Genomic DNA, 55,996 nt, shown 5'->3' with positions numbered 1-55,996 from the left:
CTGGAACACCGCGATGATCTCCCCCGAGAGCTTGTTCACCTCGGCCGGGGTGAGGGCCTGGAACAGCGGCTGGAAGCCGTTGAACAGGTCGGTCAGGTTCAGCGCCGGGCGGGTGCGTTCCAGCGGGATGGTGCCGCCGACCGGGAGCACCCCGGGCTCGGCCGGTTTCGGCGCGTCCAGGGCCAGGTAGCGCTGGCCGATCAGGTTCCGGTACTTGATCACCGCGGTCACCCCGGCCGGCAGCGCGCGGCTCTTGTCGACCTCGAAGGCGATCGCCGCGTACTGGTTGTCGGCCACCTCCAGCGAGGTCACCCGGCCGATCTTCACCCCGCGCATGCGCACGTCGTCGCCCACCTGCAGGCCGGACGAGTCGGTGACCATCGCGGTGTACCCGGCGGCCGAGGAGACGGAGGAGTTGGCGATGGTCGCGCCCAGGATCACCGTGAGCACGATGGTGACCACCGCGAATATGCCCAGCTTGACGGCGGGTCCGAGCACCTTCACCGGCGACCCCCCAGCAGACCCGTGAGATCCAGTGGGTTGGGGATGTCCAGCGGCGGGGCGGGGTGGCGGCTGCCGTCCTTGAGCGGCCCGCCCGGCTGGTACTGCGGGGCCGGATCGGTCGACGCGGTCAGGGGGTAGCAGCGCGGGCCGCGGTCATCGGCGTTCTTCGGGTCGTCCAGGCCGGGCAGGTACTTGCCCCGGTTGGCCGCCACGCCGATCTGCACCTTGTGCTGGTTGGGGTGCGCCGTTCCCTTGCCGAACGCGATGTCCGAGGCGGGGATCTCGTACACCGCGTGGTGGAAGATGCACGGGAGCTCCGGCGCGTACCGCTCCAGGATGTCCAGCGTCGGCCGCGACTGCTCGAGCACCTTGACCAGGTTGTCCTGGTTGTCCCGCAGGTACTGGCCGAGGTCGTCCGACGACCCGGTGACGTCGGCCAGCAGCCCGCGCACGTCGTCGGACCGGTCGGCGATCGTGCCGGTGGTGGTGCTGAGGTCGGCGAGGCCGCCGAAGAAGTCCGGCGCGGCGGCCGCGTAGGTGTCGGCCACCGGGCCCAGTGCGTCCAGGGTGCGGATGAGGTCCGGCACCGCGGGGTTGAAGCCCTTCAGGTAGGTGTCCAGCCCGACCAGGGTGGTACCCAGCTTCTCCCCGCGCCCGGAAAGGCCCTGGCGGATCGCGCTCAGCGTGACCGCCACCTGGTCCGGCCGCACCGCCCGCAGCAGCGGCAGCAGCCGGTCGCTGACCCGTTCCAGCTCGATCGCGGCGGTCGAGCGGTCCGCCGGGATGACCGTTCCTTCGGCGATCGGCCCGGCCGGTTGCGCGGGGATCCGCAGGTCCACGTAGCGCTCGCCGAACAGCGTCTTCGGGATGAACCGCGCGGACACGTTGGCCGGCACCAGCTCCGCGTGTTCCGGGTCCAGGGCCAGGGTGAGCCGGGCCGTCCCGGGGTCCCGGCTGATCGCCTTCACCGTGCCCACCGGCACGCCGCGCACCTTCACGTCGGCGCCGGGCACCAGCTGGCTGCCGGTCTCGCCGGCCAGCACGGTCACCGTCACCGCCGGGGTGAACGCCTTGCGGTACATGCCCACCGTCACGACCAGGAACACCGCCGCCACCAGCAGGAACGCCACGCCCAGCAGCTGGTAGCGGCCCCGCTGCTCGCGGTCGTAGCCGCTCATCCGGCAATCCTGACCGTGGTGGTGGACCCCCAGATGGCCAGGCTGAGGAAGAAGTCGGTGACCACGATCAGCACGATCGAGGTGCGCACCGCCCGGCCCACCGCCACGCCCACCCCGGCCGGCCCGCCGGTCGCGGTGTAGCCGTAATAGCAGTGCGCCAGGATCACGAACAGCGCGAACACCATCACCTTGAGGAACGACCAGAGCACGTCCGCCGGCGGCAGGAACAGGTGGAAGTAGTGGTCGTAGGTGCCGCCGGACTGGCCGTAGAACCAGACCGTGGTCTGCCGGGAGCCCAGGTACGCGGTGAGCAGGCCGACCACGTACAGCGGGATGACCGCGACGAACCCGGCGACCACCCGGGTGGTGACCAGGTAGGGCAGGCTGTTCACCGCCATCACCTCGAGCGCGTCCACCTCCTCGGAGATGCGCATCGCGCCCAGCTGCGCGGTGAACCCGCAGCCCACCGTGGCCGACAGGGCCAGCCCGGCGGACAGCGGCGCCACCTCACGGGTGTTGAAGTAGGCGGAGATGAACCCGGTCAGCGCGGCGGTGCCCAGCTGCTCCAGCGAGGAGTAGCCCTGCAGGCCGACCACCGCGCCGGTGAAGAAGGTCATGCCGATCATCACGCCGAGGGTTCCGCCGATCACCGCCAGCCCGCCGGCGCCGAAGCACACCTCGGCCAGCAGGCGCAGCACTTCCTTCGGGTACCGGCGCAGCACCCGGGGGGTGAACGCCATGGCCCGGCCGTAGAACGCCAGCTGCCAGCCCATGTCGGCCAGGCCGGTGGCGCGGTCGTCCACCGCGCGGGCGGCGATCGCCGACAGCGAGCGCCGGGACGGCGGGATGATCGGGGAGCGAAGGGTCATGTCTCGGGGGCCTCTACAAAGCCTTCGGCGGCACGATCTGGAGGTAGATGCCGGTGAGCACCAGGTTGATCAGGAACAGCAGCAGGAAGGTGATCACCACGGCCTGGTTCACCGCGTCGCCGACGCCCTTCGGACCGCCGCGCGGATTCAGCCCCCGGTAGGCGGCGACCACGCCGGCCACGAAGCCGTAGAGCATCGCCTTGAACTCGCTGATCCACAGATCCGGCAGCTGCGCGAGGGCGTTGAAGCTGGCCAGGTAGGCGCCCGGGGTGCCGCCCTGCATGACCACGTTGAAGAAGTAACCACCCAGCACGCCGACCACGCTGACCAGGCCGTTCAGCAGCACGGACACGAACATCGCGGCCAGCACCCGGGGCACGATCAGCCGGTGCACCGGGTCCACCCCGAGCACCTCCATGGCGGCGATCTCGTCCCGGATGGTGCGCGCGCCGATGTCCGCGCACATCGCCGACCCGCCCGCGCCGGCCACCAGCAGCGCGGTGATCAGCGGGCTGGCCTGCTGCACGATGGCCAGCGCGCTGGCCGCCCCGGTGAACGACTGCGCGCCGATCTGCTGGGTCAGCGAGCCCAGCTGGAGCACGATCACCGCGCCGAACGGGATGGACACCAGCGCGGTGGGCAGGATGGTCACGCTGGCGAAGAACCAGCCCTGTTGCAGCAGCTCACGGCCCTGGAACGGGCGCTTGGGCATGGCTCGGACGACCAGCCAGGCCAGCGTGGCCAGGTTGCCGACCTGGCTGAACGCTCGCGCGCCGGGGAGCGCGGTGCTTCCAGCGGGGTTCATACCGCCCTCCCGGGCCGCCGTGACGTGTGTGATGACACAACGAGTCGTTCCGTCAACCGGTGACGTTCAGTGCGTGGGTGGCGGTGGCGCCGCCGTCCGCGACGAACTCCGCGCCGGTGCAGTACCGGCTGTCGTCACTGGCCAGGAACGCGACCATGGCGGCGATGTCCTCCGGCCGGCCGATCGTGCGCAGCGCCAGCTTGCGCGCCACCGGCGCCAGGTCCGGCTGGTAGCCGCCCAGCGCCTCACTGATCATCGGGGTGTCGATCATGCCCGGGTGGATCGAGTTGACCCGGATGCCGTGCTGCCCGAGCTCCAGCGCGGCCACCTTGGTCATGCCGCGAATGGCGAACTTGCTCGCGGTGTAGGCGGTGAGCAGCGGCGCGGCGGCCAGACCCTCGATGGACGAGAGGTTGATGATCGACCCGCCGCCGGTTTCGCGCATGGGTTTGGCGGCGGCGCGCATGCCCAGGAAGGTGCCGACCTGGTTGACCGTGATCACCCGCAGGTAGTCGGTCAGCGAGGTGTCCTCGAGGGTGCCGAAGTGCAGCACGCCGGCGTTGTTGACCAGCACATCCAGCCGGCCGAACTCCTCGATGACCCGGTCGATCGCGCCGGCCCACTGTTCCTCGGACGTAACGTCCAGCCGGGCGAACCGAACCCGCCCTTCTTGCTCCGCGGGCAGAAATGCCACGCCGTCCGGGTCGGTGACGTCGGTGGCCAGCACTCGGGCGCCTTCCTCGGCGAGGCGGCGCACCGCCGCCGCCCCCTGGCCCCGAGCCGCCCCGGTGACCAGCGCGACCTTCCCGGCCAGCCGGCCCGCGGCCGCCGCGCTCCCGGCACCCGCGCTCCCGGCACCCGCGTTTCCGGCGCCCGCGCTCCCGGTGGCGGTCGCACCGCCGGGCGAAGTCTCGGTCATCGGGCGGTCTCCCGGTCCGAGACCGGGGAACAGCGGCGAGCGTTTGCCGCTTCCGGCAATAAAACAGCGTTACACATGCCGGAAGCGGCAACCGCGTTCTCCGGAGTCCCGAACTCTCCGGCACCGGAGGGACGGTCGGGACAGTTGCGACGGTTCACAGGTCCAGCACCTCGGTGCCGGCGAACACCCGGTCCGGGTCGCGGTCGGCGAAGTAGGCGCCGAGCGTGGCTTCCAGCTCCGAGGCCGACCACTCGCCGTCCGCCGCCTGGAAGCGGCTCTCCACGGTGGGCGGGGCGACCAGGGCGATCTTCCCGCCGTGCACCACGAACACCTGGCCGTTGATCGAGGCGGCGGCCGGCGAGGCCAGGTAGGCCACCAGCGGGGCGACGTGCCCGGTGCCCAGCGGGTCCACCCGGCCGGCCGGCGCCTCGCCGAACACGTCGGCGGTCATCGCGGTGCGCGCGCGGGGGCAGATGGCGTTCGCCGTGACCCCGTACCGGGAAAGGCCGCGGGCCGCCGACACGGTGAGCGCCACGATGCCGGCCTTGGCCGCCGCGTAGTTGGCCTGCCCGGGCGGGCCGAGCAGGAACGCCTCGGAGGAGGTGTTCACCAGTCGCCCGTAGGTGGGCCCGCCGTCCCGCTTGGAGCGATCCCGCCAGTACGCGGCGGCGTTGCGGGAAAGCAGGAAGTGCCCACGCAGGTGCACCCGGAGCACCAGGTCGAAGTCCTCGTCGGACAGGCCGAACAACATCTTGTCCCGGGTCAGGCCGGCGTTGTTCACCACGATGTCCAGCCCGCCGAACCGCTCGACCGCGGTGGACACCAGCGCGTCCGCCGTGCTCCGCTCGCCGATGTCCCCGGCGACCAGTTCGGCCTTGCCGCCGCCCGCCGAACCGTTGATCTCGTCGACCACCGAGGCACCCGCCTCGGGGTTCAGGTCGTTCAGCACCAGATCGGTGCCGGCGGCGGCCAGTGCCAGCGCCTCGGCCCGGCCGAGGCCGGCTCCCGCGCCGGTGACCACGGCCACCCTGCCGCGCATACCCGTCATTCGCCAGAGACTAGAACTCGTTCTTGTTTGAGTCAATTTCCCACCGGGTGTAAAGCGGCTACACTTCTAGAACGCGTTTCAGTATCCCGTATCGACGAGACGGAGCCGCGGATGCATCTGGCGTTCACCAAGGAGCAGGACGCGCTGCGCGAGGAGCTGCGCGCCTACTTCGAGATCCTGATGACACCAGAGCGGCGCGCCGAGCTCACCTCGGGTGAGGGCGAGTACGGCGGGGGCGAAGCCTACCGCGAGATCGTCCGGCAGCTGGGCGCGGACGGATGGCTCACCCTGGGCTGGCCGGTGGAGTACGGCGGGCAGGCGCGGTCAGTGCTCGACCAGCTGATATTCACCGACGAGGCGGCGACCGCCGGCGTGCCGGTGCCGTTCCTGACCATCAACACCGTCGGCCCGACCATCATGCGGTTCGGCACCCCGGAGCAGCGGGAGTTCTTCCTGCCCCGGATCGCCCGCGGCGAGCTGCACTTCGCCATCGGCTACTCCGAGCCCGAGGCCGGTACCGACCTGGCCTCGCTGCGCACCCGCGCCGAGCGGGTGAAGGGGGCAGGGGAGGTGGGTGGGGAGTACGTGGTCAACGGGCAGAAGATGTGGACCAGCCTGATCCAGTTCGCCGACTACGTCTGGCTGGCCGCGCGCACCGACCCGGACGCCCCGCCACACAAGGGCATCTCGGTGCTGATCGTGCCCACCGACTCGCCCGGCTTCTCCTGGACGCCGGTGCGCACGGTGGCCGGGGTGGGCACCAGCGCCACCTACTACTCCGACGTGCGGGTGCCGGTGACCTCGCTGGTCGGCGAGGAGAACCGGGGCTGGGCGCTGATCACCAACCAGCTCAACCACGAGCGGGTGGCCCTGACCTCGGCCGCACCGATCTTCGCCGCGCTGCGCGAGGTCACCGAGTGGGCGCGGGAGACCGGCGCGATCGAGCGCGAGTGGGTCCGGGTGCATCTGGCCCGGGTGCACGCCAAGGCCGAGTTCCTCAAGCTGCTCGGCTGGCGGATCGCGGCGGCCAAGGACGGCGCCGGCCCGGGTCCGGCGGCCGCCTCGGCGAACAAGGTGTTCGGCACCGAGTTCGCCACCGAGGCCTACCGGCTGCTCATGGAGGTGCTGGGCCCGGCGTCGGTGGTGCGCACCGGTTCCCCCGGAGCGTTGATTCGCGGACGGATCGAACGCATGCACCGGGCCGCGTTGATCCTCACCTTCGGCGGCGGAACCAACGAGGTGCAGCGGGACATCATCGCCGCCGCCGCGCTCGGCCTACCCATCTCCCGGCGCTGAACATGGAGGACTCGATGGACTTCGCCCCGACCGAGGAACAGGTCGAGCTGGCCGGGCTGGCCCGGGGAATCCTGGCCGACCACGCCACCCCGGAGCGGCTGCGCGCGCTGGAGGAAACCGGAAGGGACCGGCACGACCCGGAGCTGTGGTCCGCGCTGGCCGGGGCGGGCGTGCTCTCCGCTGCCCTGCCGTCCACGGTGGGGGGCGACGACCTCGGCCTGCTGGAGCGCTGCTCGGTGCTGGCCGAGCTGGGCCGCGCGGTGGCCCCGGCCGCCTACCTGTCCACGATCGCGGTGGCCGCCGCCGGCCTGGCCCGTTTCGGCTCGCCCCAGCAGCGCACCGACTACGCCGCCCCCGCCGCCACCGGCAAACACCTGCTCACCGCCGCCCTGGACGCCCAGGTCACCGCCGAGCCCACCCCCACGGGAGGCTGGCGCCTCACCGGCACCGCCGCCGCCGTCCCCTCCGCGCCCGCCGCCTCCGCCCTCCTCCTCCCCGCAATCCAGTCGACTCAGTCGATTCAGTCGGTTCAGCAGGGTGATTCGGTCACTTCGGTGTTCCTGGTGGAGGCCACCGACCCCGGCGTCACGATCGCCCGGCAGCGCACCGTCGACCTGGACGACGCCGGACTGGTCGAGCTCGACAGCGTCGAACTCCCCGCCGATCGCCTGGTCGGTGACCAGGAGGCGCTGGGCTGGTTGCGCGCACACGCCACGGTCGGGCTGTGCGCGCACCAGCTCGGTGTGGTGGAGCGGGCGCTGGAGCTGACCGCGGAGTACGCGAGGCAGCGCGAACAGTTCGGCAAGCCGATCGGCGCCTTCCAGGCGGTCGCGCAGCGGCTGGCGGACGGCTACGTGGACGTGGAGGCGATCCGGCTGACCATGTGGCAGGCCGCCTGGCTGCTCGCCACGACCGGCCCCGGCGACCCGGAGACCGAAGCCGCGATCGCCACCGCCAAGTTCTGGGCCGCCGACGCGGGCCACCGGGTGGCGCACACCGCGGTGCACGTGCACGGTGGGGTGGGGATCGACGTGGATCACCCGCTGCACCGGTACTTCATCGCCGCCAAGCGCAACGAGTTCGCCCTGGGAGCGGCCACCGAGCAGCTGGTGCGACTGGCCGATGCACTATTAGGGGATGGATGAGGCGCACGCGCGGCGGCGGTTCGCCGCCGCGCGGGTGGCCCGGCTCGCCACGGTGACCCCGGACGGGCGGCCACACCTGGTGCCGGTCACCTTCGCACTCCGCGGTGACCGGGTGGCCATCGCCGTCGACCACAAGCCCAAGACCACCACCAACCTGAAGCGCCTGCGCAACATCAGGTCGAACCCGAACGTGTCGCTGCTCGCCGACGAGTACGACGACGACTGGTCGCGGCTGTGGTGGGTGCGGCTGGACGGTCAGGCCCGGATCGTGCTCGATGGCCCGGAGCGCGACGACCCGCTGGGCTGGTTGACCGCGAAGTACCCGCGGTACCGCGAGCGCCCGCCGGCCGGGCCGATGATCCTCGTCGAGGTCACCGGCACGACCGGCTGGGCTTTCGCCGGTTAGCGACGCTACCGGTCCGAACTGAGCCGGCGGACCGTCGCGTCCAGCTCGCCGAGCAGGTCTTCGAAGATCTCCGCGACCGGGCGCACCCGGTTCATCCTTCCCACGATCTGGCCCACCGGCATGGAAACCACTTCCGGGTTGCCGGACCGGGAGATCCGGTCGTGCGCCTCGCTGACCAGGATGTTCTGCAACGGCATGGGCAGCGGCGCCGGCGCGTCCGGCGACGTCCACGCCTCGGTCCAGCGGGTCTTCAGCAGGCGCGCGGGCTTGCCGGTGTAGATCCGCGTGCGGGTGGTGTCCGAGGAACCGGCGGCGAGCAGCGCCTTCTGCGTGGCCGAGCCGTTGCCGCCGAGCGTGTACTCGGCGGCGGTCAGCCACGTCGACCCCATCCACACCCCGTCCGCCCCCAGCGCCAGCGCGGCGGCGATCTGCCGGCCGGTGCCGATCCCGCCGGCGGCCAGCACAGGCGCGCGGTCACCCACCGCATCCACCACCTCCGGCAGCAGCACCATGCTGGCGATCTCCCCGGTGTGCCCGCCGGCCTCGTAGCCCTGGGCGACCACGATGTCCACCCCGTTGTCCACGTGCCGCTGGGCGTGCGAAGCGGTGCCGGCCAGCGCCGCCACCGGGACGCCGGCCTGGTGCGCGGCGGCGATCACGTCCGGCGGCGGGGAACCAAGCGCGTTGGCGATCAGCGCGATCGGGTGCTTGAGCGCCACCTCCACGTGCGAACGGGCCACCGAGTGCAGCCAGCCCAGCACGCCCGCGCCGCTCTGCTCGTCCTCCGGCAGGGGCGGAACGCCCAGCTCGGTGAGCGTGCGCGCGACGAAATCCCGGTGCCCGGCGGGGATCAGCGCGTCCAGGTCGACCTGCGTGCCCTCGGTGGGCACGGTCGCCGGCATCACCACGTCCACGCCGTACGGCTTGCCGTCGGTGTGCTCGTCCATCCAGTGCAGCGCGCGGTCCAGCTCGTCCGGGTCGTTGAACCGCACGCAGCCCAGCACGCCCAGCCCGCCGGCCCGGCTGATCGCGGCGGCGACCTCCTCCGACGGCGTGAAGCCGAAGATCGGGTGCTCGATGCCGAACCGTTCGCGAATGTCAGTTCTCATAACTTCCTTCGTTCGCGGCGGCGTGCTCGACCGCCCAGCGGTAGTCCGGCTTGCCACTCGGCGAGCGGCCGATCTGGTCCACGATCCACAGCGCCCGGGGGACCTTGTAACCCGCCAGCTGGGTACGCACGTGCCCGCTGAGGGCGGTCAGGTCCGGCGCGTCGACGCCTTCCCTCGGCTGCACCACCGCGCCCACCCGCTGCCCCAGCCTTTCGTCCGGCACACCGATGACCAGCGCGTCGAACACGTCCGGGTGCGACTTCAGCGCGCCCTCGACCTCCTCGGGGAACACCTTCTCCCCGCCGGTGTTCACTGACACGTTGCCCCGGCCCAGCAGCGTCATGCTGCCGTCGGTCTCCATCCGCGCGTAGTCACCGGGCACCGCGTAGTGCTTGCCGTCCACCTCGACGAACAGTTCGGCGGTCTTCACCGGGTCCTTGTAGTACCCGTACGGGATGTGCCCGCCCCGGCCGACCCGGCCGACCTGCCCGGAACCGGCCGGCACCGGCTGGTTCCGCTCGTCGATCACGATCACGTCCCGACCCGGCTTCACCCGGGGGCCGCCCGGGCGCACCCCGTCCTTGGTGATCACCTGGATGCCGTTGAAGCCGCCCTCCGATGAGCCGATCGCGTCGGTGAGCACCAGGTTGGGCAGTGCGGCCAGGATCCGCTGCTGCACCGCCGGGGAGAACAGCGCGGCGTGGCTGGACATCGCGGCCAGCGTGGACACGTTGTACCGCCCGGCCTCGAACGCCTCGATCAGCGGCCGGGCCATCGCGTCGCCGACCATGGTCACCACGTTGACGCCGTTCTCCTCGATGGCCCGCCACACCGCCGCCGGGTCGAACCGGGGCATCAGCACCACGGTCCCGCAGGCGAACAGCGCCGGCAGCACCGACCACTGCGCCGCGCCGTGGATCAGCGGCGGCAGGCACAGCCGGACCAGCGCGTAGTCCTTGCCGGCGCGCGACTGCGCCCACTCGTCGGGCAGCGGTTCGCCGGACATGAAGTCGATGCCGCCGCCCAGCGCGCGCCACACGTCGGCGTGCCGCCACAGCACGCCCTTGGGCATGCCGGTGGTGCCGCCGGTGTAGAGCACGTAGGTGTCCCGGTCGCTGCGCTCGCCGAAGTCCCGGTTCGGTTGGTGGGCGGCGAGCGCCTCGGCGTAGTCCACGCCGTGCCCGTCCGGCACGTCGGTGTCGCTGTCGTCGGCCAGCACGATCACGTGCTTGAGGTTCGGCGTGTCGGCCAGCACGGGGGCCACCCGGTCGGTGTAGCGCCGGTCGTGCACCAGGGCGACCAGGTCGGCGTTCTCGTACAGGTACCGCAACTCGTTCTCGACGTACCGGTAGTTCACGTTGATGGCCACCGCGCGCAGCTTGTACGCGGCCAGCATCGCGGTCACCGCCTCGATGGAGTTCTGGCACTGCACGCCCACGTGCTGGCCCGGCTCCACGCCGTGCTCCCGCAGGTGATGGGCCAGCCGGTTGGCATTGCCCTCCAGCTCGGCGTAGCCCACCCGGTGGGGGCCACAGATCAGCGCGACCCGGTCCGGAACCAGGTCGGCGGCGTGCTCGAAGAGGTCCGCGATGTTCAGCGCCATTCGAAACAAACTAGAACATGTTACTGTTTTCGACAACAGTTCTGAGGGAGCGTGTTCATGGCGGACCAGCAACAGCCGCACTGTCTCGTCGAGCGGCGGGGCGCCGTCCTGATCGTCACCATGAACCGGCCGGAGGCGCGCAACGCGCTCTCCGCCGACATGATGGCGATCATGCGCGACGCCTGGAACCAGGTCGACACCGACCCGGAGATCCGGGTGGCGGTGCTGACCGGCGCGGGCGGCGCGTTCTGCGCCGGCGCCGACCTCAAGGCGATGACCCGCACGCACCCCGGCGACTCGTTCTCCGGCGGCGGCTGGGACCTGTCGGTGATCGAACCCCTGCTCAAGGGCCGCCGGCTGACCAAGCCGCTGATCGCCGCCGTGGAAGGTCCGGCCATTGCCGGCGGCACGGAGATCCTGCAGGCTACCGACATCCGGGTGGCCGGGCAGAGCGCGCGCTTCGGCGTCTCGGAGGCCCGCTGGGGCCTGTTCCCGCTGGGCGGCTCGGCGGTCCGCCTCCCCCGCCAGATCCCCTACACCCTGGCCTGCGACATCCTCCTCACCGGTCGCCACCTGTCCGCCCAGGAGGCCCTGGACGTCGGCCTGATCGGCCACGTGGTCCCCGACGGCTCGGCCCTCGACAAGGCGCTGGAACTGGCCGACCTGGTGGCCGCCAACGGCCCCCTGGCCGTCCAGGCCATCCTCCGCACCATCCGCGACACCGAAGGCCTGCCGGAAAACGAAGCCTTCACCCTCGAAGCCAAACTAGGCATGGCCGTCTTCGCCAGCCAGGACGCCAAAGAAGGCCCCCAAGCCTTCGCCGAAAAACGCCCCCCAATCTTCCACGGCCACTAACCCCATATCGCGCCCCCCACCAGCCCATATCGCTGGTTTCACCAGCCCATGTCGCGGGTTTCACCACGCCATGTCGCGGGTTTCACCGGGTCAGGCCCCGCGACATGAACTGGGGAAACCAGCGACACGGGGTGCGGGAATCAGCGACGGGTTAGAGGTATTGGGTGCGGAGGTGGCGTTTGTAGAGCTTGCCGTTGGGGTCGCGGGGGAGTTGTGGGCGGTAGTCGATCGTGCGGGGGAGTTTGAACTTGGCCAGGCGGGTGCGGGCGTAGGCCAGTAGTTCCTCGGTGAGGGCTTCGTCCGGCTCGATCCCGTCGGCCGGCTGGACCACCGCCTTGATCTCCTCGCCCCATTCGGGGTGGGGGATGCCGAAGACGGCGACGTCGGCGACCTTGGGGTGGGCGGCCAGCTCGCCCTCGATCTCCGCCGGGTACACGTTCACCCCGCCGGTGATGATCATGTCGGCCTTGCGGTCGTGCAGGAACAGGTAGCCGTCCTCGTCCAGGTGCCCGACGTCACCCAGCGTGAACAGGTCGCCCACCCGCGCCTTCCGGGTCTTCTCCTTGTCGCCGTGGTACTCGAAGGACGACGTGCCCATCCGCAGGTACACCAGGCCGGGTTCCCCGGCCGGCAGCTCGTTGCCCGAATCGTCCAGGATCTTCACCACCGAGCCCGGCCAGGGGCGACCCACCGAACCCTCCTTGCGTAGCCACTCATCGGCCATGATGGTGGTGCCGCCGCCCTCGGTGGCCGCGTAGTACTCGATCACCACCGGCCCCCACCAGTCCAGCATCCGGCGCTTCACCTCGCGCGGGCACGGGGCTGCGCCGTGGATCATCGCGCGCATCGAGGACAGGTCGTAGCGGGTGCGCTTATCCTCCGGCAGGGCCAGCAGCCGGGAGAACTGGGTGGGCACCAGGTGACTGTGGGTGACCCGGTGGCGCTCGACCAGTTGCAGCATGGCGGCCGGGTCCCAGCGGTCCATGAGCACCGCCGGGTGGCCCAGCTGGATGGAGATGGTGACGAAGTTGAGCACCGCCGTGTGGTAGAGCGGCGAGCCGCACAGGTGCACGTGCCCGTCGTGCGGCGCCAGCCCGAAGATGCCGAAGAACCAGATCGCGGTGCCCGGAACGTCGTCCGGGTCGGCCCCGGTCAGCGGCCGGCGCACGCCCTTCGGCCGCCCGGTGGTGCCGGAGGTGTAGAGCATCGGCCCGCCCATGGTGCGCCCGTCGGGGCGGCCGGCCGGTTCGTCCGCGCCGAGCGAGGCCAGCGGCCGGAACCCGGGAATCGCCGCGCCGGACGCCGCCGCGCCAGCGGACGCCCCAGCGCCAGCGGACGCCCCGGTCGCTCCAGCCGCGCCGGACGCCAGCTCACCGGCCTCGCTCACCGCGAACCGGGCCTCCGGCGGCAGGCCGGCCTCGTCGGCCGCCTCCGCCGCCACCGAGGCGAAGCGTTCGTGCGCGAAGAACGCCTTCGCCCCGGAGTCCTTCAGGATGTAGGCCACCTCCGGCCCGACCAGGTGCCAGTTCACCGCGACGATGTACAGCCCGGTCTGCAGCGCGGCGAAGTGCACCGCGAGCAGCTCCGCGCAGTTGGGCAGCAGCAGCACCACCGCGTCCCCGGCCCGCAGGCCCTGCGCGCGCAGGCCGCGCCCGTAGCGGTCGGCGGCCGCGGCCAGCGAGCCGTAGTCGAGGGTCCGCCCGGAGGGGTCCACCACCGCGGGGCGAGTGGGTGACGAGGCGGCGATGTTCCACAGTCCTAGAGCGTCCACAACAGGTCAAACTAGAACGAGTTTCAATTTGAGGCAAGGGCGGCCAGCTGTTCGATCTGGGCAACCGACCGGCAGCCGACCAGCAGCATGTCCACCCCGGCGGCCGACCAGCGGGCCAGGCCCGCCCGCACGCCGGACGCCTCGCCGATGATCGCGGTGTCCTCGACCAGCTCGTCCGGCACCGCCGCCACCGCCTCCTCGCGCCGGCCGGCGCGGAACAGCGTGCCGATCTCGGCGACCGCCTCGCCGTAGCCCATCCGGCTCAGCACGTCGGCGTGGAAGTTCTGCCCCGGCGCACCCATCCCGCCGGCGTACAGCGCCAGGCTCTGCTTCGTCCGCGCCACCGCGGCGGCCGTGGCAGCCGGGCCGTCGGTGACCACCACCGTGCAGCTGGCCGCCACGGTGAACTCCGCGCGGGTGCGCCGCGCGCCGGGCCGGGACAGCCCTTCGTCCAGCCATTCCGTGTACATCGGGCCGAGCCGGGGCGAGTAGAAGATGGCCAGCCAGCCGTCGGCGATCTCCCCGGCCAGCGCGACGTTCTTCGGCCCCTCGGCGCCCAGCCAGATGGGCAGGTCGGCGCGCAGCGGGTGGGTGATCGGGCGCAGCGGCTTGCCCAGCCCGACCGACCCGGCGCCCGCGTAGGGCAGCGGGTAGTGCGGCCCGGCGGAGCTCACCGGCGCCTCCCGCGCCAACACCTGGCGGATGATCGACACGTACTCCCGGGTGCGGGCCAGCGGCTTGCCGAACGGCCCGCCGTACCAGCCCTCCACCACCTGCGGGCCGGACACGCCCAGCCCCAGCACCGCCCGCCCCCCGGAGAGGTGGTCCAGGGTGAGCGCGTGCATCGCGCAGGCCGTCGGCGCGCGGGCCGACAGCTGGGCCACCGACGTGCCCAGCAGCACCCGGGAGGTGGTCGAACCCCACCAGGCCAGCGGGGTGAACGCGTCCGAACCCCAGGACTCGGCGGCGAACACCGCATCGAAGCCGGCCGCCTCGGCGGCCAGCACCAGCTCGGGCGCGTCGGCGGGCGGCGCGGCACCCCAGTAACCCAGTTGAAGACCCAGTCGCATGCGCGTCATCTTGCCAGGCAAATCGAGAACGTGTTCTACTTTCACGATGGAAGCCCCGCTGAGTGCCCCGCTGGAGGTGGGGTTCGACTACACGCGGTCGCTGGGCCCGGTCCTCTCCCGGTTCTTCACCGAGCTGCGCGACCGGCGGGTGACCGGCGTCCGCGGCTCGGACGGCCGGGTGCACGTGCCGCCGGCCGAGTACGACCCGACCACCGGCGAGCCGTTGACCGAGGTAGTGCCGGTGGCGAGCACCGGCACCGTGGTCACCTGGTCCTGGCAGCCCACCCCGGTGGAGGGCCAGCCGCTGGACACCCCGTTCGCCTGGGCGATGATCAAACTCGACGGTGCGGACACAGCTTTGTTACATGCTGTGGATTCAGAGGGTGAATCGGCTGCCATGCACACCGGAATGAGAGTAAAAATACGGTGGGCCGAGCAGACCGCCGGCCACATCCGGGACATCGCCTGCTTCGAGCCGTCGGACCTTCCGGCCGAACCTGGCGAGCTGGACCGGTCCGCCGGCTCCAGTGCTGCCGGCGGACCGGTCACCCCGCCGGTCACCATGATCACCACCCCGATCCACCTGCACTACCGGCATTCCGCGTCCCTGCAGGAGAGCCGCTACCTGCGCGGCCTGGCCGAGGGTCGACTGCTGGGCCAGCGCTGCCCGGAGTGCGGCAAGGTCTACATCCCGCCGCGCGGCGCCTGCCCCACCGACGGCGTGCCCACCACCGACGAGGTGGAGCTGGCCGACACCGGCACGGTGACCACCTTCTGCATCGTCAACGTGCCCTTCCTCGGCCAGCGGATCAAACCGCCGTACGTGTCCGCGTACGTGCTGCTGGACGGCGCGGACATCCCGCTCATGCACCTGGTGCTCGGCTGCGCGGCCGACGAGGTGCGGATGGGCATGCGGGTGCGCGCGGTGTGGCGCCCGCGCGAGGAGTGGGACAACACGCTGCGCAACATCGACCACTTCCAGCCCCTCGACGAGCCGGACGCGCCGTTCGAGTCGTATTCGGAGCACCTATGAGTGAGTTCCCCGAAGTCGCCGTGGTCGGCTTCGCGCAGTCCCCCCAGGTCGCCGAGACCACCGGCACCACCAACGGGGTGGAAATGCTGGTGCCGATCTTCCAACAGCTGTTCGCGGACACCGGGCTGGACCGGCGCGAGGTCGGCTTCTGGTGTTCCGGCTCCTCGGACTACCTGGCCGGTCGCGCGTTCTCGTTCGTCTCCGCCGTGGACGCGATCGGCGCGCTGCCGCCGATCATCGAGTCGCACGTGGAGGGCGACGCGGCCTGGGCGCTGTACGAGGCCTGGCTGAAGATCCGCACCGGCGAGGTGGACACCGCGCTGGTGTACGGGTTCGGCAAGGCCAGTGCGGGCGAGCTGAACCGCGTGCTGGCGTTGCAGACCGACCCTTACCTGGTCGCGCCGCTGTGGCCGGACGCGATCAGCCTGGCCGCGCTGCAGGCGCGCGCGGGCATAGATGCCGGCCGGTGGAGTGAGAAGGAGATGGCCGAGGTCGCCGCCCGCGCCCGCCAAGCGGGCGCGGGTAACCCCAACGCCCAGCTCCGCGAGCCCCTCGAAGCCTCCACCCTGCTGGACGCCCCCTACCTGGCCGACCCCTTGCGGGCCCACGACTGCGCGCCGATCACCGACGGCGCGGCCGCCATCGTGCTGGCGGCGGCCCACCGCGCGCCCGACCTGTGCGCCCGGCCGGCGTGGATCACCGGCATCGAGCACCGGGTGGACTCCCCCGCGTTCGGCACCCGCGACCTGACCCGTTCCCCCTCGGCGGCGGCAGCGGCTCACGCGGCCCTGGGGGCGGCCGGTCCGGAAGGCATCCAGGTGGCCGAGCTGGCCGCCCCGTTCACCTCCCAGGAGCTGCTGCTGCGCCGGGAGCTGGGGCTGCTCGCCGAGGACGTGGAGGTCAACCCGTCCGGCGGGCCCCTGTGCGGGAACCCGATGTTCTCCGGCGGGCTGGTCCGGATCGGTGAGGCCGCCGCCCGGGTGCACGCCGGGTCGGCACAACGGGTGCTCGCGCACGCCAGCAACGGCCCGCTGCTGCAACAGAACCTGATCTGCGTGATGGAGGGTCGATAGCGATGGCGGCGAAGCTGGCCGCGGTGCTGGGCACCGGGCAGACCAAGCACACGTCCAAGCGCACCGACGTGTCCATGGGCGGGCTGTGCCGGGAGGCGATCGCCGCTGCGTTAACTGACGCCGAGCTGACCTGGGACGACATCGACGCCGTGGTGCTGGGCAAGGCGCCGGACCTGTTCGAGGGCGTGATGATGCCCGAGCTGGCCCTGGCCGACGCGATCGGCGCCACTGGGAAACCGCTGCTGCGGGTGCACACGGCCGGCTCGGTCGGCGGGTCCACCGGGGTGGTCGCGGCCAGCCTGGTGCAGGCCGGGGTGCACCGGCGGGTGCTCGCGGTGGCGTTCGAGAAGCAGTCCGAGTCCAACGCCATGTGGGCGCTGTCCATCGCGGTGCCGTTCTCCATGCCGGTGAACGCCGGCGCCGGCGGGTACTTCGCGCCGCACGTACGGTCGTACATCCGCCGGTCCGGGGCGCCGGAGCACATCGGCGCGATGGTCGCGGTGAAGGACCGCCTGGGCGGCGCGCGGAATCCCCACGCCCACCTGCACCAGCCGGACATCACGCTGGAGAAGGTGATGTCCTCGCAGATGCTCTGGGACCCGATCCGCTACGACGAGACCTGTCCCTCCTCGGACGGCGCCTGCGCGGTGGTCATCGGGGACGAGGCGGCCGGCGACGCCGCCGAAAACCCGGCCTGGATCCACGCCACGGTGATGCGCACCGAGCCGACCGTGGCGGTCGGCCGCAACCACGCCAACCCGCAGGCCGGGCGGGAGGCCGCCGCCGCGCTGTGGGCCAAGGCCGGGATCACCGACCCGCTGCGCGAGATCGACGTGGCGGAGATCTACGTGCCGTTCTCCTGGTTCGAGCCGATGTGGCTGGAGAACCTCGGCTTCACCGCCGAGAACGAGGGCTGGAAGCTGACCGAGGCCGGCGAGACCGGGCCGGACGGCCGGCTACCGGTGAACCCGTCCGGCGGGGTGCTCTCGTCCAACCCGATCGGCGCGTCCGGGCTGCTGCGGTTCGCCGAGGCGGCCCGGCAGGTGATGGGCCGCGCGGGCGACCACCAGGTGGACGGCGCGCGCACCGCCCTGGGCCATGCCTACGGCGGTGGCTCCCAGTTCTTTTCCATGTGGGTCGTTGGAGCGGAGAAGCCGGCATGAAGTGGACCTTGGCCGTGGCCATGAACCCGGTCGACCAGATCGTCGAGCTGGCCCGGATCGCCGAGGAGTGCGGCTTCCACCAGGTCGCGCTGCCGGACTCGATCTTCTACTCGGAGAAGGTGTCGGCGAAGTACCCGTACACCCCGGACGGCTCCCGCATGTGGACGCCGGAGACGCCGTGGGTGGACCCGTTGACCGCCGCCACCGCAATGGGCGCGGTGACCTCGCGGATCCGGTTCTGCACCCAGGTGCTCAAGCTGGGCTCCCGGCAGCCCCTGCCGCTGGCCCGGCAGGTCGGGTCGGTGGCCGCGCTGACCCGGAACCGGTTCACCCTGGGCGTGGGGCTGGGCTGGTCGCCGGAGGAGTTCGAGTGGTGCGGCGTGCCGTACGCCCGGCGCGGCGCGCGCGCCGACGAGTTCCTGGACGTGCTGCAGCTGGTGCTCGGCGGCGGCATGGTGGAGTACCACGGCGAGTTCTACGACTTCGACCAGCTGCAGATGAGCCCGGCGCCCAGCGAGCCGGTGCCGATATTCGTCGGCGGGCACACCGAGGCCGGGCTGCGCCGGGCCGCCCGCTACGACGGCTGGACATCCGCGATGATCAAGCTGGACGACCTGCGCGAAGTGGTCAACCGGCTGCGCCAACTGCACGCGGAGAACGGGCGCTCGGAGGAACCCTTCGAGATCCAGGCCGTGTGTGTGGACTCATTCGGACTGGACGGCTACCGTCTGCAAGCAGAGGCCGGCGTGACGGACGTCATAGTGATGCCGTGGATGTTTGACGGCATCGGGTTCGACGGGCCGCTGGCGGCCAAAGAGGACAGCATGCGGCGCTTCGCCGAACAGGTGATGAGCAGGATGGACGGGTAATGAAGGTCAACTGGTCCGGCCCGGAGGACGACCATCCGGCGCGGACGGCGTCCCGGCGCTCGATGGACGCGGTGTCCCGGGGCGCCAAGGAGGAGTGGCTGGCCCTGTTCGCCCCGGACGCCACGCTGGAGGACCCGGTCGGACCGTCGATCTTCTCCCAGGACGGCAAGGGTCACCGGGGCCACGGGGAGATCTCCGCTTTCTGGGACATCTCCATCGCCAACGCCGAGCGCATCGAGTTCACCATGCGCGACTCGTACGCGGCCGGCGACGAGGTGGCCAACATCGGCACGATCACCTCGTTCCTGCCCGGCGGGCAGCGGCTGGACGCCGAGGGCGTGTTCGTCTACAAGGTCGGCAACGACGGCCTGATCCACTCGCTGCGCGCGTTCTGGGAGTTCGACCGGGCCATGCGCACCATCCGCCAGGCCTGACCCATATCGCGGGTTCCCCCAGGCCATATCGCGCGTCCCACCACCCCATATCGCGGGTTTCCGCATTCCGTATCGCGGATTGCGGATTGCGGATTGCGCCACCCCGCACCGCGGGTTGCCCCAGCTTGATGCCCATGGCCACCGAATCCGCGACATGGCCATGGGGAATCCGCGACATGGAGGTGCGGAGACCCGCGACACAGCCTGGGGGAAACCGCGACATACTGCGGTGGAACCCGCGATATGGGGTGGGGGAAACCGCGATATGGGTTAGTGGCGCTGGCGGAGTAGGTAGCGCTGGATCTTGCCGCTGGGGGTTTTGGGGAGCTCCTCGACGAAGTGGATGGCGCGGGGGTAGGCGTGCGCGGCGAAACCGGTCTTCACCCGGTCCTGCAGTTCGGCAACCAGTGACTCGTCGGTGGTGACTCCGGCGCGCGGCACCACGTAGGCCACCACCACCTCGCCGCGCAGCTGATCCGGCGCGCCGATCACCGCCGCCTCGGCCACCGAGGGGTGCTCGGTGAGCACGCTCTCCACGTCGAAAGGGCCGATCCGATAGCCGGCCATGAGGATCACGTCGTCGTCCCGGGAGGCGAAGGTGAACGTCCCGTCCGCGTCCCGGGTGGCCACGTCGCCGGTGTAGTACCAGCGGCCGTCCGGGCTGAAGCGGGCGGCGGTGTGCTCCGGGGCGTCCCGGTAGCCGTCGAACCACATCAGCCGGCTGGCCGGGCGGTCGACGGCCACCCGGCCCCGCTCGCCCGGCGCCGCTTCCTGGTCCGCGTCCGGGCGCAGCACCCGCACCGCGAATCCCGGCAGCTCCCGGCCCATCGAGCCGGGTTTCACCTCGCCGGCCACCGAAGGGTGCCACGCGCTGGCCACCACCATGCCCAGCTCGGTCTGCCCGTAGTGGTCGCGCACCGGGCAGCCCAGCTCCGCCCGTGCCCAGGCGACCACGTCCGGGGTGAGCGGCTCCCCCGCCGAGGAGAGGCGGCGCGGCCGGAACCCGGAGGGCGCCGGCAGCCCGGAGTTGCGCAGCGCACGGTAGACGGTCGGGCCGGCGGTGAAGTTGGTGACGCCGAACCGTTCCAGCACCGCCCAGGTGCGCGCCGGGTCGAACCCGGCCCGGAGCAGCAGGGCACGCCGGCCGAGGGCCATCGGCGTGGTCAGCGCGTAGAACAGCCCGTAGGCCCAACCGGGGTCGGCGGCGTTCCAGAACACGTCGTCGGGCCGGTGGTCCAGGCCCAGTTCCTGGTACATGCACAGGGACGCCAGCGCGCGCACCGGGATGGGCACGGCCTTGGGCGACCCGGTGGTGCCCGAGGTGAACAGCTCGATCAGCGTGCCGTCCCCGCCGGTGGCCACCGGGTCCGCGAAAGGAGCGTGCTCGAGCAGCGACGCGAACTCGACGTCGGTGTCGGCCGGCTCTCCGGTGGTGACCGCGCGCCACCCGCCGGAGAGCCCGGCCAGCTTGGCCCGTTGGTCGGCGTCGACGACGATCACCTTGGTGCCGTTGGTCTCGGTGCGCAGCGCGATGGCGGGCGGGGCGAAGGCGGTGAACAGCGGCACGTGTACCGCGCCCAGCCGCCAGATGCCGAGCAGCGCGACCACCAGCTCGGCGGACTTGCCCATCAGCGTGGCCACCCGGTCGCCCGGCCCGACCCCCAGCCCGGCCAGCCCGGCGGCGAACCGCGCGGACCGCTCGGCCAGCTCGCCGAACGTCAGGTCCCGGCTGGACAGGTCCGGCTCGATCAGGGTGAACGCCACCGCGTCCGCCGGGTGCCGCTCGCACAGCAGACGGGCCGAGGCGGCGTCCGGCGTGTCGTAGGTCGCGAGTAACTCGGTCAGGTACTGATCGGTGCCGCCGTCCGGCATGTGTCCTCCTTGCCCGGCAGGCTGGGGGTCGTCAGAGCATCCGTGTCTTGAAGGTGGGATCGACGATGACCCTACGCATGTCGTGCGCGTTCAACACGGCGTTGGACAGCCACGAACACGCGCGGGTGGCCGAGCAGCTCGGCTACCAGCGGGCCTGGTTCTACGACTCGCCCGCGCTGTACGCCGACGTGTGGGTGCAGCTGTGCCGGGCGGCCGAACGGACCAGCCGGATCGGGCTCGGGCCGGGCGTGATGGTGCCCAGCCTGCGCCACCCGATGGCCACGGCGGCGGCGATCGCGCAGCTGGTCTCGCTGGCCGGCGACCGGGTGGCCATCGCCATCGGCTCCGGGTTCACCGCGCGGCTGGCCATGGGTCAGCGGCCGATCCGCTGGGCCGACGTGGCGCACTACATCCAGGTGGTGCAGGCGCTGCTGCGCGGCGAGGACGCGGAGTGGGAAGGGGCGGTGATCCGGATGCTGCAGTACCCCGGGTTCGCCCCGGAACGGCCGATCGAGGTGCCCTGGGTGATCGGTGCGGCCGGCCCGAAGGGGGCGGCGGTGGCCCGCGAGCACGGCGTCGGCGTGATCGGTGCGCCGCGCCCGGTGCCCGGGTTCGACTGGAGCAGCGCGCTCACCTTCGGCACCGTGCTGGACGAGGGCGAGGACCCCGGCTCGGCGCGCGCCGTCGCGGCGGCCGGCCCGGGCGCGAGCGTGCTGCTGCACTTCGCGCTGGAGTTCGACCAGCTGGACATGCTGCCCAACGGCAAGGAGTGGGCGGCCGCGTACGACGACGTGCCGGAGCGGGAGCGGCACCTGGCGCTGCACGACGGCCACCTGGCGGCGGTGAACGAGCACGACAGCCCGTTCGTCACCGGCCCGGTGCTGGCCGCCGGCGGGCTGGCGCTGCGTCCGGACGAGTGGCGGAGGCGGCTGGACGAGCTGGAGGAGGCCGGCGCCACCGAGGTGGCCTACCAGCCCGCCGGACCCAACATCCCGCGCGAGCTGGAGACCTTCGCCAAGCTCTTCGACTGATCCGCGACCTCGGTCGCCCGTCGAAGATCCACATCCAGTTGAGCCGGGTGCCGGTCCAAAGATCGGCTTGGACGACGCGGCTGGGCGGTCTCCCGCGGCTCGGGCGCCACCTGTTTCGTTGCGCGGCGCTTTCCGCGCCCGGCGTCGGGTGTTGGTTACGGACTGTGGCGACGCTGCGGCGACTGAGGCGGGCGGCTTCATCGAGCGCTGGCTCAGTCCGGTGGATCTCATGATCGAAGCGGACAGAACCAGCGCTCGCTATGTCACGGTGGCTGGCCCGGGGCCGAATCCCAACTTCTACACGCCGTAGTAGAATGCCGGTCGTGGATAGCCGGAAGATCGCGTTGAACGCCTACCGGGTGATGGCGTACATCACCGGCATCGGCCTGGTGGTGCTGGTCTGCTACGCGATGCCGATGAAGTACATCTGGGGCGACAGCCGCCCGGTGGCGGTGGTCGGCGCGGCGCACGGGTTCTTCTACATGGCGTACGTGGTCTGCACCCTGGTGCTGGCCGAACGGTGCCGGTGGCGGCCGGTGCGCGCGGTGCTCGTCGCGCTGGCCGGCACCATCCCGTTCATCTCGTTCGTGGCCGAGCGCAAGGTGACCAAGCTGGTCAAGGCGATGGGACCGCGCGGCGGTTCAGCCGCTGCCGGTGATCGCGCCGGGCGCGGTGCCGCCGGCGGCGCGGAACGGGCAGCCGATCAGCAGACCGACCTGAACGCGTAGCTGCTCCGCCGTGTTCGCCGCCTCGGCGAACGCCAGCCGCACGTCGTGGTCGCCGTCGTCGGCCTCCACCCGCAGCCGCATGCCCAGCCGGTCCACGCCGAGCGGGCGGATCCGGCAGCCGGCCTTGCGGCGCAGCGGTTCGGGCAGGTGCCGGGCCAGCGCGTCGAAGACGTCCGGGTGGGCGTCCTCCAGGTGGCGCAGCCAGCCGTGCTCGAACTGGCAGAACGGGTCGGGCGCGGCGGCGGACAGCTCGGCGGGGGCCAGCGGGCCGGTGCCCTCGGCGTCCGCGAGCACGGCCGAGCCGGGGCGCAGCCGCAGGATGCTGGCGCCGTGCCCGAGGTCGAGCAGGCGCGGGTGCGGGCGCTGGTCGGCGACCTCCATGGCCAGCCGGCGCGCGTACGTCGGCCCCGGCGCGACCAGCCAGCCGCTGATCCAGAGCAGCCCCCGGACCGGCTCGCGCAGCGCCACCGGTGCGGTGTCCGCCACCTCGAGCATGGCCGGCAGCCCGCTGCGCGGCCCGGTGCGCACCGAATCGACCAGCGGATGTTCGCTGCTCAGCAGCAGGGTGGCGGCGCCGTCGGAGTCCACGTGGTGCAGCAGGGGAACCACCCGCTGGGTCTGGTCCAGGCCGACCAGCGCGGCATGGCCGCCCCGGCGGGCGATGCTGCGCGCACGTTCCGCGTTGGACGGCGCCAGCGGCCGGCGGAGTTTGGTACTGCCCACGGACTCACCTCCAGATTTGTTAGGTGAGCCTAACCTAGTCTCATTCAACTGGCGATACACCCGATGTGATGGGTGATACAACGGGGGCCGTTGTCGGGCGCCGTTCGCCCAGCCGTTAGGTTCGGCAGGTGTCGACCGTGCGGATTCCACCCCTGTTCGCCCAACTTGTCGACGACACGTCACTGCTGCTGCCGCGGCCGACCGCGCCGGCAATGGGCCAGGTGGTCGCCCGTTACCTGGAAGCGAGAGGCAGCGACTACGGCGGGCTGACCGGCCAGCTGGTCTGCCCGGTCTCCCGGCTGTCCGAGCTGGTCACGGAGCTGGTGAAGGCCGGCCCGAAGGAGCCGGTGGACGTGTCGCTGGTGGTGGACACCGGTCTGGGCGCGGTACCCAAGGCGCTGTCCCTGGCCCTGTCCCGGGACCTGCTGCTCACCCCGCGCACCGTGGAGACCGCCGCCCCGCCGGACGTGGACCCGATCTGGCTGGAGCGGGTGTCCGAGTTCGTCCCGGAGGACGTGCTGCCCGTGGTGGAGCCGCGCCGGCCGCTGAACGGTGACGCCGAGGACACCGCCGTCTGGCTGGACGCGGTGCGCCGGGTGGCCGAGCACGGCTGCACGCCCAAGCTGCGCTGCGGCGGCCCGCGCCCCTCGGACGTGCCGACCGAGGACCAGATCGCCGAGTTCCTGATCGCGGCGGACAGCGCGCCCGAGGGTTTCACCACCAGCCTCGGGCTGACCTCGGTGAGCCGCCGGGAGGACCCGGAGACCGGACTGGTGGAGCACGGCCTGCTGAACATGCTGGTCGCGGTGGCCCGCGCGCTGGTCAACGGGGACGTGCAGAGCGCCCTGCGGGAGACCAACGCGGACGCGCTGGCCAAGGAGCTGGGCAAGCTCTCCGAGGCGGCCGGCGGCGCGGTGCGCGGCCTGCTCGCCCGCTGCGGCCGCGGCCCGGAGCCCGCCCCCGGCGCGGAGCTGGCCGGTCTCGGGCTGCTGTAGCGAGCGCGGAGCGCGCTCACCGAGCGTGCGCCCAGCTAGGCGCACGCGGACAACATCGCTGCGGCTAGAGTGCGCAGGTGTTCCGTCTCGCCTATCTCGGCCCGCGCGCCACGTTCACCGAGCAGGCCGCGCGCCGGTTGCCGGAGGCGCGGGATGCCGAGCTCGTTCCCTGCTCGAGCAGTACCGCCGCGCTGACCGCCGTCCGGGAGGGCGCGGCCGACGCCGCCTGCGTGCCCTTCGAGAACAGCGTGGAGGGCGGCGTGCCGGCCGTGCTGGACGGCCTGGTCGCGGACCCGCCGCTGGTCATCGGGCGGGAGTTCAAGCTGGCCGTGCGGTTCGCTTTGATGGCCCGGCCCGGCACTTCGACGGAACAGATCCGGAGCGTGGCCTCCCACCCGCACGGGGAGGCGCAGACCCGGCACTGGCTGGCCGCCAACCTGCCGGGCGCTTCGGTGCGCATGTCCAGCTCCACCGCCGAGGCGGCCGCCCAGGTGGCCAGGGGCGAGGTGGACGCCGCCGTGGCCGCGCCCATCGCCGCCACCGTGCACGGCCTGGAGATCCTGGCCGACGACATCGCCGACAATGCCGCCGCCGTCACCCGCTTCGTACTGGCCCGGCCGCCCGGCCCGCCGCCGGAGCCCACCGGTACGGACCGCACCACACTGGCCGCCACCACGGTGAACCGCCCCGGGGCACTGCTCGGCGTGCTGGCCGAGCTGGCCCTGCGGGACATCGACCTGACCCGGATCGAGTCCCGCCCGATCAAGGGGAGCCGCGACGAGTACTGGTTCCACCTGGACTGCACCGGGCACGTGGCCGACCCGGCGATGGGCGAGGCGCTGGCCGCGCTGCACCGGCGCTGCCTGCGGGTGCGCTACCTCGGCTCCTACCCGCGCTGCGCGCTGCCGCTGCCCGAACCGGCCTCCGCCGGGGCGGCCACCGCGGACGGCACCGGGCCGGACGCGGAACGCTTCGCGGCGGCGGACGCCTGGCTGGCCGGCGTGCGCGCGGGAGTGTGCGCATGAGCGCACCCGTGAGCGGCGATGGCCGCTATGGCGAGCATCGCCGCTCACGACCGGCGGAACCGTTGCTGGTGCTGGTGCGGCACGGGCAGACCCGGTCGAACGTGGTGACCGCCCTGGACACGCTGCCGCCCGGCCCGCCGCTCACCGAGATCGGCCTGGCCCAGGCGGAACGGGTGGCGGACGCGCTGGCCGGCGAACCGGTCGGCGCGGTGTACTCCTCGATCGCGGTGCGCGCCCGGCAGACCGCCGCGCCGATCGCCGCCCGGCACAGCCTGCCCGCGCGCCAGGTGGAGGGCGTGCACGAGCTGTTCTGCGGCGACCTGGAGGGCCGCACCGACCAGGCCGCGCTGGAGGAGCTGCACGACGTGGTCCGGTCCTGGGCGGCCGGTGACCTGGGCCGGCCGGTTCCCGGCGGTGAGTCGGCCGCCGACCTGCACGCCCGCTACCTGCCCGCCGTGGAGCGCATCTGGCACGAGCACCCGGGCGGGTTGTTGGTGCTGGTCAGCCACGGGTTGGCCATGCGGGTGGCGGTCAGCGCGATGATCGGTGAGGCGTCCGACGACCGCCCGGTGCCGAACACCGGCCGGATCGTGCTGGCGCCCTCGGGGACGCCGGGCGGCTGGTTGCTCAAGTTCTGGGAAGCCGCCGAGGCCCCCACCGACCCGACCGGCAATCCCTGACCGTTCCGGCTGGGTTTCTCGGCTGAACCGACCGAACCACCCTGCTGAACCGACTGAACCACCCTGCTGAAGTGACTGAATCACCCTGCTGAAGTGACTGAATCGGCGGAGGGGGGGTCAGGCCCAGCCGAGGTCGTGGAGGAGGTCCTCGCCGATGCCGAAGTGGTGCGCGACCTCGTGCACCACGGTGACCAGCACCTCGTGCACCACCTCGTCCTCGTCCTCGCACATGTCGACGATCGGGGCGCGGTACACGGTGATCCGGTCCGGCAGCGCGCCGGAGTAGCTGGTGGTGCGCTCGGTGAGCGCGATGCCCTCGTAGAGGCCGAGCAGGTCCGGGTCCTCCGGGTGTTCGGGCTCGACCAACACCACCACGTTGTTCATCGCGCCGGTCAGCTCGGCGGGAATCTGGTCCAGCGCGTCCGCGACCAGCTCCTCGAACCGCGCCGGGCTGATCGCCCCGGGGTCCATCGCCGGCTCAGCGCCCGCCGGCCCCGTCGGCCGCCTTGCCCAGCTCACCCAAGGGGTCCTTCAACTTGTCGAGGTCCTCCTTCTTGGGCAGGTCCTCCTTCTTCGGCAGGTCCTCGGCACCGGGCAGCTTGGGCAGCTCCGGCGCCTCGCCCGGCGGCGGCAGGGCGGGCGGCGGGGCGGCACTGTCCGCGTCGTCCTCCGCGTTGACCGCCTGCCCGGACCCGGGGGCGGGAGCGCCCGGCGGCACCTGCGCCTGCGCCGGCGGGGCCGCGTTGGCACCCACCTGCACCGGACCCTTCACGCTGCCGGTGATCGGCGCGAAACCGCTGCGGTCGGCCAGCTGCGCGGCCAGGTTGCAGGCCACCTTGCGGGTGCCCGCGTTCCACGACTCGGGGATCAGGTTGTCCCACATGACGGACAGCTTCTTACTGCCCACCACGTTGTCCCCGCCGGCGAAGTTGCTGGCCAGTTTGGCGCACTGGGCCTGCAGGTAGTCGTCCTGGTCCTTGACCGAGGGGTACTTGCTGAACTTCTCGCCGAGGTCCACCCAGCCGACCGACTCCACCGCGTGCGGCAGCGAGCAGTCCACCGGGTCGCCGATGAACCGCCCGTCGATGCCCAGGCAGGCGCCGGGCGGGCGGATGTCCGCCTGGTCCTGGCCGGCCACCTTGCCGGTGATCGGGTACAGCGCGCCGGACCGGGAGAACCGCTGGATGCCGCAGCGCAGCGTGCGGTCGCCCTCCTTCCAGCTCTTGGCCGAGGGCTTCAGCGCGCCGGACCGGAACGCCCCGTCCGGGTCGTACTTGCCGCCCAGGTAGTTCGTCACCTGCGGGGTGCAGTGCTTGTTGACCAGGTCCCGGAACTGGTTGTTGTCCGGCAGCGCGGCGCCGGGCGCGTAGCTGGCCAGCTGAACCGGGCCGGCCTGCTCGAACAGGTGCGGCTTGGCGCAGTCCACGGCGTTGGCGTCGGCCGCGTCCGGGCGCTTCCAGGTCAGGCAGGTGCCGGCGGCGGCCGGGGGCGGGGTGCGCTGGGTGAGCGGGCGCTGGTTCTCCGGCACCGGCGCGGAGGCGAGCGTGGACAGCATCGGGACCTGCGTGTCCGCCACGTCGTTCAGCGTGGCCACCATCAGCATGGCGCCGGCGCCGAGCAGCACACCGATGATCACACCGAAGTGCCGAGGACGCAGCTGACCCAGTCGGCCCGAGGGTGCGGCCTTCTCGGCGCGCCGGCTCGCGCGCGTGGTTCCGGGGAGCTGGTTCATGGCCCTGTCATCATGCACGTTCCGGTGACCCCCGGCCGGGCGAGGGGGCGCTGAACGCGCCGGTCGGTAGCCGATGTGCTGCGAGCCGCCCACCAGGAAGACTCACCGTGTTCACCTGCTCACCGCAGGTAAGCTACGCCGGCCTTCGGTGGTCGGGGGCGGACCAGGACCGGTACCGTGGCCAGGGGTGATCCGATGAGCAAAGAGGGGGGCCAGGACTGGCCGGAGCCCGTCGACCTTCCCAAGGACCCGACGGCCGCGCCGACACCTGGCGAAGAGAAAACGTCCGCCGACCAGCCGGCGCCGGAGGTGAAGCCCGATCCTGCCCCGGCCGACCCGGAGGAACCGGCCGAGCCGGAGGAGGCCGCCGGGGAGAAGCGCACCGGCCGGATCCGCCAGCAGGACGCGGAGACGGCGGTGCCCCGCGAGCCCACCCTGGCCGAGCGACGGGCCCGCGAGATGGCCGAGCGCCGCGCCGAGGAGGCCGAGGAGCAGCGCCTGGCCGACGAGGAGAAGCGCCGGAAGACCCGCAAACGGGTCATGATCGGCGGCGGGGCGGTCGCCGGGGTGGCGGCGCTGATCGCCATCGGCTACGCCGCGTCCGGGCCGGACGAGGTCGAGGCGCAGTGCACCGACGACCGGGGCGTGATCGCGCCCGAGGAGAACTGCGTGCAACCGGCGGCGGCCGGCACCACTCCCACCGGCGGCTACTACGGCGGCGGCTTCTTCCCGATCTTCATCGGCGGCGGTGGCCGGCAGTACCACTACACCTACGGCGGCCAGGGCCAGGTGGGCCAGCCGGTGCGCGGCGGGACCACGGTGGCGCCCAGCAACGCCACGGTGAAGACCCAGTCCGGCCGCACGATCAGCCGGGGCGGCTTCGGCGTCTCCGGCAAGTCCGGCGGCTCCGGCGGGTCCGGCAGGTCCGGCGGGTCCGGCGGCAGCTGATGCGACGGGAGACGGGGTCGCCGCGCAGCGGCTGGGAGGACTGACTGATGCGTCGGGAGACGGGGTCGCCGCGCAGCGGCTGGGAGGACTGACTGATGCGTCGGGAGACGGGGTCGCCGCGCAGCGGCTGGGAAGAAAAGGTGGCCGAGCAGGGGCTCTGCTACGGCACGCCGGGGCGCGGCAAGGACGGCCTGGCCCGGTCCTACTGGGACGAGTCGGTCAACTACGTGTTCGAGATGGACGAGGTGCTCTCCCTGGAGGCCGACGTCGAGCTGCTGCACTCGATGTGCCTCGAGGCGGTGGACCACGTGGTGACCACCGAGCGGTTCAAGGACTTCGCGCTGCCGGAGTGGTCCTGGGAGGGCGTCGCGGCGTCCTGGAAGCGCTCCGACCCGCACCTGTACGGCCGGTTCGACCTGCGCTACGACGGCTCCGGCCCGGCCCGCCTGCTGGAGTACAACGCGGACACGCCGACCACCCTGCTGGAGGCGTCCATCCTGCAGTGGCACTGGCTGAAGGACACCCACCCGGACGACGACCAGTGGAACTCGCTGCACGAGCAGCTGGTCACCCGCTGGGGCGAGATCGCGGCCAAGCTGCCCGGTTCCGAGGTGCACTTCTCCTGGTCGGGCGGGGATGCCTCGGGCGAGGACCACGTGACCACCGCCTACCTGCAGGAGACCGCCGCCGAGGCGGGCATCGACACGGTCGGCCTGGCCATCGAGGACATCGGCTGGGACGTGGCGCTGGACCGGTTCGTGGACCTGGAGGAGGCGTCCATCGCGGCGCTGGTGAAGCTCTATCCCTGGGAGTGGGTGCTCAGCGACCAGTTCGGCAAGCACGCGCTGCGCTCGCTGCCCGAGACGCTGTGGATCGAGCCGCTGTGGAAGACGCTGCTCTCCAACAAGGCACTGCTCGCGGTGCTCTGGGAGATGTACCCGGGGCACCCCAACCTGCTGCCCGCCTACCTCGACCAGCCCGGCCTGCTCACCGAGTACGTGCGCAAGCCCCGGCTGGGCCGGGAGGGCGCCAACGTGACCATCGTGGCGCCCGGCTACGAGGTGGAGACCGGCGGCGTGTACGGCGAGGAGGGCTTCGTCTACCAGCTGTTCGACCCGCTGCCCGAGTTCGACGGCTACCGGCCGGCACTGGGCGCGTGGATCGTCGGGGACGTTTCCGCCGGCCTGGGCATCCGGGAGACCGCCGGGCTGGTCACCGACGACGGCGCCGCCTTCGTGCCCCACCGCATCCCGGGCTGATCCCTGGCTACTTGACCCCGACGACCATCGAGTCCGGGCCGAGCAGCGGTTGCACCGGGCCGGGCCGGAAACCCGCCTCGGCCAGCCAGCCCTGGCAGTCCGCGCCGGTGTAGTCGAACCCGTCCGCGGTCTCGATCAGCATGTTCAGGCTCATCAGCAGGCCGGCCGCGTGGGTGCGCCGGTCGTCGTCGATCAGCATGTCATAGACGATCACCGAGCCGCCCGCCGGCAGCGCCTCGTAGACCCGCTTCAACAGGTGGCGCTTGGCGGCGAGGCCCCAGTCGTGCAGCACCCGGCCGAGCACGTAGACCCCGGCCGGCGGCAGCGGGTCGGTGAAGAAGTCACCACCGGCGAACCGCACCCGGTCGGCCAGGCCGCGCGCGGCCACGAACTCGGAGAACACCGGCCGCAGCGGCGGCAGGTCGAAACCGACGCCGCGCAGGTGCGGGTGCCGAAGCGCGACCTGCACCGGCAGCGTGCCGCGCGCGGTGCCGAGGTCGCAGAACGTGTCGACGCCGGACCAGTCGAACAGCTCGGCGACCACCATCGCCGGCGCCAGGGACGCCCCGCTCATCGCGGCGGCGAACTGCCGCAGCCGGTCCGGGTCGGCGTACAGCGCCTGGAAGAAGTCCGGGCCTCCGTTGCCGGACTCGTTCTGTGGCTCCCCGGTGCGCAGCGCCTCGGTGAGCGAGCCCCAGAACCGGTAGCTGCGCACGCCGGCCATCTCGGCCAGCCCGCCCAGGTAGCTCGGCCGGGCCGGGTCCAGGAACGCGGCGGTCTCCGGGGTGTTGTGGTAGCGGTCGTCGGTGCGCCGCAGCATGCCCAGCGCGACCAGCGCGTCGAAGAAGTCACGCGCCGCGCGGGGATGCAGGCCCAGCCGTTCGCGCAGTTCGCCGGCGGTCTGCGAGCCCTCGGCGAGGGCGCCGAACAGGCCCAGCTCCACCGCCGAGAGCACCGTGCGGGAGGCCATGAACCCGCGAACCAGGGTCATGATCCGGTCCGGGGTGGGTGGGGCGGTCATGGCTCCCGACGCTAGACCGGGTGGCTTAGCAACCACCTGCAAGGCGCATACCGGCCCGGATCTGGGATAGTCGCGGCGTCGGCGATCACTCCCCGGAGGGCCACGTGACCACCACCCTGCTCGCGCTCGAACCCGGCTTCTTCCCCGTCGTCGCCGGCAACGTCGGCGCCATCCTGCTGTATGCCCTGGTCGGGCTGCTGCTGTTGCTGCTCGGCTTCTTCGCCATCGACCTGACCACGCCCGGCAAGCTGAACCGCCTGGTCCGCGAGGGCCGGCCGAACGCCGTGGTGGTAACCGGCGCCGGCATGGTCAGCATGGCGTTCATCGTGGTCGTGTCGATCTACACCGTGCAGGGCAAGCTGGCCGAGGGGCTGATCGCCTCGCTGATCTACGGGCTGGTCGGCATCATCGCCCAGGTCGTCGCGGTGCGGCTGGTCGAGTGGGTGACCGGGATCGACATCGGCGAGGTGCTGGCCGCGCAGACCTGGCGCCCGCAGGCCTTCGTGGTCGCCGCCGCCCACCTGGCCCTGGGCCTGGTAGTAGCGGTGGCCGTGCTGTAAGGGCCGGTGACCCGGCGCGCTAGGGTTGCGTGCTGTGATCGACCTGAGGTTGCTGCGGGAAGACCCGGAGGCGCTGCGCGCTTCGCAGCGGGCGCGCGGCGAGGATCCCGGCGCGGTGGACGCGCTGCTGGCCGCCGACGAGCGTCGGCGCGACGCGGTCGGCCGGGCGGACACCCTGCGCGCCGAGCAGAAGCAGCTCGGCAAGAAGATCGGCAAGGCCCGGGGTGACGAGCGGTCCGCGCTGCTCGAGCAGGGCAAGGAGCTGGCCGCCGCCGTCAAGACCGCCGAGGCCGCGCAGGCGGAGGCCGACGAGGAGCTGGCCCGGGCCCACCGCGCCCTGCCCAACCTGATCGTCTCCGGCGTGCCGGAGGGCGGCGAGGACGACTACGCGGTGCTCTCCCACGTGGGCACGCCGCGCGAGTTCGACTTCGAGCCGCGCGACCACGTGGCCCTGCTGGAGGGGCTGCGCGGGCTGGACTCGGAGCGCGGCGCCAAGGTCTCCGGCGCGCGCTTCTACTTCCTCACCGGCGTCGGCGCGCAGCTGCAGCTGGCCCTGCTGAACCTGGCCATGCAGCGGGCCATCGGCAACGGGTTCACCATGATGATCCCGCCGGTGCTGGTCAAGCCGGAGATCATGGAAGGCACCGGCTTCCTCGGCGCGCACGCCGCCGAGGTGTACCGGCTGCGCGACGACGACCTGTACCTGGTCGGCACCAGCGAGGTGCCGCTGGCCGGCTACCACGCCGACGAGATCATCTCCCTGGACGAGACGCCGCGCCGGTACGCCGGCTGGTCGTCCTGCTTCCGCCGGGAGGCCGGCAGCTACGGCAAGGACACCCGGGGCATCATCCGGGTACACCAGTTCGACAAGATCGAGATGTTCGTCTACTGCCGGCCGGAGGACGCTGAGGAGGAGCACGAGCGGCTGCTCGGCTACGAGCGGGACATGCTGGCCGCGATCGAGGTGCCCTACCGGATCATCGACACCGCCGCCGGCGACCTCGGCGCCAGCGCCGCCCGCAAGTACGACTGCGAGGCGTGGCTGCCCACCCAGGGCCGCTACCGGGAGCTCACCTCGACCTCCAACTGCACGACCTTCCAGGCCCGCCGGCTGAACATCCGCTACCGGGACGCCGACGGCCGGGCGCAGATCGCCGCCACGCTGAACGGCACCCTGGCCACCACCCGGTGGATCACCGCCATCGTGGAGAACCACCAGCGGGCGGACGGCTCGGTGGTGGTCCCCGAGGCGCTGCGGCCCTTGCTGGGCCAAGAGGTCCTGACCCCGGCGAGCTAGTGTCTCCCGCGCGCGCCGAACTGGGCGCGCGCTCGGCAAGCGCGTTCCGCGCTAGAACGGCTCGGTGAGCTCGCCGAGGCGGTCGGTGAGGCGCAGGTTCTCCGAGTAGTCCACCGGGCAGGCGATGATCGACACGCCGTCGTCGGCCAGCGCTTCCCGCAGCGTGGGCAGCAGCTCCCCCGCCGCCTTCACCTCGTACCCGCGCGCGCCGAACGACTCCGCGTACTTGACCAGGTCGGGGTTGCCGAACCGCACGTGGCTGTGCCGGCCCAGCTCCAGGTTCATCTTCCACTCGATGAGCCCGTAGGAGTTGTCCACCCAGACCAGCACGGTCAGCGGGATCCGCTCGCGCACCGCGGTCTCGATCTCCTGGCTGTTCATCAGGAACGCCCCGTCGCCCACGGTGGCCAGCACCTTGCGCTCCGGGTGCACCAGGCGGGCGGCGAGCGCCCCGGGCAGCGCGAAACCCATGGTGGACAGCCCGTTGGAGATCAGGCAGGTGTTCGGCGCGTAGGTCGGGTAGAGCCGGGCCATCCACATCTTGGCCGCGCCGGTGTCGGCCAGCACGATGTCCTCGCGGCCCAGCGCCGCCCGGGTGTCCGCGACGATCCGCTGCGGGGCCAGCGGGAACCGGTCGTCGCCGGCTCCCCGGGTCAGCTCCTCGGCCAGCAGGTCGCGGATCGCGGCGGTGCCGGGGGCGGCGGGGAAGGGTCCGGGCACGGCGGCGCCCAGCGCGGCCAACGAGCGGGACAGGTCGCCCTCGATGCCCACCGCCACCGGGTAGTGGTCGTCCACCTCGGCCGGGAAGCGGTGCACGTGAACGATCTGTTTGTCCCGCTTGGGGTTGATCTTGGCCGGGTCGAACTCCTGCAGCTCGTAGCCGACCGCGAGGATCACGTCGGCCTGGTCGAAGCCGAAGTTGGCGTAGTCGTGCCGCATGAAACCCACCGCGCCCAGGGCGTTCGGGTGGTCGTCCGGGAACACCCCCTTGCCGTGGAACGTGGTGGCCACCGGGACGTTCCACAGCTCGGCCAGCTTGACCAGCGCGTCGCCGGCGCCGTCCCGGGCCGCGCCGTGCCCGGCCAGCAGGATCGGCGAGCGGGCCCCCGCCAGCACATCGGCGGCCCGGGCCACCTGGGCCGGCGAGGGCTCCTCCGCCCGCACCCGGTTGATCGGCAACGGGGCCAGCCCGTCGGGCATCGGCGCGCCCTCGACGTCCTCCGGAACGGCCAGGTAGGTGGCGCCGGGCCGCTCGGTCTGCGCGACCTTGAACGCCCGCCGGAACATCTCCGGCACCGCCTCCGGCGCGGGCACCAGGTCGGCCCACTTGGTGATCGGCCGGAACAGCCCCACCAGGTCCACGACCTGGTGCGACTCCTTGTAGATCCGGTCCAGCCCGACCTGCGCCGACAGGGCGACCAGCGGGGTGGAGTTGGTCGTCGCGTCGGCCACCCCGAGCTGCAGGTTGATCGCGCCGGGCCCGAGGGTGGCCGAGCAGACCCCGGCCCGACCGGTCAGCCGCCCGTAGATCTCCGCCATGAACGAGGCGGCCTGTTCGTGCCGGGTGAGCACATACCGGATCGAGGAATCGGTCAGGCTGTCCACCAGCCCGATGTTCTCCTCACCCGGGACGCCGAAGACGAACTCAACGCCCTCGGCCTCGAGACACCCGACTATCAAGCGCGCAGTGCTGGCCACCGCCCCGACCCTACCCCCGCGAGTCCGCACCCCCGCCATGTCGCGGATCCCACCAGCCCATGTCGCGTATCCCACCAGCGCATGTCGCGGGTTGGGTCAGCCCATGTCGCGGGTTGGGTCAGCCGGCGTTGACCCGGTCGGCCAGCTTCTTGTCCAGGGCGACCCGGACCAGCGCGGCGGCCAGCGTGGTGACGTCGCCCTTGGGCGCCAGCTTCGCCAGGTCGTCGGCGTGGGCCGGCAGGCCGATCCGGCGCGCGCCGTCCAGCACCTTGCGGTCCAGCGCGGGGCGCAGCTCCGGCCACACCGCCTGGGCCTCGCGGGTGAAGATGCTCGCGCCGACCGGCCCGAGCCGGGGGAACCCGGTCAGCAGCTCCCCGACCCGCCGCGCCGACCCGTCCGCCCGTTTCCGGAGTTTCCGCAGGTCACCGTCGTACTCGTCGAGCAGGTGGCGGGCGCCGTCGCCGAGCGCGGTGGCGGTCTGCTCGTCGTAGCGCTTGTAGTGGGCACGGCCCAGGGCGTCCACCCGGTCCTGCCAGGAAGCCTCCGACATGCCCTTGGGCGTGCCCATCCCGGCACCGGCCAGCTCGCGCGCCGCGGCCACCGCGATGTCCGCGCTGATCCGGGTGGACAGCAGCGTGGACAGCACCAGCAGCCGGTACAGCGGCGCCGGCTTGTCGGCCAGCTTGATCCCGGCCTCCGCCGCGTAGGTCTGGCCGGCCTGGTCGAGCAGGGTGCGCACGGTTTCGCGTTCCGACATGCCGGCCGGCTACCCGGTGGCCGCCGGCTCAACCCTCAGCACCTCGACCAGGCTGGAAACGTCGTGCTCGCCGTGTCCGGCCGCCACCGCCTCGCGCATCAGCTCGGCCAGCGGGACGAACAGGTCGGGCCGCACCCCGGCGTCCCGCGCGGTGTCCAGCAGGTTGTCGAACGCGGCCGCCTGCATGGCCAGCGGCGAGGTGACGCCCTCGCCGTAGTCGCCGTCGATCTGCGCGGCGGCGTGGGTGAGCGTGGGCAGCATCGCCTCCAGCCAGGGCATGACCAGCGGCAGGAACTCCGCGGCCGTGGACCCGGTCGAGCGCACCACGCTGACCGCCTGCAGGAACCCGGCAAAGATGCCGTACATGCCGGTCAGCAGGGCCACGTCGTACAGCGCGGCCAGCCCGGGGTCGTCCCCGAAGAACCGCGGCTGGCCCAGCAAGGCCAGGGTCTCCCGGTGGGTTTCGAACGCGGCCGGGCTGCCGCTGTAGAACACCGACGCCTCCGGTGTGCCGATCATCGGCGGGATGGCCATGATCCCGCCGTCCAGGTAGTCGATGCCGTGCTCGGCGGCCCACCGGGCGAGCTCGCGGGCCTGGGCCGGGGTGCCGTTGTTCAGGTTGACCAGGGTCTTGCCGGCGAGCTGGCCGGCCAGCGGGGTGAGCACCTCGCGGAACGCGTCGTTGTGCACGACGCAGACGATCACCAGCGGGCTGGCCGCGATCGCCTCGGCCGGGCCGGCGGTCGCGGTTGCGCCGGCCTCGACCAGGGGTTCGGCCCGGGAGGCGGTGCGGTTCCAGACGGTGGTCGGGTGGCCGCCCCGGAGGAAGGCCTCGGCCAGCGCGGTGCCCATCACGCCGAGGCCGAACACGGTTACGGGAGTCGTTTCGGTCATGGACCGATCGTGCTTCCACGCCCTACTCTGGGACAAGTACTGACGAATTAGTGGGGTACTTACCGGAAGGTGAGTAATGAGCCGGAAGTGTGCGCCGTTCGTGTGCGGCATCGACGCGGCCATCGACGTGGTCGGCGGGAAGTGGAAGGTGCTCATCCTCTGGGAGCTGGCCAACTCCGGCCGGCGCCGGTTCGGCGAGCTCAAACGCGGCCTGCCCGGGGTGAGCGAGAAGATGCTGATCCAGCACCTGCGCGAACTGGAGCGCGACGAGGTGGTGCGCCGCGAGGTGTTCCACGAGGTGCCCCCCAGGGTGGAGTACTCGCTGACCTCGTTCGGCGCCGAGCTGAACGACGCGCTCGGGCCGCTGGGCGCCTGGGGCCAGCGGCACAAGGCGCGCCTGGAGAAGATCCGGGCCGATAGTTAGGCGACGCGCCTCAGAACCAGCGTTCGAGGACCAGGGCCACGCCGTCCTCGGCGGCCGGTGCGGTGACCTCGTCGGCCACCGCCAGCGCGTCCGGGTGCGCATTGCCCATGGCCACGCCGTGCCCGGCCCAGGTGAGCATGGGCACGTCGTTGGGCATGTCGCCGAAGGCGATCACGTCGGCCCGGTCCACGCCGGCGTCCCCGGCCACCTCGGCCAGCCCGCTGGCCTTGGTCACCCCGGCGGTGGCCAGCTCCACGAACCCGTTCGGGCTGGAGAAGGTGAGCGCCACCGACCCGCCGAGCACCGGCTCGAGCACCGCCACCATCTCGTCACTGGTCATGTCCGGGTTGCGCACCAGCAGCTTCACCGCCGGCTGGGCGAACAGTTCGTCCCTCGGGACCACCACGTGGTCGGACAGCGCGTAGGCGTGCCGGTAACCCGGCTCGCACACGAACTGCTTGTCCACGTCCTCGAACGCCGACCGGCCGACCCGCTCCACCGCCAGCCACGCGCCGGGCAGCGCCTCGGCGCACACCTCACCCAGCCGGGCCAGCGTCTCCGGCCGGAGCGTGCTCGCGGAGAGCACCCGGTCCCCGGCGATGTCGTAGCGCACCGCGCCGTTCGCGCAGACCGCCAGCGTCACCCCCGGCAGGTGCTTGGCGATCGGCGGAATCCACCTCGGCGGCCGCCCGGTGACCAGCACGAACGGCGTGCCGGACGCGATAACCCGCTCGACCACCGCCCTGGTCCGCGCCGACGGCGGTTCGTTCGGCCCGATCAAGGTCCCGTCCACGTCGGACGCCACAAGTAAGGGTTGCCGCACCCTCACAGGCTAAGCGCCACCCCGCGAGTCGGGGTTTCGTGCACGGTGAGTCGGGGTTTCGGGTACGGGTTGTCGGGGTATCCGGCACGGCGGCGCCCCCGGCCAAGGGCCGGGAAGTGTTACCGGTTCGAGGCCTTGGTACGCCGCCGCGTAGCATCGGGCACCGCTTGTGTCCATACCGCGCCTGGAGGCGGCTGAACCGTGACAGACCCGCTGGCGTCGACCGTCCTGCTCGACCCCGGTAGCCCGCGCGATCCGTCACGCGCCGCCGAGACGAAGCTGCTCGGCGCGGTGCAGGCTCGGCTCGACCACCCCACCGTCGTGCGGACCGCGCGCGGGATGTCCCTGTTCGGCGAGCATGCCGGCGGCTGGCTGGCGCTCGGCCTCCTGGGCGCGGCGGTGGACCGGAAACGGCGGCGGAGCTGGCTGGGCGCGACCGCCGGGGTGGCCGCCGCGCACGGCGCCTCCATCGCGGTGAAACGGGTGATCCGGCGCCCGCGCCCGGACGATCCGTCCGTCGCGGTGCTGGCCGGCACGCCGAGCCGACTGAGCTTTCCCTCCTCGCACGCCAGCTCGACCACCGCCGCCGCCGTGCTGTTCGGCGCGCTGCTCGGCCGGCGGCTGACGCCGCTGCTGGTCCCGCCGATGCTGCTGTCCCGGCTGGTGCTCGGCGTGCACTTCCCCACCGATGTGCTGGCCGGATCGGCGCTGGGCGCCGCGGTCGGCACGGTGGTCAAACGCCGGCTGGAGCAACGGTGACGTCTACCTCGGAAACCTCCGAAACCTCGGAAACCACCCAGCCGCCCGCGACGACCGATGCGGCCCCCAAGCCGACCGGCGGCGTGGTCGGCGGGCTGATCAAGGCCGCCCGCCCCCGGCAGTGGGTGAAGAACTGCCTGGTCCTGGCGGCCCCGCTGGCCAGCGCGCAGCTGACCCACGCCGACGTGCTGAGCAAGATCGGGCTGGCCTTCGCGGCGTTCTGCATGGCCGCCTCGGCGGTCTACCTGATCAACGACTCGGTGGACGTCGCCGAGGACCGGGCGCACCCGGTGAAGCGCAACCGCCCGATCGCCGCCGGCCGGGTACCGGTGCCGCTGGCCGTGGTCACGGCGATCCTGCTGTTCATCGGCTCGCTGGTGGTGTCGGCGTTCGCCTCGCCCGAGCTGGTGATCGTGATCGCGGTGTACATCGCGGTCCAGCTGGGCTACTGCTTCGGCCTCAAGCACCAGCCGGTGATCGACATCTGCATCGTGGCCTCCGGCTTCCTGATCCGCGCGGTGGCCGGCGGCGCGGCGGCGGGCATCCCGCTGTCCCAGTGGTTCCTGCTGTGCGCCGGGTTCGGCTCGCTGTTCATGGTCGCCGGCAAGCGCTCGGCGGAGTTCGTCCTGGCCGAGCGGACCGGCGCGAAGATCCGCAAGTCGCTGGAGCGCTACTCGGCCTCCTACCTGCGGTTCGTGTGGACCTCCTCGGCCACCGTGCTGATCGTGATGTATGGGCTGTGGGCGTTCGAGATCCGCGCCGCGCACCACAACTCGGTGTGGACGATCATCTCGATCGTGCCGTTCGTGGTCGCGGTGCTGCGCTACGCGGTGGACGTGGACGGCGGCAACGGCGGCGAGCCCGAGGAGATCGCCCTGGGTGACCGGGTGCTCCAGGTGCTGGCCGTGCTGTGGCTGTCCGCACTGGTCGCGGCGGTGTACCTGTGAAGGACACCACCGAGGGCGCGTACACCGAGCGGCTGGTCCGCTTCCAGGGCGCCGCGTGGAAGCGCGTGCTGGACGTGCAGGCCCCGTACCGCTGGAAGCTGCGCCGGATGCTGGGCGACCGGGTGACCCTGGACGTGGGCTGCGGGATCGGCCGGAACCTGGTGAACCTGCCGGCCGGCAGCGTCGGCGTGGACCACAACGACCACTCCGTCGAGCACTGCCGCTCCCTCGGCCTGACCGCGTTCACGCCGGACGAGTTCCACGCGTCCGCCGCACCGCAGACGTTCGACGGGATGCTGGCCGCCCACCTGGTCGAGCACCTGCCCCGGGCGGACGCGGTCACCGTGCTCAAGAGCTACCTGCCGTACCTGCGCCCCGGAGCGCGGGTCGTGGTGATCACGCCGCAGGAGCGGGGCTACGCCAGCGACGCCACCCACGTGTGGTTCTGCGGGTTCGAGGAGAACGCGGACCTGTGCCGCGAGCTGGGGCTCGAGGTGGAGGACCAGGGTTCGTTCCCGTTCCCGCGCGCGGCCGGGCGGCGCTTCACCTACAACGAGTTCGTGACGGTGGCCAGGCTGCCCTGACCGGCGGCCGCGCGGCCCCGGACCTCGCGCACCAGCGTGAAGGTCATCAGCACGCACACCACGGCGGGCGCGACCAGTTGGGCGATGACCGCCGCCGGCAGCGGCGGGATCGGTGCGAACAGCAGGCCTACGAACAGCACCGAGGCGACCAACCAGGCCAGCGTGGCGGCCCGGTGCCGGCCCAGCGCGACCAGGGTCGGCTGCAGCACCTGGGCGATCATCATGATCACCGCACCGGCGGCCAACAGCGCGGCGATGATTCCGGACAGCTGGATCGGCGCGGTGAAGAACACCCCGGACGCCCACGGGCCGAGCAGCCCGGCGGCCACCACCCCGGGCACCCCGACCGCGAACACCGCCCGCAGCACGGTGCGCACCCGCTCCCGCGCGGCGGCCAGGTCGCCCCGGGCCAGCGCGGAGGTCACCGCCGGCAGCAGGAACGCCTGCACCGGCGCGAACAGGAACAGCGGGATGCGGGACATCATGAACAGGGACACGAAGCTGGCCGCCAGGTCGTGCCCGCTCGGCTCGTAGGCCACGTCGGACAGCCGGGACGAGACGATCACCGGGGCCAGGTTGGTCAGCATCAGGGTGAGCCCGGAGGCGCCGGCCAGCCAGGCCACGGCGGCGGCCATCGGGCGCAGCGGCGGCAGGTCCCCGTGCGCCACGTCGGCCCGCAGCCGCTTGCTGGCCGGGTGCCGCCCACGCAGCAGCCCGGGCAGCGTGACCAGCGCGGCCAGCCCGCAACCCATCGCGTACCCGAAGCCGAACCGGTCCGCGCTGGCCGCGCCGAAGGTGACCAGCGCCAGGCAGGGCAGCAACCGGCCCAGCCCCTCGGCGGCCAGGCTGCCCGCGTACCACCGGAACCGCCGCTGCCCGGCGAAGACGCCGCGCAGCAGGTAGGCGGCCGCCGCGCCGAGCAGCGCCAGCACGGTGGCGGCGAGCAACCCGTCGTGCCCGGCGAACACCCTCGGCACCAGCACCGGGGACAGCGCGACCACCACGACCACCATCAGCAGGGCCAGACCGGCGCACACCAGCCCGGCCGCCCGCATGGTCGCGGCCGCACGGGCGCCGGCCGCGAGCCGTCCGCTGACCTCGTGGTTGGTCTGCTGTTCCACGGCGGCGAACACGCCGGGGCCGACGATCGAGGTGATCAGGAACATCGCGGCCGCGGCGGTGTAGTCACGCGGGGTGAGGGTGTGCCCGGCCAGCGCCAGGATCACGTACGCGGCCAGGCCGACCAGCGCCAACCCGCCACCAACCGGGGCGGCGGTACGCGCCCGCGCCCACAGCAACCCCGTCCGCCCGTCGGCCATCGCCGCAAAGGGTACGTGGAGGGTGAACGAAGGCATGTGAATAGGGGTGACTATTCTGCGGCGGTGCTGATCGACCTCATGGTGCCGGCGTTCGGTGATGATGCGCTGGTCCGCGAGATGGCGCGCAGCGTGTTCGCCCAGGACGACCCGAACTGGCGACTCACGGCGATCGACGACGGCCCGGCGGCGGGCCGGGCGGCCGGCCTCGGCGAGTGGCTGGCCCAGGCCGCGCCCGGCGACGACCGGGTGCGGTACCGCGCGAACCCGACGCGCCTGGGCATCAACCGCAACTTCCAGAGCTGCGTCAAGGCCGCCGAGGGCGACCTGGTGGTGCTGCTCGGCGCGGACGACCGGCTGCTTCCCGGCTTCGTGAGCACGCTCCGGCGGACCGCCGCCGCGCAGCCCGACGTCGCCTTCGTGCACGCCGGCGCGCGGGTCATCGACGCCGCCGGCGACCCCACCCGGCCGCTGGTGGACCGGGTGAAGCGGGCGGTCTCGATCCGCCCGGCGAAGGGTGCGGGCCTGACGCTGGCCGGCGGCGAGCGGCTGGCCGCCTCGCTGCTGCGGGGCAACTGGATGTACTTCCCCAGCGTGGCGTTCCGCCGCGACTGGTTGGTCGCGCACGGCTTCCGGGAGGGCTACGACGTGGTCCAGGACCTGGATCTCTACCTACGGATCCTGCGCGCCGGCGGAAAGGCCGCGCTGCTGGAGCGGCCGGGCATCGAGTACCGCCGGCACCCGGGCAGCCTGTCCAGCACGGGCGCCAAGGACGGCTCGCGGTTCGCCGAGGAGCGCCGGTTCTTCACCGAGGCGGCGCTGGAGCTGACCGATGCCGGCTGGCCGGTCGCCGCCCGGGCGGCCCGGCTGCACCTCACCTCCCGGCTGCACCAGCTGAGCGCCGTGCCGGAGCTGGTCGCCGCCGGTCAGCACCGGGCCGCCGGCCGCCTGCTGCGGCACGCGCTGCGCGCGCTGCCGGTGCCGGTCCGCACGACCGAGGGAGCGCCGGCCTGATGACCTCGACCGCGGCCAGCGCGCCGACGACCACGGCGGAGGCCCGGCAGACGCTGGAGCTGACCGTCGTGCTGCCCTGCCTGAACGAGGCGGAGACGCTGGAGACCTGCGTGCGCAAGGCGCTCGGGTCGCTGGAGCGGCTGGGCGTGCGGGGCGAGGTGGTGGTGGCCGACAACGGCTCCACCGACGGCTCGCAGGACATCGCTGTCGCGGCGGGCGCCCGGGTGGTGGACGTGCCGAGGCGCGGCTACGGCGCCGCCCTCACCGCCGGCATCGAGGCCGCCGAGGGCGAGTTCGTGCTGATGGCGGACGCGGACGACAGCTACGCGCTGGAGTCGCTGGACGCCTTCGTCGACGCGCTGCGGGACGGCGCCGACCTGGTCATGGGCAACCGCTTCCAGGGCGGCATCGAGGCCGGCGCGATGCCGTTCCTGCACCGCTACCTGGGCAATCCTGTGCTCTCCCGGCTGGGTCGGATGATGTTCCACATCCCGGTGAGCGACTTCCACTGCGGCATCCGGGCTTTCCGGCGGTCGGCGATCCTGGGGCTCGGGCTGCGCACCTCCGGCATGGAGTTCGCCAGCGAGATGGTGGTGCGGGCGGCGCTGGCCCGGCTGCGCATCGCCGAGGTGCCGACCATCCTGCGCCCGGACGGCCGCAGCCGCGCGCCGCACCTGCGCACCTGGCGGGACGGCTGGCGGCACCTGCGGTTCCTGCTCGCGTTCTCCCCGCGCTGGCTGCTCTACTACCCGTCGCTGTGGCTGATGGCGGTCGGGATGACCGGCCTGGCCTGGCTGTCCTTCGGGCCGCACGTGATCGGCGGGGTGGGCTTCGGCCTGCACAGCATGTTGGCCTGCGCGACCATGTTCGTGCTGGGCATGCAGGGCCTGGGCCTGGCCGTGGTGGCCCGCTCCTACGCCAGCCACCTGGGGCTGCTGTCCCCGTCGACCCGGATCATCCGCCTGCTGGCCCGGATCTCGCTGGAACGCGGGCTGGTGGCCGGCGGGCTGCTGTCGCTGCTCGGCACCGGCTGCTTCGTGGCCGCCCTGACCTCGTGGGGCGCGCACGGGTTCGGCGCGCTGAACGTGGTCGACACCATGCGCGTGCCCATCATCGGCATGGTGCTGATCGTCACCGGCTTCCAGTTGATCACGGTCAGCTTCACCCTCTCCCTGACCCGTATCGGCGAAGACTGACCGTTCCTCGGGCAGGGCTACCCTTCGCGGTAGAGCGCGTCCCGTGGATCTATGCCGAGCGAGCGGTGAACCAGATGGATGCATCGCAAGGCGGAGGAGGAGCTCATAGCGGAGCTATGTGCGACGACGACAACGCCGCGAGGCGCCATCTGGGCACCGCGCAGCCGGCTGAATGATCCGCGGGACGCGCTCTAGCTCGAGCCGTGGAGGAGGCGAGAAACCGTGGGCGGGGTAGCAGTGCTCGCGGTCGCCGCGGCCACCGTGTTCGGGCCGGGGCTGGCCGTGCTGCTCGCGCTCGGCGTGCGCCAGCGGTTGCTGCTGCTCGGCGCGGTCCCGGCGGCCTCGGTCGGCGTCGCGCTGCTCACCGCCAGCGGGGCCGGGCTGGTCGGCGCACGGTTCGGCCCGACCGCACTGGTAGTCGGCACGGCGGTGCTCACCCTGCTCGCCGGGCTCGTCAGCCTCACCGTCCGGCTTGGCGGGCTCAGACGTTTTGGCGGGCTCAGACGTTTTGGCCGGCTCGGCCGGCGGCGTGGCGCGGCGCCGACGCCGGAAACCACACCGTCCGTACTGCCCCCGCTGACCGGCCTGACCGCCGTGTTCGCCCAGCTGGTTGGGCTGATCTTCCTGCTCACCGCCGTCGGCCTGGCGCTGCGCGCGTGGTCCCGGGGCCTGGTCAGCTGGGCCACCTGGAACCAGGACCACGACACGATCCTGCACGCCGTGCTGACCGCGTACATCATGCGCAGCGGCAAGGGCGCGCCGTGGCAGATCATGCCGGCGGACGTGCTCACCGGCGAGGGCACGGTCTACTACCCGGACGGTTTCCACCTGGTCGCGGCGACCATCGGCGACGTGTTCGGCGACCCCGTCGTGGGCATGAACGCCGCCGCCGCGATGATCCTCGGCGCGGCCTGGGTGTGTTGTTCCGGCGCGCTGGCCGCCGCCGTGGTGCGCCGGCTCACCGACGACGTCGCCTGGCTGACCCTGGCCGCCGGCATGGCCGCCGTGATCGCCTCCGGGCTGTACCGGCCGGCCTACCAGCTGGCCCGGGACAACGGCCTGCTGCCCAACGCGTCGGCCCTGGTGCTGGTCCCCGGGGTGGTCGCGGCGCTGCTGCTGGTCCGGCCGCGCGCGTTCCGCACCGCGGTGGGGGTGGGGCTGGCGTGCGCCGGGGTGGTCACCGTGCATCCCAGCTCGGGGCTTTCCGTCGGGCTGACCGTGCTGGTGTTCTGGCTGGGCATGTTGTTCTTCCGGGAAGGCCGGCAGACGCTGCGGGCGCAACTGTCGGTGCTCGCGGTTACCTTGCTGAGTGCGGCGGTGATCGCCGCGCCGGTGCTGCGCGGGGCGCTCGCGGTCAGCGGGCGGATCGGGGCGTTCCCACCGGACAGTGCGCACGTGTCGGTGCTCCGGTCGCTGCGCAACTCGGTGCCGCTGATCTACGGGGGGATGTTCGACGACCGGTTCATGATCCAGATGTGGCCGACGCTGCTGCTCGGCCTGGGGTTGGTCACCGCGCTAGTGCTGCGCCGCGCGCTGCCGCTGGTGCTGACCTGGGCGGTGTGGCTGACCATCGTGGCGCTCTCGTTCCGCGACCCGAACGGGGTCACCGCGCCCATCCTGGGCTTCTTCTACAACAGCGCCGGCCGGGTGCGCAGCCACATCGCGATGCTCGCCCCCTCACTGGCCACGCTCGGGGCGATCGGCCTGGTGTGCGCCCTGCTGGCGGTGGGCGGCCGGGTGGCGCGGCGGGTGGACGAGCGCTGGGAGGTCCGGCTCAACCCGCTCTCGCTGGACGACACCGCCCGGTCGGTCGGCACCGTGCGGCGTCCAGGCCCGGTGTGGACGCGCGGGCTCACGGCGGTGTGTGCGGTCCTGCTGGTCACGCTGGGCGGGATCGGCTACGTGGCGACCGTCTCCCGGGGTTACCTGCTGACCGCCGCGCAGGCGTTGTCCCAGCGCTGGTCCAACCCGCAGCTCTACCGGGTGGACTCGGACGACGCGGCGGCCGCCGAATGGCTGCGCCGGCACATCCAGCCCGGCCAACGGATCATGAACAGCCCGAACGACGGGTCCACCTACCTGTACGTGCGGGACAACCTGCCCATCGTGGAGATCAGCACGCTGGGCGTGCCGGACTCGCCGTACACGTACCAGCTGATGAAGAACTTCCGGTACCTGGCCACCGACCCGGAGGTCCGCCGCCGCATCCTGGACATGCACATCGCCTGGGTGTACGTGGACCAGCGGGCGCCGATCATCGGCGCGGACGGCGCGCCGGACGACTGGACCGGCGGCGGCCTGATGACCACGGTCTCCGGCCTGGAACGGCTGGACCGGGTGCCCGGGCTGATCCTGGCCCACATCAGCGGCGAGGTGCACATCTACAAGGTGGACCGGGACGTCGTCCAATGGCTCGAGGACAACGCCTGACACAGTCCCGCCGACCGGCGGCCGGCCGGCGACCACTACCCTCGGCGGGCGTGACGGGTCGTGACTTTGATCTTGTAGTGGTGGGTTCCGGCTTCTTCGGGCTGACCGTGGCCGAACGGGCCGCGAACGAGCTGGGCAAGCGCGTGCTCATCCTGGAGCGGCGCAACCACATCGGCGGCAACGCCTACTCCGAGGCCGAGCCGGAGACCGGCATCGAGGTGCACCGCTACGGCGCGCACCTGTTCCACACCAGCAACAAGCGGGTGTGGGAGTACGTGAACCGGTTCACCAGCTTCACCAACTACCAGCACCGGGTGTTCGCCCGGGTGGCCGACCAGGTCTACGCGTTCCCGATGAACCTGGCCCTGATCAACAGCTTCTTCGGCCGCTCGCACACCCCGGACGAGGCCCGCGCGCTGATTGCCTCCCAGGCCGCCGAGTTCGACACGGCCGCCGCGAAGAACCTGGAGGAGAAGGCGATCTCGCTGATCGGCCGCCCGCTGTACGAGGCGTTCGTGAAGGGGTACACCGCCAAGCAGTGGCAGACCGACCCGACCGAGCTGGACCCGTCCATCATCACCCGGCTCCCGGTCCGCTACACCTTCAACAACCGGTACTTCAACGACTCGTTCGAGGGCCTGCCCACCGACGGCTACACCGCCTGGCTGGAGCGGATGGCCGAGACCCCGGGCGTCACCGTGAAGCTGGACACCGACTACTTCGCCGTCCGCGACCAGCTCCCCGACGTGCCGACCGTGTACACCGGCCCGCTGGACCGCTACTTCGACTACCGCGAGGGCGAGCTGGGCTGGCGCACGCTGGACTTCGAGCAGGAGGTGCTCACCGGCACCGGTGACTTCCAGGGCACCTCGGTCATGAACTACAACGACATCGACGTGCCGTACACCCGGATCCACGAGTTCCGGCACTTCCACCCCGAACGCGCCGAGTACCCGGGCGACAAGACGGTGATCGTGCGCGAGTTCTCCCGGTTCGCCGAGAGCGGCGACGAGCCGTACTACCCGATCAACACCGCCGGCGACCGGACCAAGCTGGAGCGCTACCGCGAGCTGGCCCGCAAGGAGACGGTGAACCGGAAGGTGCTGTTCGGCGGCCGGCTGGGCACCTACAAGTACCTGGACATGCACATGGCCATCGGCTCCGCGCTGACCATGTTCGAGAACCGCCTGGCCCCGCACCTCACCGACGGCACCCCGCTGTCCGGCGAGGACGACTGAGGCTCAAGTACCTGAAGTACTTGACGTACTCGCATCTCAGGCAGAGACTGATGACATGCCAACGCTCAACTCCTACACCGAGGCCCGCGCGCACCTGAAAGACCTGTTGGACGCGGCCGAGCGCGGCCGGGTGGCCACGGTGCGTCGGGACTCGGCCCGTACCGCGATGGTGGACGTCGAGCGACTGCGCTACTTCCTCGCCTCACTGCTGCCGTCCAGGGCCGAGGTGGTCGCGGAGGACGGCGGTTGGTCGGCGTTCATCCCGGGCGTGCCGGTCGCGGCCGACGGCGAGACGTTCGACGATGCGGTGGACGAAATGCTGGCCGCGCTGCGCGAGTACGCCGAGGACTGGCAGGACCACCTGCTGGACGCCCCGAACCACCGGGACAACTGGGGGCTGGTGCAGCTGATCGAGCTGTCCGACGACCGCCAGCTGCGCAACTGGATCATCGGGGCCCCCGCCCGGTGAACTGGCCGGCGCCGACCCGGAAAGATCACGACACGTTCTGCCGGGCCGAAGGTTGGCGGCGGGTGCGTGACGCCCGGGGCCGCACCGGTACGCACCACCTGACCTACGAGCTGGCGCTACCGGACGGCCGCGTGCTCCGCACCGGGGTCTCCCACCCACCGAACCGCACCGGCTACGGCGCCAAGCTGTGGAAGCACATCCTGCGCGACCAGCTCGGCGTGGACGAGGCGACGTTCTGGGCGTGTGTCCAGGACGGCGTCGCCCCGGATCGAGGGGCGCCGAAGGCACCGCCGCACGCGCTGCCCGCCGAACTCGTCCACCTGTTGCTCACCCGGGTGGGACTCACCGAGGCCGAGGTCGCCGGCATGAGCCGCGCGGAGGCCGCCGATCGCCTGCACCGCCACTGGACCGAGGGCGCCGAAGGCTGACGGGCCGGGGTGCGACCTCGGTTGTTGCCCTGGGTGCGGCAGGATCTGTCAGGTGATCAGTGGCAGGCTTCTCGTGGTCGCGGCGGTGGTGGGCGTGGCCCTGACCGCGTGCACCTCCTCCTCCCAGCAGACCGGCCCCGCGATGCGCCCGGAGGCCGTCGGCGACGGCGGCGCGGTGGCCAGCATCGACCCGTACGCCAGTGCGATCGGCCTGGAGGTGCTGCGCTCCGGCGGGAACGCGGTGGACGCGGCCGTGGCCACCGCCGCCGCACTGGGCGTCACCGAGCCGTACTCGACCGGCATAGGCGGCGGCGGGTTCTTCGTCTACTACGACGCGGCCAGCGGCAAGGTCTCCACCCTGGACGGCCGGGAGACCGCGCCGGCCGCCGCCGACGCGAACCACTTCACCGAGAACGGCCAGGCCATCAACGCCGACGAGGCGATGTCCAGCGGGCTGGCCGTCGGCGTCCCCGGCACCCCGGCCACCTGGGACGAAGCCGCCCGCCGCTGGGGCACCCGCCCGCTGGCCGAGCTACTGAAGCCCGCCGCCGAGCTGGCGCGCAACGGGTTCGTGGTCGACCAGGCCTTCCGCGCCCAGACCGAGGAGAACGCGAAGCGGTTCGCCCGGTTCCCGGCCACCGCCCAGCTCTACCTGCCCGGCGGGCAGCCCCCGGACGTGGGCACCACCCTGCGCAACCCCGACCTGGCGGCCACCTACGACCGGCTCGGCGCCAAAGGCGTCGGGGCGATCTACCGCGGCGCGATCGGCGCGGACATCGTCGCCGCCGCCAACGCGCCCCGGACCGAGCCGGGCCAGGGCGTCCGCCCGGGCAAGCTGGCGCCCGCCGACCTGGCCGGCTACCAGGTCATACCCCGGGACCCGACCCACACCACGTACCGGGGCCTGGACGTCTACGGCATGGGCGCCCCGTCCTCCGGCGGCATCGGCGTGGCCGAGGCGCTGAACATCCTGGAGCGCACCACCCCACGCGGCCGGTCGACCGACCTGTTGCACCGCTACCTGGAAGCCACCCGCCTGGCGTTCGCCGACCGCAACCGGTGGGTGGGCGACCCGGCCGCGAACGAGGTGCCCACGGCGGCGCTGCTCTCCAAGCAGTTCGCCGACTCCCGGGCCTGCCTGATCGACCCGGCCCACGCCGCGCGCAGCCCCATCGGCGCCGGTGACCCCCACGCACCGGCCTCCTGTGTCGCCCCGGTGACCGTCGCCCCGGCCCCGGGCGCGACGGAGGGCCGGAACACCGCGCACCTGACCGTGGCCGACGCCAAGGGCAACGTGGTCGCCTACACGCTGACCATCGGGAAGATCGGCGGCAGCGGCATGGTCGTGCCCGGCCGGGGCTTCTTCCTGACCACCGTGCTCACCGACTTCGGCTTCACCCCGGCCATCCCCGGTGACCCGAACCTGCCCGGCCCGGGCAACCGCCCGCGCAGCTCCATGTCCCCGACGATCGTGCTGGACCGGGGCCAACCGCTGCTCGCCGTCGGCTCGTCCGGGGGCACCACGATCCTGAGCACCATCACCCAGACCCTGGTCAACCGCCTCGACCTGGGCATGTCACTGGTGGACGCCATCGCCGCACCCCGCGCGTCCCAGCGCAACGAGCCGAAGACCGAGGCCGAGCCGGCCTTCCTGGCGGCCCAACCCGAACGCGACGAGCTGGCGGCCCGGGGCCACGAGTTCACCGAGGTCGAGGAGTTCGGCTCGGCCACCGGCGTGGAACGGCGCCCGGACGGGCGCTGGGTGGCCGCCGCCGAGACGGCCCGCCGCGGCGGCGGCTCGGCCATGGCCATCGACCGGTAGCCGGTTCGACCCGTGGTCAGTTCGGGTTGAACTGGTAGCGGTTGTCGTTGTTGCGGTTGGGGTCGTACGGGATGGCGCTCGGCATGTTGTAGGGCGTCAGGCCGTCGGTCACGCAGTTGCGGCCGTCCGCGTCCAGCCGGTAGCCGTCCGGGCACTGCGGGCCGTGCGCCGGAACGGGTTTCTCCGCCGCGACGGCGGCCCCGGTCAGGCCGAGCAGGCACGCCAGGGCCAACCCGGTCGCCACGGCGGGTGACAGCGGTCGCGACATGGTTCTCCCCGATCTGAGCTGCTGAAACCCGCCGAATGACTGAGTGGACCAAGTACAGCAGAACGGCCCTGCGGCCCGTGGGGCTTTGGCAAAATCGGTTGACGCGCCCAGGGGGTGGGCGCCGGGTACCGCGGCGTGACCACTACTCTCGGGGGGCGTGCGCGGTCAGTTAATGATCTTGCGCCGCCGACTCCCCCGCAGCGTTTAAGGACTGAGATGACCGACCTGGCCGAGCACACCGCCACGCCGAACGGTTCCGGCACATCCGGCGGCACCGGGCGCAAGCGACGCACCCCGACCAAGACCGAGCCGAAGGCGGTCGCCCGAGGCATCGAGTGGGACGGCCCCGGCGCGCTGCTGCAGCGGGTGATCCTGCCGCGCACCGGCGACCCGCTGGACCTGCGTGCGCTCTACCTGGACGAGGACGAGGGCAACCGCAAGCGCGCCGCCGCCGACGGCCGCACCACGCTGCGCGTCCCGGCGCAGTCGGAGATCTCCTTCGCCACCTACTTCAACGCCTTCCCGGCCAGCTACTGGCGGCGCTGGACCAGCCTGGAGGGGGTGCAGCTGCGGCTGGCCACCGAGGGCGAGTGCCGGGTGGACATCTACCGCTCCAAGGCGGACGGCACGCAGATCCACGTCACCGGCGGCGTGCTCGGCGGCGACACGGAGAGCGTCCAGCAGGCCGTTTACGACCTGGACCTGGGGCCGTTCGAGGACGGCGGCTGGTACTGGTTCGACCTGACCAGCCACGACGAGCCGGTCACGCTGCACGAGGCCAGCTGGTACGCCCCGGTGAACGCGCCCGGCCGGGCCAAGGTGGCCATCGGCATCACCACCTTCAACCGCCCGACCGACTGCGTCGGCGCACTGGCCGCGCTGGGCGAGGACCAGAAGGTGCTGGACGTCCTCGGCGCGGTCACCGTGGCCGACCAGGGCAACCGGAAGATCCGTGACGAGGCCGGTTTCGAGGCGGCGGCGGCCGTGCTGGGCGACCGGCTGAACGTGGTGGACCAGCCCAACCTGGGCGGTTCCGGCGGCTTCTCCCGGGGCATGCACGAGGCGCTCACCAACACCGACTGCGACCAGATCCTGCTGATGGACGACGACATCGTCATCGAGCCGGACTCGGTGCTGCGCGCGGTGGCGTTCTCCCGGTTCACCGAGCAGCCCACCCTGGTGGGCGGCCAGATGCTGAACCTGCAGGCCCGCAGCCACCTGCACACCATGGGCGAGGTCGTCGACCGGTACAAGTTCAAGTGGGGCCCGGCGCCGCACGTGGAGCACGACCACGACTTCGCCAAGTACCCGCTGCGGCACGCCACCAAGTCCAAGGACCTGCACCGGCGGATCGACGTGGACTACAACGGCTGGTGGATGTGCCTGATCCCCCGGACGGTGGCCGAGAAGCTGGGCCTGCCGCTGCCGCTGTTCATCAAGTGGGACGACACCGAGTACGGCCTGCGCGCCGGTCGCGCCGGGTTCCCCACGGCGACCCTGCCCGGCGTGGCCATCTGGCACATGCCCTGGTCGGACAAGGACGACGCGACCGACTGGCAGGCCTACTTCCACCTGCGCAACCGGCTGGTGGTGGCCGCGCTGCACAGCCCGTACCGGCGCGGCGGCGCGCTGCTGATGGACAGCATGAAGAACACGCTCAAGCACCTGATGTCGCTGGAGTACTCCACGGTGGCGCTGCAGGAGCTGGCCATGCACGACTTCTGTGAAGGTCCGATGGCGCTGTTCGACGCGCTGCCCACCGCGCTCGGCGAGGTGCGCAAGAAGCGGGCCGAGTTCGACGACGGCCGGGTCCTGTCCAGCGCCAAGGAACTGCCGCTGCCGTCCATGGACCGGGTGCGCGCGTCGCGCTTCCTGAAGCCGCCGACGAACCCGATCACCATCGGCGCGACCCTGATCTCCGGACTTATCCACAACATCATGCCGGCGCAGGAGGAGCACCACCGCCGCCCGCAGCTGAACGTGGCCGCGCAGGACGCCCGCTGGTTCCTGATGGCCCGGCTGGACGGCGCCACGGTGGGTACCGCCGACGGGCGCGGGGTGGCCTACCGCAAGCGGGACCCGAAGGTGTTCTGGTCGCTGCTGCGCACCGCGGTCGGCAACCACATCCGGCTGGCCCGGGCCTTCCCCCGCATGCGCCGCACCTACCGCAACTCGCTGCCCGAGCTGACCGGCTCGCGGTACTGGGTCCGCGCCTACCACGGCTGATCGACCGGCTGAACCTTGGCTCCCGAACCCCACGCCAGCACGCACGACCGTCTTGCCGCGCCCGGGCCGGCCCCGGGAATCGCCCCGGGACCCGGGCCGACGCCCGAGCGCGGCAAGCTCGGCGTGGAGTTCGCCTCGGCGAGCACCCTGGCCTCCGATCCCAGCGAGGTCCGGCCGCTCACCGGGCTGCGCCTGTTCGCCGCCGCGTGGGTGGTGGTCTTCCACTTCCAGTTCACCCCGGGGGACTGGGTGGACCGGCTGCTCGGCGAGCGGTCCCCGGTCTTTGCGGTGGTGACCACCGGCGCGCTCGGGGTGGACCTGTTCTACGTGCTGTCCGGTTTCGTCATCGCCTTCACCTATCTCGGGAAGGTCGGGCCCCGGTTCTCTCCCGGAGTGTCCTGGCGGTTCCTGTGGGCCCGGGTCTGCCGGATCTGGCCGGTGTACGCGCTGGTCACCACGGCTTTCGGGGCCTACCTGCTGGTGGTGAAGCTGCGCCTGGGCGACCCCTCGCCGGCCTACCAGAACGTGCAGCCGGATCTGTCGCTCGGTTCCTGGCTGCACCAGATGACCATGACCCAGCTGTGGTTCCACCCCTGGCACGACGGGGTTTCCTGGGTGGGCCCGGCCTGGTCGATCAGCGCGGAATGGCTGGCCTACGTGCTGTTCCCGCTGACCGCGTTGGTGTTCTACCGGATGCGGCACTGGCCCCGGCCGGTCCTCGGGGTGCTGGCGGTGGCGCTGATGGCGCCGGTGGCGGTGAAGTGCCTGAACACCGGCAGCCCGTACTTCGCGTTCTCCTGGGCGGCGCGGATCCTGACCGGGTTCACCGCCGGGGTGCTGGTCTACCTGATCGTCCGAGAGATCCCGCGCACCGCGCGGGTGCGCTCGGCCGCGTCCCGGCTGACCTGGGTGACGCTGGGGCTGATCCTGGCCGGGCTGTACTACGGCGAGTCGCTGGGCGCCGCGCCGGACGGCAGCTCCGAGCAGGGCGGCATCGTGCTGCTGCTGTTCCCGGTGCTGGTGGGCGCGCTGGCGCTGGCCGACCGGGGGCCGGCGCGGCTGCTGGCCACCGGCTGGGCGGTGCACGGCGGGCGGATCTCGTACAGCCTGTACCTGGTGCACGTGCCGCTGTTCGAGCTGTGGTGGACGGTGATGGAGCGCTTCCCCGCGTTCCGCGCCAACTCTGCGCTGTCGGTGGTGCTCACCCCGGTGGTGTTCCTGGCCAGCTTCGTGCTCGCCCACCTGCTGTTCCGGCTGGTCGAGGAGCCGGCCCGCCGCACGATGCGCCGGGTTACCAGCGGTCGACGTGCAAAATCTGCTCCAGGGGTTGGCGCGGGGCCGGCCTGAACGTCTCGCCGGTGAAGTACGCGGTGGGCAGCAGCACCCCCTGGTGCACGGTGTCCGGCATGCCCAGCAGCTCGCGGATCTCCCGCTCGTAGTTCAGGTGCAGCGTGGTCCACGCGCTGCCCAGCCCGCGGGCCCGCGCGGCCAGCATGTAACTCCACGCGGCCGGCAGGATGGACCCCCACATTCCGGCCTGGTTGGCGGTGCCCAGGTCCGCCTTGCCCGCGTCGATGCACGGGATGACCAACACCGGCACCTGGCCCATCCGCTCCGCCAGGTAGGACGCGCTGTCCCCGACCCGGGTCTGCACCCGGGCGCGGGCCTGGTCGTCGGCGAACAGGTTGCCCGCGTAGTACTTCGACTCCACGTAGGCCTGCCACGCCCGCCGGTAGTAGTCGCCGATCGCCGCCCGCTGGTCGGCGTCGGTGACCACCACGAAGTGCCAGTTCTGCGCGTTGGACGCGCTCGGCGACTGCAGCGCGATCTCCAGGCACTCCTTGACCAGTTCCAGCGGCACCGGCCGGTCCAGGTCCAGCCGCTTGCGCACCGACCGCGTGGTGGTGAGCAGCTCGTCCGGCCCCAACTCAAGCGTCGTCATACCGGGAGATCCTGCCAGCACCCAGCGGTACGGGCGCGCCGAGCCATTACATGATCACCGTCTCCGGCGGTCGCTTCCGGGTGGCTTACCCGGCCCGTGCCGCGGGCCATCGGTGCGCATCGGCCAATGCGGGCGGCGGCTGGTTACCCGCGACCTTCGGGCCGGACGTTGGCGCCGGACCCGCCCTCAGCACGTCAGCGGCGAGACGCGGCGTCCCGCTCGGCGAGCTCCCTGAGCATCCGGTTGTACGCGGCGAGCGCGGCATCCTCGGGATCCTCGGCATCGCCGGCCGACGACACGTCGGCGCGACCCGGCGCGACGTTGGGGCGACCCGGCGCGACACCGTTCTCCACCTGCTCGGCCGGCTTCTCCACAGGCTCGGCCGGCTTCTCCACAGGCTCGGCCGGCTTCTCCACAGAACCGGCGGTTTTTCCCACAGCGTCGGCGGCTGGGTCCACAGCCGTGCCGGAGTTGTTCACAGGGGCGGCGGGTTTTCCCACCGGGCCGGAGGCGTTGTCCACAGAGTGGGCCGCGTCTTCCACAGAGCTGGCGAGGTTTTCCACCGGGCTCTCCACAGCGACCGAGGGCGCCGCCGCTTCGGCCTCCAGGTCGTCCAGCCGGCGGGACTCCAGGAGCAGCATGCGCCACCAGCCGACCACGAAGCAGACCGCGAACAGCGGCCACTGCAGCGCGTAGCCCCAGTTCTGCACCGAACCGGTCGTCTCCGCGCGGAACCACTGCCAGTCGCCCAACCACAGGCAGGTCAGGACGGCGACCACCGTGACAAGGTGACCGAACATCCAACTCGGCCTGAAGATGAACCGGCGCACCAGGCCAGGGTAACGCCAGGTAGCGTGCGGCTCCGTGACGGGCAGGCTGCGCCAATGGTTCAACCCATCCTCTCCCGCCCGGCCGGAGCCCACCGCCGAGGAACGACGCCTCGGCATCGTCGAGGTGTGGCTGGTCTTCGGCATCACACTCGGCATGTCCGCGCTGCGCAGCGCACTGTCACTGGTGCAGTCGGCGCTGCGGCCCGGTCCGCTCTCCGACCAGAGCGTGGCGCTGAACGCCCCGGCGGCGGTGAACCAGTACATCGACATGGCGCTGCAGCTGACCTACGCGCTGCAGCTGTTCGGCTGGGGCGCGCTGGGCTGGTACCTGCTGGTCCGGGCCGGTTTCACGCTGCGCGACATCGGCCTGGACCTGGGCCAGCCGGCGCGGGACGCGTTGCGGGCGGTCGGCCTGGCTGCGCTGATCGGGATCCCCGGGCTGGCCCTGTACCTGGTCAGCCGGCACCTCGGGGTGAACCTGACGGTCCGGCCGAGCACGCTCACCGAGACCTGGTGGCGCACCCCGGTGCTGGTCATCTCGGCGATCGGCAACGCATGGGCGGAGGAGGTGCTGCTCACCGGTTACCTGGTGCACCGGCTGCGCCGGCTGGGCTGGTCGGAGAACGCCTCGGCCGGGGTGTCCGCGCTGGTCCGCGGCTGCTATCACCTGTACCAGGGAGTGGGCGGCGCGGTCGGCAACCTGGTGATGGGCCTGGTGTTCGCCCGCTTCTGGCAGCGGACCGGGCGGCTCTGGGCACTGGTCATGGCGCACGCGCTGCTGGACATCGTGGCCTTCGTCGGTTACTCCCTGCTGGCCGGCCACGTCTCCTGGCTGCCCTGAGTTCCACGCTATGGCTCTGCGTGGAAAACTGCCACATGGGCAAACGTGACCAGCAGAGCAAGGGCGAAA

General features: G+C 72.1%; 55 protein-coding genes (1 of these 55 cut by a window edge). 32 read left to right on the top strand and 23 right to left on the bottom strand.

Going from position 1 to position 55,996, the window contains the following annotated elements; genetic code table 11:
* The 6 genes from ABEB12_RS31850 to ABEB12_RS31825 form a co-directional block, all read right to left on the bottom strand.
* A protein-coding gene (locus ABEB12_RS31850) for an MCE family protein (RefSeq protein WP_185063436.1) crosses the window boundary here: on the bottom strand, positions 1-504 show its beginning. Its footprint begins 528 nt before the window's first position; 504 of the gene's 1,032 nt are visible here — the first part of the coding sequence; its start codon is at positions 502-504; the stop codon falls past the left edge of the window.
* Positions 501-1,682, bottom strand: coding sequence for an MCE family protein (locus ABEB12_RS31845; RefSeq protein WP_185063435.1), 1,182 nt, complete (start codon positions 1,680-1,682; stop codon positions 501-503). Before ABEB12_RS31845 ends, ABEB12_RS31850 begins: the two co-directional genes overlap by 4 nt.
* Positions 1,679-2,551, bottom strand: a complete 873-nt coding sequence (locus ABEB12_RS31840; protein WP_185063434.1) for an ABC transporter permease — start codon at positions 2,549-2,551, stop codon at positions 1,679-1,681. The genes ABEB12_RS31845 and ABEB12_RS31840 overlap by 4 nt, the downstream gene beginning before the upstream one ends.
* A 13-nt stretch (positions 2,552-2,564) precedes the next feature.
* Positions 2,565-3,356, bottom strand: a complete 792-nt coding sequence (locus ABEB12_RS31835) for an ABC transporter permease (RefSeq protein ID WP_185063433.1) — start codon at positions 3,354-3,356, stop codon at positions 2,565-2,567.
* A gap of 52 nt (positions 3,357-3,408) precedes the next feature.
* Entirely contained in the window at positions 3,409-4,275 is an 867-nt protein-coding gene (locus ABEB12_RS31830) for a glucose 1-dehydrogenase (RefSeq protein ID WP_185063432.1), read from the bottom strand.
* A 154-nt stretch (positions 4,276-4,429) separates the two neighbouring features.
* A complete protein-coding gene (locus tag ABEB12_RS31825) occupies positions 4,430-5,323 on the bottom strand; it encodes a 3-oxoacyl-ACP reductase (RefSeq protein WP_221498458.1) in 894 nt (297 codons plus the stop codon).
* Positions 5,324-5,434: 111 nt separating this feature from the next.
* Here ABEB12_RS31825 and ABEB12_RS31820 point away from each other — a divergent pair, with 111 nt between their 5' ends.
* From ABEB12_RS31820 to ABEB12_RS31810, 3 genes are read left to right on the top strand one after another with little or no spacing between them, the layout of a single operon-like run.
* Positions 5,435-6,619 carry an acyl-CoA dehydrogenase family protein gene (locus tag ABEB12_RS31820; protein ID WP_185063431.1) on the top strand — a complete coding sequence of 395 codons (1,185 nt, stop codon included), beginning with the start codon at positions 5,435-5,437 and terminating at the stop codon, positions 6,617-6,619.
* Positions 6,620-6,633: 14 nt separating this feature from the next.
* Complete coding sequence (locus tag ABEB12_RS31815; RefSeq protein WP_185063430.1) at positions 6,634-7,764, top strand: acyl-CoA dehydrogenase family protein; 1,131 nt, start codon at positions 6,634-6,636, stop codon at positions 7,762-7,764.
* Positions 7,757-8,170 carry a TIGR03668 family PPOX class F420-dependent oxidoreductase gene (locus ABEB12_RS31810; RefSeq protein ID WP_185063429.1) on the top strand — a complete coding sequence of 138 codons (414 nt, stop codon included), beginning with the start codon at positions 7,757-7,759 and terminating at the stop codon, positions 8,168-8,170. The genes ABEB12_RS31815 and ABEB12_RS31810 overlap by 8 nt, the downstream gene beginning before the upstream one ends.
* Positions 8,171-8,175: 5 nt before the next feature.
* On the opposite strand, the gene ABEB12_RS31805 is transcribed toward ABEB12_RS31810, so the two are convergent.
* Positions 8,176-9,279 carry a nitronate monooxygenase gene (locus ABEB12_RS31805; RefSeq protein ID WP_185063428.1) on the bottom strand — a complete coding sequence of 368 codons (1,104 nt, stop codon included), beginning with the start codon at positions 9,277-9,279 and terminating at the stop codon, positions 8,176-8,178.
* Entirely contained in the window at positions 9,269-10,882 is a 1,614-nt protein-coding gene (locus tag ABEB12_RS31800; RefSeq protein WP_185063427.1) for an AMP-binding protein, read from the bottom strand. Before ABEB12_RS31800 ends, ABEB12_RS31805 begins: the two co-directional genes overlap by 11 nt.
* Before the next feature lie 57 nt (positions 10,883-10,939).
* Here ABEB12_RS31800 and ABEB12_RS31795 point away from each other — a divergent pair, with 57 nt between their 5' ends.
* Positions 10,940-11,737: a crotonase/enoyl-CoA hydratase family protein gene (locus ABEB12_RS31795; protein WP_185063426.1), complete on the top strand. Its 798-nt coding sequence runs from the start codon at positions 10,940-10,942 to the stop codon at positions 11,735-11,737.
* 151 nt (positions 11,738-11,888) lie between these two features.
* Here ABEB12_RS31795 and ABEB12_RS31790 read toward each other — a convergent pair whose 3' ends face one another.
* Positions 11,889-13,508 (bottom strand): AMP-binding protein, encoded by a 1,620-nt coding sequence (locus ABEB12_RS31790; protein ID WP_185063425.1) that lies wholly within the window; start codon positions 13,506-13,508, stop codon positions 11,889-11,891.
* A gap of 23 nt (positions 13,509-13,531) precedes the next feature.
* Positions 13,532-14,578: an LLM class F420-dependent oxidoreductase gene (locus ABEB12_RS31785; protein ID WP_185063424.1), complete on the bottom strand. Its 1,047-nt coding sequence runs from the start codon at positions 14,576-14,578 to the stop codon at positions 13,532-13,534.
* Positions 14,579-14,624: 46 nt separating this feature from the next.
* On the opposite strand from ABEB12_RS31785, the gene ABEB12_RS31780 reads away from it, so the two are divergent.
* Genes ABEB12_RS31780 through ABEB12_RS31760 form a run of 5 tightly spaced genes read left to right on the top strand, consistent with a single transcriptional unit; the run spans position 14,625 to position 19,150 of the window.
* Complete coding sequence (locus tag ABEB12_RS31780; RefSeq protein WP_185063423.1) at positions 14,625-15,611, top strand: OB-fold domain-containing protein; 987 nt, start codon at positions 14,625-14,627, stop codon at positions 15,609-15,611.
* On the top strand, positions 15,608-16,684 hold the full coding sequence (locus ABEB12_RS31775) for a thiolase domain-containing protein (protein WP_185063422.1): 1,077 nt from the start codon (positions 15,608-15,610) through the stop codon (positions 16,682-16,684). Before ABEB12_RS31780 ends, ABEB12_RS31775 begins: the two co-directional genes overlap by 4 nt.
* A 2-nt stretch (positions 16,685-16,686) precedes the next feature.
* Positions 16,687-17,847 carry a thiolase domain-containing protein gene (locus ABEB12_RS31770; RefSeq protein ID WP_185063421.1) on the top strand — a complete coding sequence of 387 codons (1,161 nt, stop codon included), beginning with the start codon at positions 16,687-16,689 and terminating at the stop codon, positions 17,845-17,847.
* The gene (locus tag ABEB12_RS31765) at positions 17,844-18,716 is read left to right on the top strand and encodes a TIGR03619 family F420-dependent LLM class oxidoreductase (RefSeq protein ID WP_185063420.1); all 873 of its coding nucleotides are present in this window, start codon (positions 17,844-17,846) and stop codon (positions 18,714-18,716) included. The genes ABEB12_RS31770 and ABEB12_RS31765 overlap by 4 nt, the downstream gene beginning before the upstream one ends.
* Complete coding sequence (locus tag ABEB12_RS31760; RefSeq protein ID WP_185063419.1) at positions 18,716-19,150, top strand: nuclear transport factor 2 family protein; 435 nt, start codon at positions 18,716-18,718, stop codon at positions 19,148-19,150. The genes ABEB12_RS31765 and ABEB12_RS31760 overlap by 1 nt, the downstream gene beginning before the upstream one ends.
* A 270-nt stretch (positions 19,151-19,420) precedes the next feature.
* Here ABEB12_RS31760 and ABEB12_RS31755 read toward each other — a convergent pair whose 3' ends face one another.
* Entirely contained in the window at positions 19,421-21,022 is a 1,602-nt protein-coding gene (locus tag ABEB12_RS31755) for an AMP-binding protein (protein ID WP_185063418.1), read from the bottom strand.
* Between the two features lie 65 nt (positions 21,023-21,087).
* Here ABEB12_RS31755 and ABEB12_RS31750 point away from each other — a divergent pair, with 65 nt between their 5' ends.
* Both ABEB12_RS31750 and ABEB12_RS31745 read left to right on the top strand, forming a co-directional pair.
* The gene (locus ABEB12_RS31750; protein WP_185063417.1) at positions 21,088-22,053 is read left to right on the top strand and encodes an LLM class flavin-dependent oxidoreductase; all 966 of its coding nucleotides are present in this window, start codon (positions 21,088-21,090) and stop codon (positions 22,051-22,053) included.
* A gap of 323 nt (positions 22,054-22,376) precedes the next feature.
* Positions 22,377-22,781, top strand: coding sequence for a DUF3817 domain-containing protein (locus ABEB12_RS31745; protein WP_345703314.1), 405 nt, complete (start codon positions 22,377-22,379; stop codon positions 22,779-22,781).
* On the opposite strand, the gene ABEB12_RS31740 is transcribed toward ABEB12_RS31745, so the two are convergent.
* Complete coding sequence (locus tag ABEB12_RS31740; RefSeq protein WP_185063415.1) at positions 22,695-23,504, bottom strand: DUF2470 domain-containing protein; 810 nt, start codon at positions 23,502-23,504, stop codon at positions 22,695-22,697. The genes ABEB12_RS31745 and ABEB12_RS31740 overlap by 87 nt on opposite strands.
* A 137-nt stretch (positions 23,505-23,641) precedes the next feature.
* Here ABEB12_RS31740 and ABEB12_RS31735 point away from each other — a divergent pair, with 137 nt between their 5' ends.
* The 3 genes from ABEB12_RS31735 (at position 23,642) to ABEB12_RS31725 (ending at position 26,204) form a co-directional block, all read left to right on the top strand.
* Positions 23,642-24,499: a hypothetical protein gene (locus ABEB12_RS31735; RefSeq protein ID WP_345703313.1), complete on the top strand. Its 858-nt coding sequence runs from the start codon at positions 23,642-23,644 to the stop codon at positions 24,497-24,499.
* Between the two features lie 77 nt (positions 24,500-24,576).
* A complete protein-coding gene (pheA, locus tag ABEB12_RS31730; RefSeq protein WP_185063413.1) occupies positions 24,577-25,524 on the top strand; it encodes a prephenate dehydratase in 948 nt (315 codons plus the stop codon).
* The gene (locus ABEB12_RS31725) at positions 25,521-26,204 is read left to right on the top strand and encodes a histidine phosphatase family protein (protein WP_185063412.1); all 684 of its coding nucleotides are present in this window, start codon (positions 25,521-25,523) and stop codon (positions 26,202-26,204) included. Before pheA ends, ABEB12_RS31725 begins: the two co-directional genes overlap by 4 nt.
* A gap of 117 nt (positions 26,205-26,321) precedes the next feature.
* Here the strand turns inward: ABEB12_RS31725 and ABEB12_RS31720 are convergent, their stop codons facing one another.
* Together ABEB12_RS31720 and ABEB12_RS31715 are read right to left on the bottom strand one after the other, a co-directional pair.
* Positions 26,322-26,675 carry a metallopeptidase family protein gene (locus ABEB12_RS31720; RefSeq protein ID WP_185063411.1) on the bottom strand — a complete coding sequence of 118 codons (354 nt, stop codon included), beginning with the start codon at positions 26,673-26,675 and terminating at the stop codon, positions 26,322-26,324.
* A 7-nt stretch (positions 26,676-26,682) separates the two neighbouring features.
* On the bottom strand, positions 26,683-27,936 hold the full coding sequence (locus ABEB12_RS31715) for a septum formation family protein (RefSeq protein ID WP_185063410.1): 1,254 nt from the start codon (positions 27,934-27,936) through the stop codon (positions 26,683-26,685).
* A gap of 195 nt (positions 27,937-28,131) precedes the next feature.
* Here ABEB12_RS31715 and ABEB12_RS31710 point away from each other — a divergent pair, with 195 nt between their 5' ends.
* Both ABEB12_RS31710 and ABEB12_RS31705 read left to right on the top strand, forming a co-directional pair.
* Positions 28,132-28,884 (top strand): hypothetical protein, encoded by a 753-nt coding sequence (locus ABEB12_RS31710; protein WP_345703312.1) that lies wholly within the window; start codon positions 28,132-28,134, stop codon positions 28,882-28,884.
* Between the two features lie 95 nt (positions 28,885-28,979).
* Positions 28,980-30,143, top strand: a complete 1,164-nt coding sequence (locus ABEB12_RS31705; RefSeq protein ID WP_185063409.1) for a glutathionylspermidine synthase family protein — start codon at positions 28,980-28,982, stop codon at positions 30,141-30,143.
* 7 nt (positions 30,144-30,150) lie between these two features.
* On the opposite strand, the gene ABEB12_RS31700 is transcribed toward ABEB12_RS31705, so the two are convergent.
* On the bottom strand, positions 30,151-31,164 hold the full coding sequence (locus tag ABEB12_RS31700) for a methyltransferase (protein WP_185063408.1): 1,014 nt from the start codon (positions 31,162-31,164) through the stop codon (positions 30,151-30,153).
* Between the two features lie 104 nt (positions 31,165-31,268).
* On the opposite strand from ABEB12_RS31700, the gene ABEB12_RS31695 reads away from it, so the two are divergent.
* Positions 31,269-31,724: a DUF350 domain-containing protein gene (locus ABEB12_RS31695; RefSeq protein ID WP_185063407.1), complete on the top strand. Its 456-nt coding sequence runs from the start codon at positions 31,269-31,271 to the stop codon at positions 31,722-31,724.
* A gap of 34 nt (positions 31,725-31,758) precedes the next feature.
* Positions 31,759-33,021, top strand: coding sequence for a serine--tRNA ligase (serS, locus tag ABEB12_RS31690; RefSeq protein ID WP_185063406.1), 1,263 nt, complete (start codon positions 31,759-31,761; stop codon positions 33,019-33,021).
* Between the two features lie 51 nt (positions 33,022-33,072).
* On the opposite strand, the gene ABEB12_RS31685 is transcribed toward serS, so the two are convergent.
* The 3 genes from ABEB12_RS31685 to ABEB12_RS31675 form a co-directional block, all read right to left on the bottom strand.
* Positions 33,073-34,719, bottom strand: a complete 1,647-nt coding sequence (locus ABEB12_RS31685) for an acetolactate synthase large subunit (RefSeq protein ID WP_345703311.1) — start codon at positions 34,717-34,719, stop codon at positions 33,073-33,075.
* Between the two features lie 118 nt (positions 34,720-34,837).
* Entirely contained in the window at positions 34,838-35,476 is a 639-nt protein-coding gene (locus tag ABEB12_RS31680; protein ID WP_185063405.1) for an endonuclease, read from the bottom strand.
* 9 nt (positions 35,477-35,485) lie between these two features.
* On the bottom strand, positions 35,486-36,370 hold the full coding sequence (locus ABEB12_RS31675) for an imine reductase family protein (RefSeq protein WP_185063404.1): 885 nt from the start codon (positions 36,368-36,370) through the stop codon (positions 35,486-35,488).
* 76 nt (positions 36,371-36,446) lie between these two features.
* Here ABEB12_RS31675 and ABEB12_RS31670 point away from each other — a divergent pair, with 76 nt between their 5' ends.
* Positions 36,447-36,794 carry a winged helix-turn-helix transcriptional regulator gene (locus ABEB12_RS31670; protein ID WP_185063403.1) on the top strand — a complete coding sequence of 116 codons (348 nt, stop codon included), beginning with the start codon at positions 36,447-36,449 and terminating at the stop codon, positions 36,792-36,794.
* A 10-nt stretch (positions 36,795-36,804) separates the two neighbouring features.
* Here the strand turns inward: ABEB12_RS31670 and ABEB12_RS31665 are convergent, their stop codons facing one another.
* Positions 36,805-37,617: an HAD family hydrolase gene (locus tag ABEB12_RS31665; protein ID WP_345703310.1), complete on the bottom strand. Its 813-nt coding sequence runs from the start codon at positions 37,615-37,617 to the stop codon at positions 36,805-36,807.
* Between the two features lie 279 nt (positions 37,618-37,896).
* On the opposite strand from ABEB12_RS31665, the gene ABEB12_RS31660 reads away from it, so the two are divergent.
* Genes ABEB12_RS31660 through ABEB12_RS31650 form a run of 3 tightly spaced genes read left to right on the top strand, consistent with a single transcriptional unit; the run spans position 37,897 to position 39,907 of the window.
* On the top strand, positions 37,897-38,376 hold the full coding sequence (locus tag ABEB12_RS31660) for a phosphatase PAP2 family protein (RefSeq protein WP_345703354.1): 480 nt from the start codon (positions 37,897-37,899) through the stop codon (positions 38,374-38,376).
* On the top strand, positions 38,373-39,323 hold the full coding sequence (locus ABEB12_RS31655; protein WP_185063401.1) for a decaprenyl-phosphate phosphoribosyltransferase: 951 nt from the start codon (positions 38,373-38,375) through the stop codon (positions 39,321-39,323). The genes ABEB12_RS31660 and ABEB12_RS31655 overlap by 4 nt, the downstream gene beginning before the upstream one ends.
* Complete coding sequence (locus ABEB12_RS31650) at positions 39,320-39,907, top strand: methyltransferase domain-containing protein (protein WP_185063400.1); 588 nt, start codon at positions 39,320-39,322, stop codon at positions 39,905-39,907. Before ABEB12_RS31655 ends, ABEB12_RS31650 begins: the two co-directional genes overlap by 4 nt.
* On the opposite strand, the gene ABEB12_RS31645 is transcribed toward ABEB12_RS31650, so the two are convergent.
* On the bottom strand, positions 39,871-41,226 hold the full coding sequence (locus ABEB12_RS31645; protein WP_185063399.1) for a polysaccharide biosynthesis protein: 1,356 nt from the start codon (positions 41,224-41,226) through the stop codon (positions 39,871-39,873). The genes ABEB12_RS31650 and ABEB12_RS31645 overlap by 37 nt on opposite strands.
* A gap of 63 nt (positions 41,227-41,289) precedes the next feature.
* Between ABEB12_RS31645 and ABEB12_RS31640 the strand changes: the two genes are divergently transcribed.
* From ABEB12_RS31640 to ggt, 7 genes are all read left to right on the top strand, one after another.
* The gene (locus ABEB12_RS31640; protein ID WP_185063398.1) at positions 41,290-42,237 is read left to right on the top strand and encodes a glycosyltransferase; all 948 of its coding nucleotides are present in this window, start codon (positions 41,290-41,292) and stop codon (positions 42,235-42,237) included.
* Positions 42,237-43,433 carry a glycosyltransferase gene (locus tag ABEB12_RS31635; RefSeq protein ID WP_185063397.1) on the top strand — a complete coding sequence of 399 codons (1,197 nt, stop codon included), beginning with the start codon at positions 42,237-42,239 and terminating at the stop codon, positions 43,431-43,433. Before ABEB12_RS31640 ends, ABEB12_RS31635 begins: the two co-directional genes overlap by 1 nt.
* Before the next feature lie 222 nt (positions 43,434-43,655).
* A complete protein-coding gene (locus ABEB12_RS31630; protein ID WP_185063396.1) occupies positions 43,656-45,863 on the top strand; it encodes a DUF6541 family protein in 2,208 nt (735 codons plus the stop codon).
* A 50-nt stretch (positions 45,864-45,913) separates the two neighbouring features.
* A complete protein-coding gene (gene glf, locus ABEB12_RS31625; RefSeq protein WP_345703309.1) occupies positions 45,914-47,101 on the top strand; it encodes a UDP-galactopyranose mutase in 1,188 nt (395 codons plus the stop codon).
* A gap of 55 nt (positions 47,102-47,156) precedes the next feature.
* The gene (locus ABEB12_RS31620; RefSeq protein ID WP_185063394.1) at positions 47,157-47,570 is read left to right on the top strand and encodes a prevent-host-death protein; all 414 of its coding nucleotides are present in this window, start codon (positions 47,157-47,159) and stop codon (positions 47,568-47,570) included.
* A gap of 62 nt (positions 47,571-47,632) precedes the next feature.
* A complete protein-coding gene (locus ABEB12_RS31615; protein ID WP_345703308.1) occupies positions 47,633-47,998 on the top strand; it encodes a cytotoxic translational repressor of toxin-antitoxin stability system in 366 nt (121 codons plus the stop codon).
* A 52-nt stretch (positions 47,999-48,050) separates the two neighbouring features.
* On the top strand, positions 48,051-49,820 hold the full coding sequence (gene ggt / locus ABEB12_RS31610; protein WP_425572294.1) for a gamma-glutamyltransferase: 1,770 nt from the start codon (positions 48,051-48,053) through the stop codon (positions 49,818-49,820).
* Between the two features lie 16 nt (positions 49,821-49,836).
* Here the strand turns inward: ggt and ABEB12_RS31605 are convergent, their stop codons facing one another.
* Positions 49,837-50,088, bottom strand: coding sequence for a hypothetical protein (locus tag ABEB12_RS31605; RefSeq protein ID WP_185063392.1), 252 nt, complete (start codon positions 50,086-50,088; stop codon positions 49,837-49,839).
* 216 nt (positions 50,089-50,304) lie between these two features.
* On the opposite strand from ABEB12_RS31605, the gene ABEB12_RS31600 reads away from it, so the two are divergent.
* Both ABEB12_RS31600 and ABEB12_RS31595 read left to right on the top strand, forming a co-directional pair.
* Positions 50,305-52,314, top strand: a complete 2,010-nt coding sequence (locus tag ABEB12_RS31600) for a glycosyltransferase (protein WP_185063391.1) — start codon at positions 50,305-50,307, stop codon at positions 52,312-52,314.
* Positions 52,315-52,329: 15 nt separating this feature from the next.
* Positions 52,330-53,661 (top strand): acyltransferase family protein, encoded by a 1,332-nt coding sequence (locus ABEB12_RS31595; RefSeq protein WP_185063390.1) that lies wholly within the window; start codon positions 52,330-52,332, stop codon positions 53,659-53,661.
* Here the strand turns inward: ABEB12_RS31595 and ABEB12_RS31590 are convergent.
* Both ABEB12_RS31590 and ABEB12_RS31585 read right to left on the bottom strand, forming a co-directional pair.
* Positions 53,606-54,256, bottom strand: a complete 651-nt coding sequence (locus ABEB12_RS31590) for a nitroreductase family protein (protein WP_185063389.1) — start codon at positions 54,254-54,256, stop codon at positions 53,606-53,608. The two genes, ABEB12_RS31595 and ABEB12_RS31590, sit on opposite strands and share 56 nt — an antisense overlap.
* Before the next feature lie 194 nt (positions 54,257-54,450).
* Complete coding sequence (locus tag ABEB12_RS31585) at positions 54,451-55,086, bottom strand: ribosomal eL19 family protein (protein ID WP_185063388.1); 636 nt, start codon at positions 55,084-55,086, stop codon at positions 54,451-54,453.
* Between the two features lie 34 nt (positions 55,087-55,120).
* Here ABEB12_RS31585 and ABEB12_RS31580 point away from each other — a divergent pair, with 34 nt between their 5' ends.
* Positions 55,121-55,927, top strand: a complete 807-nt coding sequence (locus tag ABEB12_RS31580) for a CPBP family intramembrane glutamic endopeptidase (RefSeq protein WP_345703307.1) — start codon at positions 55,121-55,123, stop codon at positions 55,925-55,927.
* The last annotated feature ends 69 nt before the right edge of the window (positions 55,928-55,996 follow it).

The sequence above is a fragment of the Actinospineispora eucalypti genome (assembly GCF_039543365.1).
Taxonomy (GTDB): Bacteria; Actinomycetota; Actinomycetes; order Mycobacteriales; family Pseudonocardiaceae; genus Pseudonocardia; species Pseudonocardia eucalypti.
This window is presented reverse-complemented; position numbering and strand designations above follow the sequence as displayed.

Coding starts and splice junctions, on each gene's coding strand:
- ABEB12_RS31835 (WP_185063433.1), bottom strand. CDS start 3,356: ATGAACCCCGCTGGAAGCACCGCGCTCCCCGGCGCGCGAGCGTTCAGC.
- ABEB12_RS31720 (WP_185063411.1), bottom strand. CDS start 26,675: ATGGACCCCGGGGCGATCAGCCCGGCGCGGTTCGAGGAGCTGGTCGCG.
- ABEB12_RS31820 (WP_185063431.1), top strand. CDS start 5,435: ATGCATCTGGCGTTCACCAAGGAGCAGGACGCGCTGCGCGAGGAGCTG.
- ABEB12_RS31700 (WP_185063408.1), bottom strand. CDS start 31,164: ATGACCGCCCCACCCACCCCGGACCGGATCATGACCCTGGTTCGCGGG.
- ABEB12_RS31775 (WP_185063422.1), top strand. CDS start 15,608: ATGAGTGAGTTCCCCGAAGTCGCCGTGGTCGGCTTCGCGCAGTCCCCC.
- ABEB12_RS31635 (WP_185063397.1), top strand. CDS start 42,237: ATGACCTCGACCGCGGCCAGCGCGCCGACGACCACGGCGGAGGCCCGG.
- ABEB12_RS31710 (WP_345703312.1), top strand. CDS start 28,132: ATGAGCAAAGAGGGGGGCCAGGACTGGCCGGAGCCCGTCGACCTTCCC.
- ABEB12_RS31805 (WP_185063428.1), bottom strand. CDS start 9,279: ATGAGAACTGACATTCGCGAACGGTTCGGCATCGAGCACCCGATCTTC.
- ABEB12_RS31620 (WP_185063394.1), top strand. CDS start 47,157: ATGCCAACGCTCAACTCCTACACCGAGGCCCGCGCGCACCTGAAAGAC.
- ABEB12_RS31845 (WP_185063435.1), bottom strand. CDS start 1,682: ATGAGCGGCTACGACCGCGAGCAGCGGGGCCGCTACCAGCTGCTGGGC.
- ABEB12_RS31725 (WP_185063412.1), top strand. CDS start 25,521: ATGAGCGCACCCGTGAGCGGCGATGGCCGCTATGGCGAGCATCGCCGC.
- ABEB12_RS31590 (WP_185063389.1), bottom strand. CDS start 54,256: ATGACGACGCTTGAGTTGGGGCCGGACGAGCTGCTCACCACCACGCGG.
- ABEB12_RS31715 (WP_185063410.1), bottom strand. CDS start 27,936: ATGAACCAGCTCCCCGGAACCACGCGCGCGAGCCGGCGCGCCGAGAAG.
- ABEB12_RS31760 (WP_185063419.1), top strand. CDS start 18,716: ATGAAGGTCAACTGGTCCGGCCCGGAGGACGACCATCCGGCGCGGACG.
- ABEB12_RS31815 (WP_185063430.1), top strand. CDS start 6,634: ATGGACTTCGCCCCGACCGAGGAACAGGTCGAGCTGGCCGGGCTGGCC.
- ABEB12_RS31785 (WP_185063424.1), bottom strand. CDS start 14,578: ATGCGACTGGGTCTTCAACTGGGTTACTGGGGTGCCGCGCCGCCCGCC.
- ABEB12_RS31755 (WP_185063418.1), bottom strand. CDS start 21,022: ATGCCGGACGGCGGCACCGATCAGTACCTGACCGAGTTACTCGCGACC.
- ABEB12_RS31680 (WP_185063405.1), bottom strand. CDS start 35,476: ATGTCGGAACGCGAAACCGTGCGCACCCTGCTCGACCAGGCCGGCCAG.
- ABEB12_RS31795 (WP_185063426.1), top strand. CDS start 10,940: ATGGCGGACCAGCAACAGCCGCACTGTCTCGTCGAGCGGCGGGGCGCC.
- ABEB12_RS31675 (WP_185063404.1), bottom strand. CDS start 36,370: ATGACCGAAACGACTCCCGTAACCGTGTTCGGCCTCGGCGTGATGGGC.
- ABEB12_RS31670 (WP_185063403.1), top strand. CDS start 36,447: ATGAGCCGGAAGTGTGCGCCGTTCGTGTGCGGCATCGACGCGGCCATC.
- ABEB12_RS31830 (WP_185063432.1), bottom strand. CDS start 4,275: ATGACCGAGACTTCGCCCGGCGGTGCGACCGCCACCGGGAGCGCGGGC.
- ABEB12_RS31770 (WP_185063421.1), top strand. CDS start 16,687: ATGGCGGCGAAGCTGGCCGCGGTGCTGGGCACCGGGCAGACCAAGCAC.
- ABEB12_RS31600 (WP_185063391.1), top strand. CDS start 50,305: ATGACCGACCTGGCCGAGCACACCGCCACGCCGAACGGTTCCGGCACA.
- ABEB12_RS31780 (WP_185063423.1), top strand. CDS start 14,625: ATGGAAGCCCCGCTGAGTGCCCCGCTGGAGGTGGGGTTCGACTACACG.
- ABEB12_RS31840 (WP_185063434.1), bottom strand. CDS start 2,551: ATGACCCTTCGCTCCCCGATCATCCCGCCGTCCCGGCGCTCGCTGTCG.
- ABEB12_RS31605 (WP_185063392.1), bottom strand. CDS start 50,088: ATGTCGCGACCGCTGTCACCCGCCGTGGCGACCGGGTTGGCCCTGGCG.
- ABEB12_RS31765 (WP_185063420.1), top strand. CDS start 17,844: ATGAAGTGGACCTTGGCCGTGGCCATGAACCCGGTCGACCAGATCGTC.
- ABEB12_RS31705 (WP_185063409.1), top strand. CDS start 28,980: ATGCGTCGGGAGACGGGGTCGCCGCGCAGCGGCTGGGAAGAAAAGGTG.
- ABEB12_RS31825 (WP_221498458.1), bottom strand. CDS start 5,323: ATGACGGGTATGCGCGGCAGGGTGGCCGTGGTCACCGGCGCGGGAGCC.
- ABEB12_RS31645 (WP_185063399.1), bottom strand. CDS start 41,226: ATGGCCGACGGGCGGACGGGGTTGCTGTGGGCGCGGGCGCGTACCGCC.
- ABEB12_RS31800 (WP_185063427.1), bottom strand. CDS start 10,882: ATGGCGCTGAACATCGCGGACCTCTTCGAGCACGCCGCCGACCTGGTT.
- ABEB12_RS31750 (WP_185063417.1), top strand. CDS start 21,088: ATGACCCTACGCATGTCGTGCGCGTTCAACACGGCGTTGGACAGCCAC.
- ABEB12_RS31810 (WP_185063429.1), top strand. CDS start 7,757: ATGGATGAGGCGCACGCGCGGCGGCGGTTCGCCGCCGCGCGGGTGGCC.